The organism is Mycoplana sp. BE70 (genome assembly GCF_031455855.1).
Lineage (GTDB): Bacteria > Pseudomonadota > Alphaproteobacteria > Rhizobiales > Rhizobiaceae > Mycoplana.
On record NZ_JAVDTM010000019.1, the window covers coordinates 1 to 55,215 of the forward strand.

Here is a 55,215-nt window from a genome sequence, read left to right on the forward strand (position 1 = left end):
CTGATCGGCGGCGGCTACACCGTCTATCTCGACGGCCGCAAGGGTGGCGGCACCGTCGACGACGGCTCGATCAAGATCGTCAACAACCAGATCGGCACCGGCCAATGGGGCGAGTTCGCCTTCTATGCCGACAACCCCGTCATTTCCGGCAACGCACAAATGGACGTTGGGCAGCGAAAGCAACGCGACGCTTCGAAGTGAGGCACCTGCGCGGCAGTGCTGCCGCTCCGGACGGCCTTGCCGCCGCCGGCGTTGCGACGAGAGGTGGTTGGGGCGCTGTTATCCCCTGCCGCTCGCTTTGCGGACCATCTTTCTGGTTCGCCGCAACAACGATCCCGCGAGGCTCATCGCATGCGGCGGGTAATCCGCCAAGCCGGCAAACAGAAACCGCAGACCGCGCCTTGTTTTGCCGTCGTTCAACAGCACGATCGCCAGGTCGATGAGCATCCTCGATCTCTGCCGCTTGTACTTGCGAAGAACCGCCCTGTTCTTCCGCAGGATCCTCATCATCCCGATCGTCTGCTTGCGGCTGTTGGACGAGATGCTGTCACCGGAGATGAAACCCAGGACGACGGGTTCGATATCTTCGTAGATCGTCGTGTGCCGAGCAAGCCGGACTGCGAAGTCCCAGTCTTCGTTCGCTCGCGCACAGGTGTCGAACCAGACAGCTTCGGGGAAACAGTCCCGGCGAAACAGGGTGTTTTGCACGCTGATCCGGTTCTCCGACAGCAGATGCGCCACCTGATCCTCTTCCAGCGTCAGTCGCCCTTGCGGCGGTGGTGCATAGGCAATCCTTGCAGGTCCATAGTTGAAGGAAGGATCGCGACCGTAGACGATCTTGGCCCCCGTCACCACGCGCACGTGATCAGGAAGTTGAGAAAACAGGGCAACCTGCCTCTTCAACTTATCCGGCAACCAGATGTCGTCGCTGTCCTGAAAAGCGATGAAATGACCCTTTGCCGCAGCAAGGCCTGTATTGCGTGCTGCGGCTGCCCCCCCGTTTTGCGGGCGGCGGATATACTTCAGCCGTTCATCCTCGATTTTTCGCAAGAGCCCTTCGACGTCTTCGGTCGAGCCGTCGTCGACCACGATGAGCTCAAGGCTCCGGTAGGATTGCGTGAGGACGCTCGTGACGGCGGCAGTCAGGCTGCGCGTTCGATTGAAGGTCGGCAAGATGACAGAGACATCGGCATCCATTGGCGCCTGCCAGTTCATATTACTGTCTCCCGCTTAAGCAGGCGGCCGCCCGGTTCGGTGGTTCATGGCCCATACGCTGCGAACACTATCCGCAAAACAGACGGTGTGGAAAGACAGGCCAAAGCAGGCGCCAGGACATCCATTCGGCGAGGGGCGCAGCACTTTAGAAAACAGCCGAAGCGGCATGCAAAAGCGTACGGCTGTTAATGGATCGCAGCCTCTTTTCACGCACGCCGGTAGTGCGGGAGGCGTCTTGCTTGTGGATAGGGTCAATTTTCAGTGCATAAGCATATCGGCTATGACTTTCCGGAGCGCGGATGAATTGACAGCGCCAAAGACTAACGCAAACATCACGCTGCGATATTCGATCAATATAGGTTAATTGATTTTATGCTTGGTGAATATCGAGGTGTCCTAAACGCATTCATCCTTTGGATGATGGCGGCATTGGCGGGTGCGACCAGTTTTGCTGGTTTGGCTCTGCGTGATTAACGCAACCACCTGAAAGTCAAGGATATTGACGGCCCGTTCCTCTTCCCTAATGGCGTAGGCCCTCCTCCTTTTGACGGTATTTCCCTACCTCGATGGGTCTATATCGGCGACGGCGCGCTTGCTGCTCGTCGGCCTCGCCGTCAGTTGTCACGGCGCTAGGCAAGATCGTTATTATCGGGTAAATAAGCTATATCTCATACACAATACTATATCCTAATGACCGTGAATGACCGCCAAGTTTGAAGCTTTAAAAGCACAGTTGGGGCTAGCACGCGTTCTTTATTGTGTCCCTGTGAAATGGGGGAGGCTGCGCGTGCCGTTGTAGGGAGTAAAGCAGCTATGAACTCAGCAATGATGTCGAACGGTAAGGAAATAACGGGCAATTTCATCCCTTCCATTGCAATCGATTCTTCCAGCAAGGCACAGAAAAACACGCTCGAAGAAACTCTTGCCCCGAGAGAAAGATCACTACTGATCATTGACAGCCGTGCGCTTGATCGCCAATGCCTCGCGCAGTGCATCTCGGCCCACAAGATCGATATGGACGTCGTCGCTTTCGGTTCCATGGAAGAGTGGAAACGCAAACGCCACGACTATCCCCCCCTCGCGGCCATCCTGCTGAATGTGGGAGGCAGGAAGATCGTCGAGCCGGCGGTGTCGGATGAGATCAAGAAGCTGGCAGCGGAGTTCGACGCGCCGATCATCGTCCTTGCGGATACAGACGACCTGGCGCAGATCATGAAGGCGCTGGAATGTGGGGCGAAAGGTTACATCCCCTCTTCCGTCAGCATCGACGTGTGTATCGAAGCCATCGCACTGTCGCTGGCGGGTGGAATCTTCGTACCCGCCAGCAGCGTCTTCGCCATGCGTCAGGTCCTGGAGACCGGCAGCCCTGTCGTGCGGCCGCTGGCCGGCATGTTCACTGCCCGCCAGGCGGAAGTTGTCGAGGCGTTGCGGCGCGGCAAAGCCAACAAGATTATCGCATACGAACTCAATCTGCGGGAAAGCACCGTCAAGGTGCATATCCGCAACATCATGAAGAAGGTGAAGGCCACCAACAGGACCGAGGTCGCCTACAAAATCAACGACCTGTTCCCGACGGACTTTTCCTCCTCCGACACGTCAAGCCGTCTCGAACATTGACGACCACCGATTCTGGACGGCGTAATCAAAAAAGGGCTCCTCAGCGGAGCCCTTTTTTTTGCGGCCGCACCGGCGCGGTCCACTTCCAAGAAGAGCCTCAGAGCCCGGTGCCTCGAAACACGACGAGCGGCGTTCGCGACAGGATCCAAAGATCCGTGCCAAAAGACATCATTCCGAAATAGCGGGTATCGTGCACGGCGCGCTCGGCAAAACTGCAGCCGTTTCTGACGCTGATTTGCCATAGACCGGTCAGACCCGGACGCATTTGGAAGTAAGCCGTTCCAGGATACTGTGCGCGTTGCTCGGGGAGCATCGGCCGAGGGCCAACAAGGCTCATGTCGCCGCGCAGCACGTTCCACAGCTGCGGAAGTTCGTCGAGCGAGTACTTGCGGAGATATTTTCCGATCCGAGTAATGCGGGGATCATCCTTCAACTTCTGGCTATGCTCCCACTCGAGCCGCGCGGCCGGATCCTGGGCAAGATACTCGCGCAGCTTGGCGTCCGCCTGGGGCACCATGGTTCGCAGTTTCCACAATTGGAACACCCTGCCATCCCTGCCGAGACGCGGTTGGTAGAAGAAAGCCTTCTCACCGTCCAGGCGGATCAACAGCGCCACGATACCGACGACGGTCAGCGCGAGCGGCGCAACGGCAAGCGTGACGAAGATGTCGAACAGGCGCTTGACGGCGAGGTAGACAAAGCGCGAGCCAACTGCAGGCTGCTGCGGCAGGGTTTGTGCCGTGAACCGCAACGCATATGGCAGATGGTCTTTCCGCATTGCGGCCTCCGCGTGATGATGGGACATCGCTGCAAGCGCGCAAAGAAAGTCCTCGCCGGGAATCGAACCAGCGGGATACACAGTCAGTTGTTCATCGAGAGCACTTGCGTAAGGTTATATTAACCATAGGAAATGCCGCCTCAATAAATCGCCGTTAGACAATTCGATCTAGTCTCCGCGCGGCGTTCTGATTTCAGGTTGCTCTTTCGGCGGGGCGAACCCCGTAGGCGCCAATGGCGTCTTGCCGGCAAGCGCGGCGCCGGGCCCAGCCCGACAATGGACGCCGCAATCCGCCCCGGCGAGCGATAAGGCATAGGTCGAACGGTCCTACCCAAAGGGATTACCGAGGGCGACAGGCGCAACCGGCGCACCCACCATTGACGATCTACCGTGCGATGCGCAGGCGCCCGAGAATGACGGCGACAGTTTCGGAGATCTGAGTGGTTTTGCAATGAACAGCATGGACTTGCGGTTCTATATTTCGCTCGTGCTTCGCCGGTTGCCGCTGGTCCTGGCGGTTGCCGTGACGGCGTTCCTTGCAGCGGTGGTCGTGGGATCCATGATGCCGAAGCTCTATCGCGCGAGCGCGAAGGTCCTGGTCGAGGCTCCGCAAATCCCGTCGGAACTCGCCCGCTCGTCGGTCGCCATCGGCGCGATCGAGCAACTCCAGGTTCTCCAGCAGCAAATCATCACGCGCAAGAACCTGATCGAGCTGGCCGACAGGCTTGGCATTTACGCCGATACCGAGGAGAGGCCGGCCGACGACGACATCGTCGCGGACCTGAGATCGCGCATCTCGTTTGAACAACTGGCCCTGGCCACGTCATCGCGAGACCAGGACACGACGATCTTCGAGATATCCTTTACCGGGCGCGACCCCGTTCTGGCAGCCATGATCGCCAATGAGATCACGTCGATGCTCGTCGACAGAAACCAGCAGCAGCGCACGGCCCGGGCCGGTAACACGCTCCAGTTCTTCAATCAGGAGGTTGCCAGACTGGGAACCGAACTGAACAAGCTCGAGGCGGATATCCTGAAGTTCAAGACGGAGAACAAGGATACGCTGCCGGACAGCGTGGAGTTTCGCCGCAGCCAGCAGAACAGTCTTCAGGAGCGGGTGTCCTCGCTCGAGCGTGAGGAATCGGAGTTGCGCTCCAGGCGAAGCGCGCTGATCGCCACCTACACCAACACCGGGCGCCTATCGGACGCCATTCCGCTGACGCCGGAGCAACAGATGCTGGCGGACTTGAACCGGGCGTTGGCGGAGCAATTGGCGCTGTTTTCCGAAACCAGCCCGAATGTGGCCGCCCTGCGCAAGCGCATCGCGACGCTGCAGAGCAGGCTTCCCGCCGTGCCGGTGAGGGATGCCGCCCGTGAAGACAAGAAACAGTCCGACGCCGAGACAGCTTCGTTCGGGCTCGATCTGCAACTGTCGGACATCGACGAGCGGCTCCAGGCGATCGGACGCGAAAGAGCCGAAGCAAGCCGCCGCATCGAAGACCTGAGCCGGTCGATCACCGCCACGCCGGCAAGCGAAACGGTGCTGAACGCTTTGGAGCGCAATCGCGAGAACATCCAGACGCAATATAATGCCGCCATTGCCAGGCGTGCCGAAGCCTCGACCGGCAAGCAGATCGAGATGCGATCCGACGGCGGGCGTCTGACGTTGATCGAGGCTGCAACGCCGCCGCTCGATCCGACCAATCCGCGCCGTGGCCGCATCATCCTTCTCGGGGCCCCGCTCGGAATAGCGCTCGGCATCGGTCTCGTCCTGTTGCTGGAACTTATGAACCGAACCGTTCGTCGCCCGGCCGACATTGCAAAGCTTTTGCAGACGCAACCCCTTGCCACCATACCTGACATTCGCAGTGTCGGTGAAATTCGTTCTGTCGGCCGAAAACACCGGATCGCCGCACTCCTGTCCGCCGGAGCTGTGCCGGCCGCCCTGCTGTTGATCCACCACTTCGTCATGCCGCTTCATCTGGTGGTCCAGAAAATCATCTCAGGCCAGTCAGGATCCATATGAAGAGCGGCAAGCCCCCTGAGTTTCACCGGCAGGATTGGGATTTTGATCCATGGAGCAGATACCGGCACCATTGCATGAGGCGATGCGACTACGCAGCATCGATCGGCTCGCAGAGCAGACCGTGCAATCCGCTGCACGGTTCGAGCGGGAGATGACTTGGGACAGCCTTCCCACACTGACGGTCAATTCCGATTTGGCCGAACACAATCGCATCGTCACCGTCAATCGCTCGAATCAGGCCTACAGCGCGTTCGACATGCTGCGCACCAGGCTGCTTCAATGTCTTCGGCAAAACGGCTGGACGTCCGTGGCCATCACCTCGCCGAGGGCTTCCTGCGGAAAGTCGGTCGTCGCGCTCAACCTTGCCTTCAGTCTGGCTAATCAGGCGGATTGTCGGACCGTCCTGATGGATCTTGACCTGAAGCAGCCCGACATCGGCCGCCTGCTCGGCATGAAGAAACCCTCTTCGATGGAGGAATTTCTCAATGGGAACTGCGAACTGCACGAGGTGCTGCACCGCTATGGGGACAATCTGGCAATCGGCATCAACAGCCGGCCGGTAAAGTTCTCCGCCGAACTGCTGCAGAGCCTGAATGCGGCCAAGGCTTTGCGGGACATGCGCAAGCGCATGACACCGGACGTGATCCTGTTCGACCTGCCGCCGATGTTGCCGAACGATGATGTGACGGCGTTCCTGCCGAACGTGGATTGCGCGATCCTCGTTGTCGCCGCCGACCAAAGCACGATGGACGAAGTGGATGTCTGCGAGCGCGAGTTGGCGGAGCGGTCCAACGTGGCTGGCGTTGTCCTGAACAGATGCCGATACGGGCTCTTCTAGAGGGCTTGCCTGGGGACACGTGCCTTCCCCTGAACCGATCCGTTGTTGAAAAAGGGAGCCGGCATGCGCAAGATTATGGTTGTCTATGGGACACGCCCCGAGGCGGTCAAAATGGCCCCATTGATCGCTGAGCTCGGCCGCTCGCGCCATTGTACGCCGATCGTGACCGTTACCGGCCAGCATCGGGAGATGCTGGACCAGGTCAACCGCTTGTTCGGCATTCAACCCCATCACGACCTGGATATCCTCACCCAGTCGCAAACGCTCGAATCCATCACCGCTCGCGTGCTCCAGGGCGTCTCAAAGGTTATCGAGGCCGAGGCGCCCGATGCGCTCGCCGTTCAGGGCGATACCACGACCTGCTTTGCCGCCGCACTTGCATCCTTCTACCGCAAGGTGCCGCTGATCCATCTCGAGGCTGGCCTTCGGACCGGCGACCGCCACAATCCGTTTCCGGAAGAAATCAATCGCCGCCTGACCACGCAGCTCGCGGTCCTGCATCTGGCGCCGACGCGAACGTCGAAAGCCAACCTGTTGAAGGACGGAATCGCAGCAGACAACGTGGTCGTCACCGGCAACACCGTCATTGATGCACTGCTCCACGTATCCGCCGGCAACGCGAAGATCGCCAATCCGGACGTCGAGCGGGTTGCCGGAAGGCGGTGCGTCCTGATCACCGCCCATAGGCGCGAGTCCTGGGGCGAGCCGATGGCCCAGACGGCGCGCGCGATCGCCCGTCTGGCGCGCGCCTTTCCTGACGTCGCCTTTCTGCTTCCGGCCCATCTCAATCCCGCCGTGCGCGCGGTTTTGTTGCCGCCTCTGGAGGGGGTAGAGAATGTCGTGGTGACCGGACCGCTCGACTATGGCGACTTCGTCAAGGCGATGGCGGACTGTTCGATCGTGCTCACCGATAGCGGCGGCGTGCAGGAAGAGGCGCCCACCTTCGGTAAGCCGGTCCTGGTGATGCGCGATACGACCGAGCGTCCGGAAGCGGTCGCCGCTGGCACCGTGCAACTCGTCGGTACGGCCGAAGATCGCATTTTTGATGCGGCCAGTCGGCTCCTTTCGGACCGGAACGCCTACCAGGCGATGGCGCGTGCCGTGAACCCCTATGGTGATGGCCGGGCAGCGATACGGTCGGTCCAAGCGATCGAACACTTCTTTTCGCTCGCGGACCGGCCTGCCGAATTCGATCCCGGCATTGGGGTTGGAGAGGAACGGTCAGCGCCAAGCGCCGCGCGTGTCGTAGATGACTTTGCCGCCTAACCGGGTGTGCCGCAGTGCCCTGAAGGGTTCGTGCTCGACGAGGAGCACGACGATGTCGGCGCGTTCCACGGCCTCGTGCGCGTTCTCGAGGCGGAGGTTTCCGTAGCCTTTCAGCAGTTCGGGCATGGTCGAGACATAGGGATCCGCGACGAGGATCTCGACCTCCGGCAATGCCTTTGCAATCAGGGAGACCACTTCGATCGCCGGACTCTCGCGCGCGTCGTCGACATTTGCCTTGAAGGTCAGCCCCAGGCAGGCAATCGTCGGCGAACGGAATCGTTCGGCCTTGGCCACCACCTGTGCGGCGACGTCGTGCGGCCGCCGGTCGTTGACGTCCCGTGCGGTGCGGATGAGCCGCGCCAGTTCCGGTGCCGCCGAGACGATGAACCAGGGATCCACCGGGATGCAATGTCCGCCGACTCCCGGGCCAGGGCTGAGGATGCCGACGCGCGGATGGCGGTTGGCGAGGCGGATCACCTCCCAGATGTCGATGTGGAGCGATTCGCAGATCGCCGACAGCTCGTTGGCGAAGGCGATGTTGACGTCACGATAGGCGTTTTCGGAAAGCTTCGCCATTTCGGCGCTCGCAGCGTCGGTGAGCAGGATCTCTCCCTGTGCGAACAGCCGATAGATGGATGCCGCCTTCTCGGCACATCGTGGCGTCAGCCCACCCACGACGCGATCGTTTGTCACGATCTCGATCATGATTCGACCGGGAAGCACCCTTTCCGGACAGTGGGCGACGAACACGTCGGCGATGGCATCGCCGTTGCGAGGCATCCGGAGGTCCGGCCGCAGGGCGCCGATCCACCTGCCGACCTTCTCCGTCGTGCCCGGCGGAGACGTGGACTCCAACACCACGATGTTGCCGGGCTTGAGCCTTGGAGCGATCTGTTCCGCTGCCGCCTTCACATAGGACAGGTTTGCAGTCCGGTCCTCGTTGAAGGGGGTCGGGACGGCGATAATGAAGGCATCTGCCTCGGGCGTTTCGGTCGTCGCGGTGAGCCGGCCCATCGCCACGGCGCCACTGACGGCCACCGCGAGATCCGGCTCGACAAAGGGCACCTCGCCGCGCGCGATCGCTGCGACGGTCGAAGGGTTGATGTCGACCCCGATGACGTCGATGCCGCGCGTTGCGATGGCGACGGCGGTCGGCAGGCCGATGTATCCCATCCCGATTATGGCCAGTCGGCCCTTGAATACTTCGCTCATCAACGATGCTCCACTACCTTACTCGGCGGCTGTTGGTTTGGCAGGCGAATCGGGCTCGAAGGCACGGGAGGGACGGATCATTTCCCGCGCCGTCAGCCGGATGAAACTCGTGTTTGTCGCCAGGTAGCGCCACCAAAGCCGCCGCGGCTCCTGCAGCAGGCGGTAGGCCCACTCCATTCCGGCGCGTTGCCAGGCAAGGGGTGCGCGCTTGGTCAAGCCCGCCATGATGTCAAACGATCCTCCGACGCCGTGCAGCACCGGCACATTCAGCGTCGGGCCGTAGGTCGCAAGGAAGATCTCCTTCTTCGGCGATGTCATGCCGATAAAAAGCATGTCGGCCCCGGAGGCGCGAATGGCGCCGGCAACCTGATCGGCCTCGTCCGGCGTGAAATAGCCGTGATGGCTGCAAGCGATCTTCAAGCCAGGGAAACGGGTACGGATCACCTCCTCCAGCCTGCACAGGACGTCCGGCTGGGCGCCGAGGAGTGCAACGGTCCGCCCTTCCTGATGCGCGAGACCCAGCAGGCGGTCGAATACGTCAATCCCGGCAATCCGCTCCGGCAGCGGACGGCGCAGGAGCTTGCTCGCCCAAACGATCGACTGGCCATCGGCGAGAAGCAGATCGCATTCGAGTAGTGAGTTTCGCAGCAGCGTGTCGTTGCGCAGCTTGACGATCTTGGCTGCGTTCAGCACGCCCAGCAACATCCGGCTGCGGGTGGCAAGCGCCGCATGGCAGCGATCGATGACGTCCTCCATGCGCACGGCATCCATATACATCCCATACAGAAGTTGTCGGTGATGCGGCATGTCAGATCTCCCCTGACTGGCTGCCATTGCCATGATTGCCGACCGGGCCCGAGCGCCATGCGTAGATGAGCCAACCGAGCTCATAGGGACGGCACTCGTGATCCACCGGTCCAGGCGGGAACAGCGTGTCGATCATCGGCAGATGCAATCCCGGCGCCATTGCGGTGGTAACCGCGGCGACCGCCCGTGCTGCCTTGGCCGGCTCGCGGCGGGCCACCTTGCGCCAGATGACGCCCTTCTGCGGACAAACGAGTGTTTCCACGGTTTCAGGATGCTCGTCGAGCCACTGCAGACCCATGATGATCGGCCGCCAGTGGTCGCGCCCGCCTGCCTCTCGTAGGTCGAGCAAGGCCATGGGCGCCATCGCGTGCTGATGGACGCTGTAAACGGGATAGCGTTCGACCACGCTTCCATCGCGGGTATCGTAGTGCCACCACCACTGCCCGGCCGGCCCCTGCAGGGCGCAGGTGCGGGCAGCGCACGATTCTGCCGCAGCCAGCGCCGATGCATCGTTCCGGGCGACCGACAGGCGCGCCAGTGCCTGAATCGGATAGACCTGGTCGGCGAAGCAGCCGATATGGGCACGCAGGCGACCGCTTGCGGTTGCCGGCAGCAGGTGCGGGAAAACTCCAGCACGCGATTGCGCCGCCCTCAGTCTCGTGCCGGCAAGGTCCACGACCCGCTCGGTGCTTCCGAGGTGGCGTGCAGCGAGCGCAGCGATGAGGGCCCAGGCGCAGTCGACGGTGTCAATGGGCGCCTGCGATTCGAGCCGCGCTGCAAGCGCGGCGAAAAGGGCGTCCGCGCACATGCCGCCGGCTTCAGCCGCCCCCCATGCCGCCAGCGCGGCAGCACCGGCGTCGGGCGAGGCCTCGGCGCGCAGGGCGCAGGTGCGCGCCAGTTCGGCAGCGGTGCGTCCACCGAGGACCATCCGCTGCACCTCATGGTCGACATGGGACAGCCCCAGGGCCGCCATTGCCGCGTATCGCAGGCTGTCGCCTTCCAGTCGCTCGATCCAACCGGTGCCGGTTCGGACCGCGCGCAGCGTGTGCCCGAAAACGCCGCCGTCGTGCATCCGGCGCAGACCGTCCTCCGCCAGCGTCAACAACTGATCGACCCTTGCGCGGGCGGTTGCCGAAACGTCGGCAAGTGCTTGCAGCCGGCTGGATGGACTCGATTTTGAGTGATCGACTGAGATTCGGGCCGCTGGGCGGCGGTCCGAACTCGGCTCTTGTTCAATCGGATCCGATGAACGCTTTGCTTCGAATGACATAAAACCTTCCAATGCCTCGCCGTGTTCAGAAGCGGCGGCTGATCAAAGGTTGCAGAATGAACTGCGTGAAGAGCGGAGAATTCCTGTGTCTTCCGGAAGCATGCTAGGAAATTCTCGACGATAATCCACCGCGCTCATAGACTTAACGACACCGCCAGACCTTGCCGCCGGGGGTGGGGACATGCGCCGATAGGATAGGGGCATGCGTGCGTTTCTTGCCTTTCCGTATAAGGGAAAGGTTCGATTCGGCGGGCGTCTACCTCTCTCGGCAGTCTTTCGGCATCGGCCCGTTCCTGCAATCTTTCCGCGGGGCTCGCCGTCGCGGGCCGCCTCCACACGAGAGCGCGGATATGGACGCATTGCGCACGCCTTCAGACGACCCGCGAGCAAGTCAGACCCCCTCGCCTGTCAAAGGGACCGCCGGGATTGCGGTTGTCATCGTCACCTACAACAGCGAAGAGGTTTTGCCCGGACTTCTGGATTCCCTGGCGGAGGGATTGGAAGGCCTCACGCGTCGGGACGTGATCGTCGTCGACAACGATTCACGTGACGCTTCCGTCGAACTGGCGCGCGCGCATCCATTCGGCGTCAGGGTCATCGAGACTGGCCGAAACGCTGGCTTTGCGGCTGGCATCAATGCAGCGGCGGCAACCACCGACAAAGACATGCACCTTCTCGTCCTCAACCCGGACATTCGGCTTCATCGCGGCGCGGCAGCGCGTCTTGTGGCGCGCCTGGACGATCCATCGATCGGCGTCGTCGCGCCGCAGATGCTCAACGAGGACGGGATGGTGGCCCAGTCACTTCGCCGCGAACCGTCGCTGATGACCGCATGGTCCGATGCGTTGGCCGGAACCCGACTTGCCGCTCGCCTCGGCCTCGGCGAGATCGTCGCCGATCCCCTGCTCTATCGCACCGGCGGAAAGGTCGACTGGGCAACCGGTGCCGCGCTTGCGGTCTCGGCGCGGTCCCGATCGGTCGTCGGAGACTGGGATGATTCCTTTTTCCTCTATAGCGAGGAAGTCGACTACATGCAGCGGGTCAGGCGGGCGGGCCTCGCCGTCGTCTATGATACGCAGGCGCGCACCACGCACATCGGCGGCGCCTATCATAACGACTATTTTCTCTCCACGCTCATGACGAAGAACCGCATCCGGTACTTTCGTCGCCATCACGGCGCCCTTGCCACGGCGCTGTTTCGCCTGAGCATCGTTGTCGGCGAAACCATGCGCATGGGTCTGGGTGCCGGGCACCGCGCGGCGCTGCGGGCCGCACTGGGCGGATCGCTCAGGCAGCCCGGTTACGGCGCGCCAAACCGATAAGTTCAGCATAAATCTCGTCCATCCGGTCGAGCTTCGCCGACCACAGCCCGGTCTTGGTGACGTGGGCATGGGCCGCAGCGCCCATGCGCCGGCGCAGGGCAGGATCGTCGACGAGCCTGCGGATGGCCGAGGACAGGTCGCGCGCCAACGCTTCCGGCGTGGTCGCGGCAAGCTTGATGGCGCATTGATCGATCGTAGCGGTGCCGGGGCCGCCACGGTCGACGACGATCAGCGGCAGCGAGTGGCCCATGGCTTCCAGCGCGACGTTTCCGCCCGGCTCCCGATAGCTCGGAAACACGAAGATGTCCGCCTGACGATAGAATTCTGCGACTTCGTCCTTGGATCGCCAGCCCTGCAGGCGCACCCGGTCGCCGAGGCCAGACGAGTCGACCAGGGCTTGGCACGCCTCGCGTTCCGGACCGTCCCCGACGATGTCGAGCTCTATCGGAAGCTCCCGCACGAGCGCCATGGCCCGCACTATGTCGCGTGCGCCTTTGGTGCGGACGAGCCGGCCGACGAAAAGCAGCTTCACGGGCCCGGATCTGCCGAACCGGTCGACAGGCGGTGGGACCTGGTCCAGCGCCGTTTCACTCATAAGCTCGAAACGTTGCAGCGGAACCCCGGCAAGATGTTCCCGCACGTAGTCGGCGATGCCAAGGACACAGTCCGCACGCTGATAGGTCGCGCGCAGCAGCGGGTCCCAGCGCAGCCGGTAGCGGTCCAGTTTGCGCAGCTTCATGAACCAGGGACTCGTGCCCTCGTCTCCGGCGAAGCCCTCAGGAGACGAAAGCCCCCCACCCACTGGTCCGATGACCAACGGAATGCCGAGATTTGCCGCCGGCGACGGATAGCGCATGGCAACCGGCACAGGTTGATGGACGAGATCGAACTGGTGGCCGGCGGCGAGCGCGGAGCGTATCCAGTGCCGGGCTCGGAAATAGAACGGGATGTATCCCGGCTTCATCAGGCTGTTCAATCGCTCCGCCCGTCCCAGCAGCGCCGGTTCCGTCCATTCCACGATCTCCATACCGGAAAGTTGCCGCCGGGCAGGCACCGCGTTGCGCTTGTGATAGGTCAGCAAGGTGACGTCATGGCGTTCACCGAGGTGCTGCGCCCAGCGGGATGCGACCCAGGCTTCACCGACGTCTTCGCCGTTGCAGGTCGGAGCAACAAGCAGGATCTTTGCCACTTCCACCACCCTTCAGCGTCCAATGGCGCCTGCCCACATTGCCCGCGCTCTGGAATCTATGATCCCCCGATCGGAACGATCAACACGGCACAAGGTAGATCCAGGCTCTGCCGGTTGCAGGGCGAGCCACCTCGAAGGGACGAGAACGGCCGCCCCACCTGTCCGTTTGGCGGGTGGCTGCAGGCGAGGATTAGAGGCCAGTCTGACTGCAGGCTTGTGGAGTCCACGACATTCCGGGCCGCCTATTGTCCGGGTCCCATGGCGGTTGTGCACCACTCCATTTTCCAGTTCTTGGGGAGTCTTCTAGTGATCGGCGCCGTCCGCAATGGTTGCCGTTGCTCGCAATACGCCTCCATGGTTGCAAAATTGCGATATTCATAAAAAACGTCAAATTCATCGTAAGCGCGAGAGGTCGAAATTCACTCGCTTTGCGGAGTTTGAGATTTCCCTAATGGTTTCAATGCGCGGCGCTCGAATTCAGCTTTCGTAATGCTTTTCCGCAGGAGACTCGCTCCAGGATTCTGCCGCAATTCCGGCAGCACGGATTTCTACCAATATTTCAAGAAACAAAACCCCGCAGCGGCGAATAATATGGCAGCAATCGGGCGATATTGTTGTGTTTTCTTACTTCTCCAGTGCTGTTGCCCTCTCAAATGACCTGACCTATTAGTCCCCGCCGTAACGCCGGACCTACAAAAATATTAACCGGTATAGCCCAGAATAGTACCACCGTCTCCAAAGGGTTCAGGGTGGGGAGAAAGGCAAAAGAAGCAGTGACAAGCAAAATTCGCGATGTAACCGAAGCCGGAGTTCAGGCTGAAACGACGCTCGTCGACCTTATCGGCAATGCCATCAACGAAAACAGCCAGACTGCGGCTCCAATGCTAGACAAGATCTTCGATCGTCTGTCGAAGGTCACCGACCACAACAACGACGCCGGCAATAGCTTTGCCGACCGTCTCAAGCTGCGGTCCGCCCATGACAGCGACAAGGGCTGGAACGGCTCGTCGTCGTCTGACAAGTCGGAAACCACGTCCACGAAGGGCGATCTGGATTCGGCAATCGAACTGGCTGCGATGAAGCCCGGTGCCGTCGCCGACGAAGTCACGACCACCGCTGCGGCGCCGGCCAAGAGTGCAACCATTGCGCCTGCCGCAGCCGCTCCTGCCGCCGCTGCCGCCTCGACGGTCACCGGCTTCCCGGATGCGTCGAACACCGGCATTGCCGCCGGCTCGAACATGACCAAGTACACCGGCACCTACCGGGTCACCCAGGACAACGCGGTGATCAGCAACCTGGAAGTCTACGGCGCCATCATCATCGACGCCAAGAACGTGACGCTGAAGAACGTCAAGCTGACCTCCGACACGCCGTGGCACGCGCTGCGCGTCATGGACGGCGCCACCGGCTTCACCCTGCAGGACAGCGAGGTCGACGGCCAGGGCCGGACCGTCAACGCCATCTACGGCAACGGCACGTTCCTGCGCAACAACCTGCATGACGTCGACAACGGCATCAACGTCGTCGGCCCGTCGGTGATCCGCGACAACTTCATCCACAGCCTGCGCGGCGGCAGCGACGCCCACTACGACGGCATCGAGATCAACGGCGGCGGCACCGACGCCCGCGGTGCCCATGACATCCAGATCATCCACAACACCGTCATCAACGACCACGAGCAGACCTCGGCGGTGATGATGAACAACGAGTTCGGCGGCCTGTCGAACATCACCATCGAGGGCAACCGCCTGATCGGCGGCGGCTACACCGTCTATCTCGACGGCCGCAAGGGTGGCGGCACCGTCGACGACGGCTCGATCAAGATCGTCAACAACCAGATCGGCACCGGCCAGTGGGGCAAGTTCGCCTTCTATGACGACAACCCCGTCGTTTCCGGCAACACCGATCCGGGCACGATGCCGGATATGGGTGGCGTGAATCCGGGCACCGATGCCCCGGCCGCCACGGTCTACACCGGCACCGCAGGCGACGACAACATGCCGCTCTCCGGTCAGTCCAATGGTGGCAACGAGACCTTCAAGGGCCTCGGCGGCAATGACGTGCTGAAGGGTGGCGCCGGTGCCGACGTTCTAGACGGTGGCGCCGGGACCGACACGGCGACCTATGCCGGTTCGTCCGCGGTCAACGTCAACCTGAAGACCGGCAAGGCGAGTGGCGGCCATGCCACCGGAGACAAGCTCATCGGTATCGAGAACCTGACGGGTTCGAGCTACAACGATACGCTTGCCGGCAATGATGCGCGCAATGTTCTGGTTGGCGGCAAGGGCAGTGACAAGCTCGTCGGTTTGGGCGGAAACGACGTCTACAGTGTCGACAACGCGGGTGACGTGGTGACCGAACAGGTCAATGGCGGGTACGATCACGTCAAAGCCTCGGTCGATTTCAAGCTCGGTGCATATGTGGAGAAGCTGGAACTGACAGGCACATCCAACCTGTCCGGCACCGGAAACGGGCAGGCAAACTCCCTCATTGGCAATGCCGGCAACAACAAGCTCACCGGCGGCGCTGGCAATGACACGATCAGCGGTGGCATCGGCAATGACACGCTGAGCGGTGGCGCCGGAAACGACACGCTGACCGGTGATGCCGGAAGCGACACGGTCACCGGTGGTGCCGGAAACGACACGCTGACCGGAGGCGCCGGCTTCGACAAGCTGACCGGTGGCAGTGGTGCGGACAAGTTTGTGTTCCAGCAGGCCAGCCTCACGGCGGACCATATCACCGACTTCGGCTCGAACGATCTGATCTACTTCGACGTGACATCCGGTGCGACGGGCGCGCTGAACGCCAGCGCGTTCCGGCTCGGCACGAAGGCGCTCGACAGCAACGACCGGTTCATCTTCGACAAGGCGAGCCATACGCTCTACTTCGACAAGGATGGCAACGGTTCCGCCGGCCAGGTCAAGGTTGCCGAGCTCGATAACGGCTACACGCTGTCGGCCAACGATATCTGGCTGTTTTAAGATTGATGCCTTGGGCGGCAGCCGCCGCCCATGGCATGCTTCGCTGACAAGCCCGCCGATCGCTCGGCGGGCTTGTTGTGTCCTCGGCAGGTATGTTCGGCCTTCTTTGCATTGGGCGTGTTGACGACCGTTTCCGGGACCTGGCGGACCCGAAAGGCTGGCTCACCGCGGCCTTGCGTTTAGGCCCTGCCGGCTTCCCAGCCGAGCATCGCCCGCTTGCGGGTAAGCCCCCAGTGATAGCCGGTGAGCGCACCGCTCTTGCCAAGCGCGCGATGACAGGGCACCACGAAGGAAATCGGGTTGCGGCCGACGGCTGCGCCGACCGCCCTCGAGGCCTTCGGCTGGCCGAGCTGTCCGGCGATATCGGAATAGGTCACCGCCTTGCCCATCGGGATGCGCAGAAGCGCCTGCCACACGCGGACCTGGAAATCCGACCCGATCAGGACGATGCGAAGCGGCTCTTCCGCGTTCCAACGGGCCGGATCGAAGACCCGCGCGGCATAGGGGGCGGTCGCCTGGCGATCCTCCACATATTTTGCGTTCGGCCAGCGGCAGGCCATGTCCTCGAAGCAGGCGCTGCCGTCCTCATCGTCACTGAAGGCAAGGCCTGCGAGGCCGCGCTCGGTGATCATGACCAGCGCCCGCCCGAACGGCGAGGGATGGAAGCCCCAGCGGAGCGTCAGTCCTTCGCCGCGCGCCTTCCACTCTCCCGGTGACATTGCCTCGTGGGTCACGAACAGGTCATGCAGACGGCTTGGCCCGGACAGGCCGACCTCGATGCTCGTCTCGAGCAGGGGCAGCGATTCCTGGCGCAGCAGGCGCTTGGCGTGATCCAGCGTCACGGCCTGCAGGAAGGCCTTGGGCGAAAGACCGGCCCAATGGGTGAAGGTTTTCTGCAATTGCGTCGGCGACTGCTTCAGGCGGGCGGCGATTTCGTCCAGCGAGGGCTGGTCGCGGTAGTCGTCGGTGATCATCTCGATGACGCGTCGGACGGTTTCATAGTCGGCGCCATCAGGGGTGATGTCGGATTTCAGCGTGGCGGCAATGGTCATCGTTTTTCTCCTGTGGCTACAGGAAAACACGCCATGCGCGGTCCCGCCACCCGAAACTTGCTCCAGGCTCAGTATCCGCGCTTGACCTGGGCAAGGGCGCCAGCGAACGCCGTCGCAAAGCGCTCGCGGTCATCGAGGTGCAGGAAGCTGCCGACGTCGGTCCGGCGTCCCTGGCCGCTGACCGCCATGTCCGTGATGCCGATCTCATCGCGCCGCGACACATGGAAACGCGCCCAGAACGGGTTGAAGTCGTGCTTGGCCTCGCGGCCCGAAGGTGCAAGCTTGCGGATCGAGATGTTGGTGCGTGACAGGGCGACCAATTCTCGGGCGCGGGCGGCACGGTTGTTCAACCAGAAGGCCGCGAGCAGGATGAGGAAGTCGACACCGAAGAACATCACGATCGGCCAGGCCCCGGAAAGGAGGAAAACCGCCATATGGGCGAAGGTCAATGCGCCGGCGATGAGGAAGAAGATCAGGTGCCCTTTTCGGCCCAGCGACCGGTGCGGCCTGAGCTCGGCGACGAACACAGGCCGGTCGTTCAGGCTGATCTCGTCATTGCCATCGTTCATGACCGACGACTATAGAGGGAACATGAAGAACGCGAAACCGAAATCAGGCGTTGCCGTCGGCTCCCGGGCGGCACCGAAGCGCCGCGCCACCAAGCAGAAGACCGCGTATTCGCCGGACGAGATCCACGAGATCTTCCGCCGCTTCTCGATCCAGCGCCCGGAGCCGAAGGGCGAGCTGGAACACGTCAATCCGTTCACCCTCGTCGTCGCGGTTGCACTCTCCGCGCAGGCGACCGATGCCGGCGTCAACAAGGCGACGCGCGCGCTCTTTGCCGCAGCTGACACGCCGGAAAAGATGCTGGCGCTCGGCGAAGACAGTGTGCGCGACCACATCAAGACGATCGGGCTTTACCGCAACAAGGCGAAGAACGTGATCGCGCTGAGCCGGAAGCTCGTCGACGAATTCGGCGGCGAGGTGCCGCGGACCCGCGAGGAACTGGTGACTCTTCCGGGTGTCGGCCGGAAGACCGCGAACGTGGTGCTGTCGATGGCATTCGGCCAGGCGACGATCGCCGTGGACACCCACATCTTGCGCATTGCCAACCGCATCCTGCTCGCCCCCGGCAAGACGCCGGACGAGGTTGAGGACCGGTTGATGCGGATCATCCCGGACGAGTATCTCTACCGTGCCCATCACTGGCTGATCCTGCACGGGCGCTACGTCTGCAAGGCGCGGAAGCCAGAATGCGAACGCTGCGTGATCGCCGACATTTGTCGATCGCCCGAGAAGACCTGCGACATCCCGGCTCCGCTGGTGGAGTTGCCGCCGCAGGCTATCGCGGCGGCGGGCTAGCTCGCGAGCCTTTCGCGCGACCCGTCCGCAAGAACTCAGCCACGAAAGGCCGGATCGGAACGCGAGAGCAGCTTGTGCAGATGTACCATCAGGCCGGCGGCGAAGAGCGGGGTCAGCAGGTTGACGACCGGTATCGCGAGAAAGGCGGCAATGGCGAGACCGCCCAGCAAGACGGTTGTGGCGTGCTTGGAGCGAAAAAGCCGCGCCTCCTCGGGCGGACGGAAGCGCATCGCCGCGAACTCGAAGAACTCGCGCCCGAGCAGATAGCCGTTGACGAGGAAGAAGGCGATCAGATTGACGCCCGGGATGATCAGCAGCAGCAGCGCCGCCAGGTTACCGAGCAGCACCACGCCTAGGAACTTGATGGAACTGGCGATTGCCGTGCCGAGCGGCAACGGTTTGCCGGGCGGATCGCCAGGATAGTGGCGCTGTTCAACGACCTCGGCCACGTCATCGAGGAAGAAGCCGGCGACAACCGCCGTGACCGGCGCGAGCAGAAGCGCCAGCGATAGCGCCAGGCCAGCACTCGCGAAGATGCCGGCAAAGACGGCCAGCCAGCCCGCCCAGTCCGGAACGCCGGTCAGGTAGCCGTCGAAATAGGGAAGCGCGTAGGCGATGAAGCTCTCCCGAAGGGCGAACCACAGCGCGATCAGAAAGAAGATCGTTAGCCCAAGCACCTTCCAGAACACGCGGCGTGTTTCCGGCGCGAAAAGATTGGCGAGGGCCAGGCGTACCGCGTCGAGGATCATCCGCTTTCTCCCTGTTGCGCCGGCGGATGTAGGGTGTGGGCAACCGCGGCGCAAGCCAGCATCGCGCGGTTGCGGATTAAGTCCGCGTTAAGTCGCCGAAACTAGACTCTCCGCCAAAAGGCTCGCCAACGGCGACAACAGAATCTGGGACTCTCAATGCGCACGATCAGGATTAGTCGACTCCTTCCCGCTCTTTTCATCTTGATGGTGGCGCTCGGCGCTTTGCAGGGCGCTGTCGCGTTCCGGTCCCTGTCGACGATTACCGGCCAGTTCGAGCGTATCGGCCGCGAGCGCATGCCGCAGATGAGCGCGATCCTGCAGATCAGCCACGACTTCGCGAAGCTGCAAGGCGCCTACGCCGAGCACATGCTGACGAGGGATCCGGACGCAATACCGGTGATCGAGACCAACATCGCCGAACACGCCGAAGCACTGACCAAGCAGATCGACACCTACGCGGCCGCGATCTCTGGCGATCCGGACGCGGCAAATGTGGTCGACAGCGTCAAAAGCAGCCTCGCCACCTATCTCGCGGAATCGGAAAAGCTGAAGCAGGCTTCCGCCATGGCCGCCAAGGGCGTTGCCGCGGAAATCTTTCAAGGCCCCATGAAGCAGGACGCCGACAGGATCGAGGCGGCACTCGCCAGCCTGATCGCCAGCACTGAGAGCACGACCGGGAACGGCATCGAGGCCGCCTTGGCTGAACAGAAGCTCGCCTACCGGCTGACGATCGCCGCACTGATGCTGTCCGTCGGACTCGCCATTGCGGCAATCTTCATCGTCAACCGCCGCGTGGTCCGGCCGCTGAACGGCATTTCTGGCGCAATGAAGCAGGTTGCGCAGGGCAACATCGGCCAGGAAATTCCCTACTCCGAACGTCTCGACGAGATCGGAGAAATGGCGGGTGCGGTTGCCGTGTTCCGGGACAATGCCGGCGAACGCATGCGGCTCGAGCGCCAGGCAACGTCCGACCGGGCTATTGCCGAGGGCGAGCGCATGGCGCGCGAAGCGGAGCGCAATCGCGAGAGCGGCAAGGTGCAGGCCGCCGTCGCCTCGCTTGCCGACGCGTTGGGCCGGCTGGCCTCCGGCGACATGACCTGCGATATCCATACGCCCTTCGAGGGGGAACTCGACCGCCTGCGGCAGGATTTCAACACATCCGTTGCACGGCTGAAGGAGGCGCTCTGCGAAGTTGGCGACAATGCGCGGGCGATCGATGCCGGCGCGCGCCAGATCCGCTCTGCCGCCGACGCCCTCGCCCGCCGCACCGAGCATCAGGCGGCTTCCGTCGAGGAGACGGCTGCAGCGCTGGAGCAGATCACGACGACGGTGAAGGATTCGACACGCCGCGCCGAGGAAGCCGGCACCTTGGTGGCCCGCACGCGTGGCGGTGCGGAAAAGTCGGGCGAAATTGTCCGCCGCGCGATTTCGGCCATGCAGCAGATCGAGCAGTCGTCCGGAGAAATCGGCAACATCATCGGTGTCATCGACGATATTGCCTTCCAGACGAACCTTCTCGCCCTGAACGCCGGCGTAGAAGCCGCGCGCGCCGGTGAAGCGGGCAAGGGCTTCGCAGTCGTTGCCCAGGAAGTGCGCGAGCTGGCACAACGCTCGGCCAAGGCTGCGCGAGAAATCAAGGCGCTGATCACGGCCTCGGGTGCCCAGGTCCAGGACGGCGTCGCACTTGTCGACGAAACCGGCAAGGCACTCGAAACGATCGTTGCCGAGGTCCAGGAGATCAACGGCCACGTCCAGGCGATCGTCGTGGCGGCGCGTGAACAGGCAAGCGGGCTTTCGGAGATCAACACGGCGGTCGGCACCATGGACCAGGGAACGCAGCAGAACGCGGCGATGGTCGAGGAGACGACGGCTGCAAGCCACGGCCTCGCCGACGACGTACAGGCGCTGAACACGCTGATCGGCCGATTCAATGTCGGTGCCGCCCAGAGCCAGTCCGCGCGCGCACCGCACCTTCAGGTGATGCAGGCATCCGAGGCTGCGCCGGCCTCCCCGGCTTCGTCGCCGCGGACGATGTCGGTGACGAAACCGGCAGCGCCATCACAGGGCACGGTGACCCAACTGCCGCGCAAGTCGTCTGGCCAATGGAACGTAAAGGCGGCCAGCGAGAAATCGCGGGCGGTTGCCTCTCCGGCGAACCTGTTGAAGCAAAAGCTGCTCGGCGCCCTTGGCGCAGGCAAGAAGGACGGCGACTGGGAGGAATTCTGACCCTCCCGACGCAGGGTCAGGGCTCGACTGGGTAGCGGCGGTCAGTCTTCCGGCTGTGGTGGGTAGAGGTGCTCCACGCCGCGGAAGTCCCTGATCCGAAATCGACCATCGCCCTCCTCCCGCACCGCCGCCGAAAGTACGGGCACCTTTCCGTAGCCGCCGGGAAGGTCGAGGATGTAGGTCGGCTGGCACAAGCCGGAAATGTGGCCGCGCAACCTTTCCACGATCGCCCGCCCCTCACTGAGGCTCAGCCGGAAATGGCTTGTTCCCGGTGCAAGGTCGGGATGGTGCAGATAGTAGGGCTGGATGCGGTTCTCCACGAAGGCGCGCATAAGTGTGGCCAGTATCTCCGCGTCGTCGTTGACGCCCTTGAGAAGCACCGTCTGGCTGATCATCGCAACGCCCGCATCGATCAACCGCGCGCAGGCCGCGCGCGCCTGCGCGGTCAGTTCACGGGGATGATTGGCATGGAGGGCGACGTAGGTCGTCTTCCCCGACGCCTTCAGCGCCGCGACGAGGTCGGCATCGATCCGTTCAGGCTCGACCACCGGCACGCGGGTGTGGATCCGGGCAACCTTCACATGCTCGATCGCGGCCAGCCGCTGCATGATCTCCCTCAGCCGCCGTGGCGAAAGCACGAGCGGATCGCCGCCGGTCAGGATCACCTCCCAGATTTCCGGATGGGTTGCGATATAGTCGATCGCCGCATCCAGCTGCTCCGGTGTCAGCGTCCCTAGTCCGGTCGGGCCGACCATCTCTCGTCGGAAGCAGAAGCGGCAGTAGACCGGGCAGACGTGCACGGCCTTCAACAGGACCCGGTCGGGATAACGATGGATGATCCCCTCGACCGGGCTGTGCGCCAAATCGCCGATCGGATCGGCGCGTTCCTCCGCCAGCGCCGTCAGTTCGGCCGCATCGGGGAGGAATTGCCGGGCGATGGGATCGCTCGGATCGCTGTTGTCGATCAGAGCCGCGACGGCGGGCGTCACGGCAACGGCGTATCGCTCGCCCACGCGCGCGACCTCGGCCTGCGAGGAGCCCTCCGGCACCAGTCCGGCCTCCTCGAGTTCGGAAACCGAACGCAGCGTGCGCGCGGCACTCATGGCGCTGTCTCCGCCACCGGCGCCCAGATGACCTGGTCGATGCGGGTCGCCCCGGTCGCCAGCATCACCAACCGATCGAAGCCCAGCGCGATACCGCTCGCCTCCGGCATGATCTTAAGCGCTGCAAGAAAATCTTCGTCGAGCGGATAGGTCTCACCGTAGACACGCTGCTTCTCGGCCATCTCCAGGCCGAAGCGGCGCCGCTGTTCGGCCGCGTCGGTCAGTTCGCCAAAGGCGTTGGCAAGTTCGACACCACAGGCATAGAGCTCGAAGCGTTCGGCGACCCGGCGGTCGCGCGGCGAGGGACGCGCGAGTGCCGCCTCGGCCACCGGATACTCGCAAAGGATCGTCGCGCGGCCGAAGCCGAGATGGGGCTCGACGCGCTCCACCAGCACGCGGCTGAACAGGTCGGCCCAGGCGTCGTCGGGCGCGACGCGCAAGCCGCTCGCCGCCATGGCCTTCGCCAACCCGTCGCGATCGGTCGAGCCATCGGGGTGGATCGTCGCGAGCAGGTCGATGCCGGCGTGCCGGATGAAGGCGTCGGCGACCGTAAGGCGTTCCGGGTCGGCAAACGGATCGCAGTCACGTCCCCGGTAGACGAGGTGTTCGGTGCCGGCCGTTCGCGCAGCAAGGGCAAGAAGCGCGGCGCAATCCTCCATCAGCGTTTCGTAGCCTTGCCCGGCCCTGTACCACTCGAGCATGGTGAACTCGGGATGATGCAGCGGCCCGCGCTCGCGGTTGCGGTAGACATGGGCGAAGCAGGAGATGCGCCTCTCGCCGGCCGACAACAGCTTCTTGCAGGCAAACTCGGGCGAGGTGTGGAGATAGAGCGGCGATATTGCGCCCGAGTGGCCGATCGCCTCGGTGCGGAAGGCGTGGAGGTGGGCCTCGTTGCCGGGCGAGACCTGCAAGGTCGCGGTGTCGACCTCGATGAAATCGCGCTCGGCGAAGTAGGCGCGCAGCGCCGTCTGGATGCGGTTTCGCGCAATCAGGAACGGACGGCGGTCGGCGTGGACGTCTGGCGTCCACCAGGGGGATGGGGCGGGACTGCTTGGCTTCATGTCAAGGTTTCTATCAGATTCCGGCGTAAACACTGGCGTTTCGCCGGAATTTAGGATAGTTGCGGCCCGATCCCGCTTTCCGCGGTCCGGGGATGAAACTTCAATCGTCCTCTACGACGGGGCCGCACCAGATACAAGGAAGACTTATGGCAAAGATCATCGCTTCTTCCGTCCGCAAGGGCAACGTGCTCGATGTCGACGGCAAGCTCTACGTGGTTCTGACGGCACAGAACTTTCACCCGGGCAAGGGCACGCCGGTCACGCAGGTCGACATGCGCCGCATCTCCGACGGGGTGAAGGTGTCCGAGCGCTACCGCACCACCGAGCAGGTCGAGCGCGCCCACGTGGAAGACCGCGAGCATACCTTTCTCTACGAAGACGGCGATGGCTTCCACTTCATGAACCCGGAAAGCTACGACCAGCTGACCATGTCGGCCGAGGACGTCGGCGATGACAAGGCCTATCTGCAGGAAGGCATGGTGGTCATCCTGAAGACGCACGAGGGCGTCGCGATCTCGCTCGAACTGCCCCGCAACGTGATCCTCGAAATCACCGAGACCGAGCCGGTCGTCAAGGGTCAGACCGCGTCGTCCTCCTACAAGCCGGCGATGCTGTCCAACGGCCTTCGCACGCTCGTACCGCCGCACATCCAGGCCGGCACCCGAGTCGTGATTGCGACCGAAGACGGCTCCTACGTCGAGCGCGCCAAGGATTGACGGCATTTCGCCGCCCGACCGGCACCGGCTCGGGCGGCCCCCTTACATTCCCTCCAAATTCCGCTATGACCGATAGCCGGCTCTTACCCTTCGAGACGGAAATTCCGCATGACCCAATTCGACGTGCTGACGGTCGGCAATGCCATCGTCGACATCATCGCCCGCTGCGATGACAAGTTCCTCACCGACAATGGCATCATCAAGGGCGCGATGAACCTCATCGACGCGGAGCGGGCCGAATTGCTGTACTCGCGCATGGGGCCGGCGGTCGAAGCTTCCGGCGGCAGCGCCGGCAACACTGCGGCAGGAATTGCGAGCTTTGGCGGGAGAGCGGCCTATTTCGGAAAGGTCGCCAAGGACCAGCTCGGTGAGATCTTCACCCACGACATCCACGCCCAGGGCGTCCACTTCGCGACCAAGCCGCTCGATCGCATTCCGCCCACGGCGCGGTCAATGATCTTCGTCACCGCGGACGGCGAGCGCTCGATGAACACCTATCTCGGCGCATGCGTCGAACTCGGCCCCGAGGACGTGGAAGAAGCGGTCGTGGCGGCGTCCAAGGTTACTTACTTCGAGGGTTATCTGTGGGACCCGCCGCGCGCCAAGGATGCGATCCGTAAGTGTGCGCGCATCGCCCATGCCAACGGCCGCGAAATGTCGATGACCCTCTCCGACAGCTTCTGTGTCCATCGCTACCGCGACGAGTTTCTCGAGTTGATGCGTTCGGGAACCGTCGACATCGTTTTCGCCAACCGCGCCGAGGTGCTGGCCCTCTATGAGACCGAGGATTTCGAGCACGCACTGGCGACGATCGCCAAGGATTGCCGCCTGGCGGTCGTTACCATGAGCGAGCATGGATCTATCATCCAGACGGGCGGCGAACGCATCCGCGTCCACGCCTCGTCGATCGAGCAGGTGGTGGACACGACGGGCGCCGGCGATCTGTACGCGGCCGGATTCCTGCATGGCTACACCCAGGGGCGCACACTGGAGGACTGTGGCAAGCTCGGCAGCCTGGCGGCGGGAATTGTGATCGAGCAGATCGGCCCGCGGCCAATGACTTCGCTGGCCGAGGCCGCCGTCAAGGCAGGACTCGCCTGAAGGCTCTAGCTATTTGAAGGCCTCGCCGGGGTAGGCACCCCAGATTTCGCCCTGCGCCACCCAGCCTTCCGTGCGGTCCACCTCGGCATGGCACCAATCGCCGTTGCATTCGCCCACCTTGATTACGACGCCGGGCTCCAGCTTGGCGACGACCGTGCTGGCGGATTGCGGATCGCGGCGCATGTTGACGTAGACGTCGGCTCCCTTGCCCCGCATCCACGGCGCGGTGATCGCCGTGCGCTCGCCGGAAAGCAGCGCCTGGTTGACCCAGCCTTCGGTGCCGTCGGCGTCACGGATGCGGCGCCAATTGTCGTACTCCTGGATGATCTCCACCGGCACGCCGGACTTCATGTACCGCCAGGAGACGGCGTAGTCGACGCTCGGGCCGACGCGCAGGTTGACACTCTTGGCCTTCAGGCTGACAAATCGCGGCAGAGGCAGGCCGCTCGGCCCCTTGGAGGCCTGTGCGAAAGCGCCCGGAACGGAATGGGAAGCCAAAGCAATCAGGGCGGCAAGCGCGACGGTGCAAGTGCGGATATATGAGCGACGCATGACGGGATCCACTTCAACCACTGGGCACCTGCCAGCCGGACCCTGCCGGCGCGCAAATCACTGGACTAGCCTTCGGAGCGGATTGTCTTCGCGACGGGGTCTGGTAGAAAATGCCCTTGATGAACCAAGTCTTACCGATCTTGGTTAAGGACCCGTCAACAGGACGCTCGGACAGGCCATGACGAACAAGAAAAAGCCGAAGGTCTACATTACCCGTCGCCTGCCTGATGTAGTCGAAACGCGCATGCGCGAACTGTTCGACGCCGAACTCAACATCGAGGATGCGCCGCGGACGCAACCGGAGCTTGTTGCCGCCGTAAAGACCTACGATGTCCTGGTTCCCACGGTGACGGACCGAATCGACACCGCCCTGATCGAGCAGGCCGGACCGCAACTCAAGCTGATCGCCAGCTTCTCCAACGGGGTCGATCATATCGACGTGGATGCCGCCGCCCGGCGCGGCATCACTGTGACGAACACGCCGAACGTCCTGACCGAGGACACGGCCGACATGACGATGGCGCTGATCCTGTCTGTGCCGCGCCGTCTCGCGGAAGGGGCCCAGCTCCTGACGGACCGCAAGGGCGAATGGGCCGGCTGGTCACCGACCTGGATGCTCGGGCACCGCATCTGGGGAAAACGGCTCGGCATCGTCGGCATGGGCCGGATCGGAACGGCCGTGGCGCGTCGCGCGAAAGCCTTCGGTCTGTCGATCCACTACCACAACCGTCACCGTGTTCACCCGGCGACTGAGGAAGCACTCGAGGCGACCTACTGGGACAGCCTGGACCAGATGCTGGCGCGTGTGGATATCGTATCGGTCAATTGCCCCTCGACGCCGGCGACCTACCATCTCCTGTCGGCGCGGCGGCTGGCGCTGATGCAGCCGTCGAGCTACATCGTCAACACGGCGCGCGGTGGCATCATCGATGAGGCCGCACTGATCAAATCCTTGCGTGAAGGCAAGATCGCCGGCGCCGGCCTCGACGTGTTCGAGCACGAGCCCGCCGTCAATCCGAAGCTGGTAAAGCTCGCAACCGAGGGCAAGGTCGTGCTCCTGCCGCACATGGGCTCGGCGACGCTCGAAGGCCGGATCGACATGGGCGAGAAGGTGGTGATCAACATCCGAACCTTCTTCGACGGTCACCGTCCCCCCGACCGCGTCCTGCCGGGGCGGACCTAGACAGACAGCCCGCTGCGGAATCACACCGCGATTTGCTCTGATCAGAGGCGCTTCGTCATCTCGATCGAGGTGGTCCGGTCATAGCCCGCATGGCGTTTCTCGGCTGACTTCTCAAAACCCCAGGCGCGAAAGCGGGTGTGATTGTCGACGAGTTCGATCCGGGTTTCGAGGCGCAGGGCGGCAAGGCCGAGCGTCCGTGCTTCCCGCTCCGCCGCCGCAAGAAGCGCGCCGCCGACGCCAGTTCCCTGACGCTTGGGCAGCACCGCGAGCTTGCCGACGTATAAGCAGTCAGGCTCCGGTCGGCAGAAGATGCAGCCGGCAATGTCAGCGCGGTCGACAGCCAGGAACACAATCTCTGTTAGGGCCTTTTGCTCGAGGCTGGCTGCAGTCAACTGCAGTGCGGAGGATGGCGGGTCGATGCGGCCATCCATATAGGCAAAGGCGGATCGAATGACCGCAAGCAACTCGTCATACCGACGGAAGGACGCGCCCAGCCGCTGAACGTCCATCTAGGGACCCTCGCGCCGGCGATAGCGCATGACGTCGAAGCGGGCGGCGAGCCCGTCATAGAGCATCAGCCGCCCGACCAGCGGCTCGCCGGCCCCGGTGATCACCTTGATCGCCTCCATGGCCATCAGGGTGCCGATGACGCCGGTCAGCGCGCCGACGATGCCAGCCTCGGCACAGGACGGCACGACACCCGGCGGCGGCCGCTCCGGGAAGAGGTCGCGGTAGCCCGGATTCTGCTGGCCGTCCGCGGCCCTTTCCCAAGGCTTCAACACCGTCAGCGAACCATCGAAGCGACCGACGGCGCCGGTGACAAGCGGTATCCGCGCCGTCTCCGCAGCATCGGCGGCCGCATAGCGGGTATCGAAATTGTCCGAACCGTCCAGCAGGAGATCGAAGCCCTGCAGGAGCTGTGGCGCGGCGTCCGGCGTCAGCCGGGCGCCGAACAGTGTCACGCGCACATGCGGATTGAGCGCTTCGATCGCGGCCCTGGCGCTTTCGAGCTTGCTATGGCCGATCGTTGCGGTGCCGTGGATCACCTGCCGCTGCAGGTTGGAGAGCGACACCGTGTCGTCATCGATGATGCCGATATGGCCGACACCGGCGGCGGCAAGATATTGAAGAACGGGCGCGCCGAGGCCGCCCGCGCCGATGACGAGCACGGACGCGTTCTTGAGCTTCTGCTGGCCGGCGCCACCGATTTCGGCCAGCACGATATGGCGGCGATAGCGCTCGATCTCCTCGGGGCCTAGCGGTTCTGCGGTTGCCACGGTCTCCTCCGTCAATCCTCGGCAATCGTTCCGTTCGCCACGGTCAAAAACCGTGCCCGATCGCCGAACGCCTCGAACATGGCACGATCCGTGCCGGTCATGAAGGTCTGGCCGCCGAGTGCATCGACACGATCGAAAAGTGCGGCCCGGCGTTTCTCGTCGAGATGGGCGGAGATCTCGTCCAGAAGCAGGATCGGGGCGTGATCCGTCATGCCGGCGACGAGGCCGGCATGCGCCAGCACGAGGCCAACCAGCAGCGCCTTCTGCTCGCCAGTGGAACAACGGGCCGCATCCATGTCCTTCTCGCGGTGGCGGATCAGGAGGTCGACGCGGTGCGGGCCGTCGAGCGTCCGGCCGGCGGCGGCATCGCGGTAGCGCCCATCGGCAAGCAGGGCGGCGTATGTCTCCTCGATCTCGTAGGCCGGTCGGTCGAGATCCTGGTCGAGAAAGCCGGTCAGTGACATCACGGCCGAAGGGAACGGCCCCTCGTCGCGGGCCGCCTCGACAATCCCGGCGAGAAGTCCGACCAGCTCGCGGCGTGCCAGCGCCATCGCCACGCCAAGCTCCGCCATCTGCCGCTCGAGCGCGCTCAGCCATTGCGGATCCGGGCGCGGCTCGCCAAGAAGCCGGTTGCGACCACGCATGGCCTTCTCGAAATCCGCTGCCCGTCGGCCGTGTTCCGGATCGAGCGAAAGGACAAGGCGGTCGAGGAAGCGGCGCCGGTCTGCGGACGGTCCGGTGAACAGCCCATCCATCGAGGGGGTCAGCCAAATGACGCGCAGGTGATCCAGCAACTCGTCGACCGAGCGGGCGGGCGTGCCGTTCAGGCGAAGGCGGCGCGACTGCCCCTCGTCGCCTCTCTCCGTGCCCGTCCCGATCTCGATCTCGCCCTGCATGCCGTCGACGACGGCGAAGACGCTGAAACCGCCTTGGGCGCCTTCACGCGCAACATCCGCATAAGCCGCTCGCCGCAATCCGCGGCCGGGCGACAGAAAGGAGATGGCCTCCATCAGGTTCGTCTTGCCGGCGCCGTTCGCCCCGGTCAAAACGACATGGCGGCCGTCAAGACCCAACGCGATCGACGCATAATTGCGAAAATCGTGGAGCTTCAGGCGGGATATGGTGACCTTGTGGGGCATCAGGCATCCGGATCGTTCCGCCAGAGAGCTATGCCGAAGCGGCTGCAATAGCAAGGCCGCCGCACGGACACCGTTGGTGGTCCACGCACGGCCGGGCTCAGAACGAAACCGGCGAGGCGAGGTTCAGCGCATTGACCTCTCCGGACGGCCACTCCCCGCCATCGGTTCGCGTCAGGCGGATGTCTCTCGTCTCGCCGGGCGCGAGATGGAACCAGTTGTCCGACGGCAGGAAGCCCGGGCAATCGATGTGCACCGATTGCAACAGCCGGTCGGCCTCGATCCGAAGCACCCAATCCTCATCCGCCTGCACGAGACCGGCCGTGGCGTTGCCCGCCAGCAGCGCCTTGGCCCGGCCGCTGGGGAAATGAAAGGCCTGTGCGACGGGCGCGGCGATTTCTCCTTCGCGCAACGTCGCGACCGTCACGTCGTGCGACGGAGGTCCGAAGCGGAAGGCATAGGTCGTATCGAAGAAGGCGCCAAAGAGGTCGGTCGCCGCAATCGTGATGGCCTCGCGTGCCTCCAGAACAAGGTCACGCCGACCGGAGACGACGGGCTGGCGGCCGTCGCGCAGGCAGACGATTTCGACGGTCATGGCCCGCTGCCGATCGCTCTCGTTGAGCACATGGACATCGAGACCGTTGGTACCCTCGTCGGACAGGAGAACCTGCACCGGCCGGAAGGCGCGCCGCAGTGCGTGCCAGGCGGGCTTGGGCAGCCCCGTGGAATCGACGACCCCCCAGCCGGCACCCGGCAGAAGATCCTGGAAGGTCCAGACAAGCGCGCCGTTGCAGCTCGACTGCGGTCGGCGCCATTCGGAAAAGGTTGCCTCCATCACCTCGCCGCTGACGGCGCGGGAGAGGTCGAGATAGCCGGGCGGGTCCTCGCGGCGCAGCCGTACCGGGTCGCAGTCGTAGAGCAGGCCCAGATAGTGGTCGCGGATGTCCTCGAAGTCCCACGAGGCGCCGCGGTCGCGTGGCACGCGCGCCTTCCAGCGCGGATCGTGCACGGCAGGAACCGGCAGATGCGCGTCGAGCGTCGACTGTACGGGCACGTTGGCGAAGGCAAGCGATTCGGCTGCAAAGCGCACATGGGCGCGGCGGGCGTCCTCCAGCGGGCGGCAATAGGCGCCGACGCCGTAATAGTGCGTCACCCCGACATTCGGCGAGAACGGCATGGCGCCGCCGGAAGGCGAGTTCGCCACGAAAGGCACATCCGGACGCAACGCTTCGACCGCTTGCGGCAGGATGCTGTCGGTCAGCGCACCGCTCCAGGCCGGCCGCGGCAGACCGAGCATTGCCGCCTGCTGGAACATTTCACTGCCGCCGCAAAGAACAGCGAGCGACGGCGAGGCGGCGGTGCGCCGGAGAAATTGCTCGGCTTCGGTGTGGACTAGGGTAGCGAAATCCGGGTCGGACGCCGGGTAATCGAAATTCGCCAGCATGAAATCCTGCCAGACGAGAATGCCGAGCTCGTCGCACAGATCGAAGAAGGCTTGCGTCTCGTAGGTCATCGTGCCGCCGATACGCAGCATGTTCATCCCGGCTTCGGCCCCGGTCCGCAGCAGCGGTTCGTACCGCTCCCGTTCGCCCGGCAGATCGACGATGTCCGCAGTCGTCCAGACCGCGCCGCGACAGAACACCGGCACGCCGTTCACGCGGAGAGAGAAGTCGCTGCCGTCCGGGCCGCGATCGATATCCAAGCGCCTGAAGCCGGTGCGGCCGATCGCATGGCTCTGTCCACCGACGTGGATTTCCACCGCGTGCAAGTCCGGTCGCCCGTGGGTGTGTGGCCACCAGGCTTCGACATTGGCGACGGAAAGCTCCGCGCTCCACCGGCCGTCCTCCGCCAGCGCCATTTCAACACCGAAACCGGCGCACCGAAGTTCGGGCGTGCCGTCAAAGCCATCGCCCAGGAACGAGACGGTGAGGTGCCCGACGCCATCGGAATCGAGCGTCGCTCGCAGCCGCACATCCTGCGGCGTGACGGATCGCGCTCGAACCAGACGGACGGGGCGATAGGGGCCAACGGCCTGCACCGGCGGACACCAGCCCGGCATGTGACCAAGAAGCGTCGTGCGCACGAGCCGCAAGCCTTGCGGAACGATCATCTGCGGCCGCCAGCGGGCGCGGGGCCCGCGCTTGTCCAGGTGCGGCGCAAGCGCCCGGAAGCAGATGGCGAGCCGATCGTCACCCGTCAGCGTTACGGCAAGTTCGTGGGCGACGAACATCGACGTGACGTCTGCCCGCTTCTCTCCGTTCCAATAGACTTCCGCAATTGTCGCCAGCCCTTCGAAAACAAGCGTGGCCGGCCCAGGCTTCTCGCCTGCGAAGTCAAGGAAGTACCAGGCATCGAGGTCATTCAAAGGGCGGGGATCAGTGCGGTCGAAGCGATCGGCGCGTTCCAGGGCGCCCGCGACAGTCCCGGGCACCGTTGCTTCCACCGCCTCGACGTCGTCGGAACACATCGAAGGATCGGACCAGGCTCCGGCCTCCGTCAGGAACAGGTGCCATCCTTCGCGGAGGTCCACTTGCTGCGGCAGCGTGTCTGTTTCGCAATGACCCATGGGCTCAGCCCCCTTCAATCGACACGATCCGCGAGCACCCGCATCAAATCCTCCCAGGATTCGACGGCGGGAGCGAGCACGGTCGCAAGCGCATCGAAACGCTTGCGGGTCACCGCGCGGGCGAGCTGGAACTGGACCGATTTGGCGACTTCCGAAATCCGGCGGGCAGCCATGGCTGCGTCAGCCAGCGTGCCGTCCGGCGCAATCCAGTCGAGATGACTGGCGGCGAGCTCGAAATTGGCCCCGAGTTGCCGCAAGGTGTTGAACGCGTATTTGTGGAAGAAGCCGAAGGGACGCTCCGCCACCGCCTCGACCTGCTGGGGGAAGACGCTGGCGAAGGCCGCGACGGGATTGTCCTGCGGCCGGCGCTCCAGATGGTAGCGCAACAGGCGCCTGGCTTCCCGACGCCTATGCGGCTCCGACGGATCGGACTTCGGAAACTTGGCGAATTCCGTGTAGGGCAGAAACGGCAGCGCGCCGCCTGCCTCGCCCAGCTGGAAGAGCCCGTTGAAGTCTTCGCCTTCCAGGTGGAAGAACCCAGCATTGTGGAAATAATCCAGCGTGCGGTTCTCAAGGTCGATCCGGTTGATCGCCACCGTCGTCTTGCCGTGTTCCAGGCGGTAGGCCACACCGTGGGTGTCCGGCATGTAATAGCTGTCCATCTCGACGAGGCACAGCCGCCCTCGGCTAATCTGCTCGGCGACATGGCGCTCGATGCGGTCGTAGATAGCAAGCTCGGTGCAGCGGATCCCATACAGGGCTTCGAGGTCTTCGAGTGGGACCTTGAAGAAGGTGAACTGGTCGCCTTCGAAGTCCTGCGTCAGCGTAAAGCCGAGCATGGCCTCCGGTGCAAGGGCCAGCGCGTTCAGTACCTCGATCCACAGATCGACGTAGCAGTTGGTTTCCGGCCACATGCGCTCCTGGTCGTGGAGCGCATGGGAGCGGTAGGTGGCGGGATCAAGCCCGGGAAAGACCGACTGTGTCACGTCTCAACCCCAAAGGGCCTTGCGAACGCTCGCCGGCCACTCGGCGACATCGAGCCCGTGGGTGTGGAACAGGGCAAGCGCGATGCGCTCCAAGCCGAAGCCGACGCACGCCGTATGGGCAACGCTGCCGTCTTCCAGATAGAGCTCCCATTTCGCGCCGAACGCGTCCTGGTGATAGTTGAAGCTCATGCAGGCCGTCGGCTTGGAGACCGAGGTGATCGGTATCAGCAGCTCGAACTTCAGGTTCTGATCGCGCTGGTTGTTGGCGAGCATCTTGCCGGCGCGGCCGAAGAAGGGGTCGTTGGCAACATCGATTGTCACGTCGAGGCCGACTTCCTTCATCATCTGCACGCCGCGATCCATCCAGGACTGGCGGAAGTCGGTGACGTGCTGTTCCGTGCCCATGCAGACATATTCGCGCATGCGGAAAAGCTGCTGGCGCGCGGGGTCCTGCGAGGGTTCGTGGCGGAAGCAGTAGGACTGCAGGTCGAACAATGCTCCCCGCATCGAAATGCGGCCGCGCCTGGCGACGGTCGGATAGAGCGGATAGCACGCCGCCGGCGTCAGCACGATGTCGGTCGCCTTCTGGTCCTTCGTCCAGTCCTCTTCGCCAACCTCCATGCACTTCAACAGGCTCATGTGATCGAGCTCATTGCCGCAGAAGGAATGCACGGTGCCGGCAAGCTGCGGGAAGCTTTTCATGTAACCGCTTTGTTCGAAGAAGGCGCGGTTCATGCCGGGCGGAAAGCGCATGGCCTCCGCGCCGTCGGCGCCGCCGAAGCGATCGATCATGCGCTCGAAGGCGATGATCACGTCCTCGAACTGGCCGCTGCGGCCGTAGAGGCCATCAACGCCAGTGTCGATGAGCAGGCCGGCGTCAAACAGCCGGTCGAGAAACGAGGTCTGCATATCCATGGTTCTTCACCCCAGGAGACTGGTGTCCTGCTTGTGAACGAGCAGGAGATTGGACGTATTGCCGAGGATGCGGTCGTTGGAGATCATCAGCTGTGCCGAATGCGCATCGCGCAGATGCCGGCCGAGGCTGTAGGGCGTACCGTTCTTGTAGCCCAGGATGCCGCAGATCAGCATGGCATGGTTGATGATTGTCAGGATCGTCTCGGACGAGCCGATCTTCAGGTTGTTCATCGATACCGCAAAGCCCATCGACGACAGCCGGTCAGGATCGGCCTTCGCCGTCTCGAATTCCTTCAGGCCGGCGACCACATTCGATTTCAAGAGCTGCAGGAGGTTCGATGCCTCCGCCAGACGTAGCGCGCCCGGCGGTGTCTGGCCGGGCGACTTGCGGGCAGCAGCCCGGACGAACGCCTGCGCGCGCGCCATCGCGTCGACGGCAATGCCGTACCAGACCGCACTCCACAGCAGATGCGACGTCGCCAGCATCGACTGCGCGGCGATCTCGGCAAACGGTTTCGGCAGCATCTGCTCCGCGGGCGCCTCGCCCTTGAACAGATAGCCGTCCGAGCAGGTGCCGCGCATGCCGAGCGTATCCCAGACCTGGGTGCGCTCCAGCGTGTACTGGTCCTTGGTGAAGACCGTCATCACCTGGTCGGTCGACGCGGCATTCGCATGGCTGCGCGAGGTGATCAGGATCGCATCGGAATCCGCGCCATAGGAGATGACGGTGGCGTCCTTCTCCAGCCGGCAGCGATCGCCCTCGACCTCGATGGCGCAGATGCTGTTGCGCAGATTGCCGCCGATGCCGCCCTCGGTGGTCGCCGAACCGAGCAGCAGTTGCTCTGCCGCTATCCGGCCCATGAAAGCCCGGTGCCAGGGGCTGTCTTCTCCATGCGACACAAGGCTGGACACCTTGATCTGGTGCATGGCGAAGACCATCGCAGCCGACGCACAGGACTGCCCGAGCACCGAGCAGACCTCGGCGATCTCGGCAAGGCTGGTACCTTCGCCGCCGAACTCGGGTGAGATCTGGATCGACAGAAGGCGCTCGGCCGCCATGGCCGTGACCGCCTCCCGCGGAAAGCGGCCCTTCACGTCGACATCGTCAGCGTGGCCGCTGGCCACGGCGGCGACACGGGCGGCACGCTCGGTCAGAGTTGCCCCGGTGGATACGTTCATTCGGCGGCCTCCGCGCTACGGACAAGCCCCTCGACGGCGCGCGTGATCGCGGCAATGCTCTGGAACGACTTGCGGTTGAGCAACGTATCGGGGAATTCGAGGTCGAAGGCTTCCTCGATCGCCAGCATGATCTGGACGGATGCAAAGGAGGACATGCCGGCCGCATAGAGATCGGCATCGTCGGCAATCTGGTCCACGGCGACCGGAAGACCACCATGCTTAGCGAGCAGCTCACGAATTTTCTCTGTCATGGCAATCTTCTCCTATGTTCTTCGTGGCGCGGTGCATTGAGTTCGCTCGCCACGGCTAAGTTCAACCAGAGGCATACAGGGGTGGATGTAACAACGGTTGAAAAGACATGGATAAGATTTCGTGAAATGCACGTGCGCGCACGTCTGTCAGTCCGTAGCCACCGACCCACAGGAGCACAGGCGCTCAAAAATTCGCCGTTTTTTCAGAGCGCTTTTAGATACTGCACGCGTTTTCGCGGGCGCTTGCCCGCCCGATTTAACGATTGCTAACCATGACTCGAATCGAAGCTTCGCCGACCTATTCGCAAGGCGTCCTGATGTGCCGCGAGGAGATCCGGCACGCAGGAACAACGGGCCGATCGGCTTCGTAGCCCGTGCGTCTGCCGCCGGCTGCTATGGGGCAAGCCGCATCCAACCGGGCGCGCGGAAACGCAGAAGCCGGACGCCCCCTCGGGCCGGGCTTAGTGCGCCTCATCCCAATTGTGCGCCGCCCTGGCCTCGACCTTCAGCGGCACCTTCATCGCGACCGCCGGCATGGCGGCGTTTTCCATCACGTCGACGATGATCGGCATCGTGCGTTCGACCTCCGCATCCTCGACCTCGAAGATCAGTTCGTCGTGCACCTGCAGCAGCATGCGGGCGGAGAGCCCGCCCGCGGCAAGCGCCGGCTCCATCTTGACCATGGCGCGGCGGATGATGTCGGCCGCCGACCCCTGGATCGGCGCGTTGATGGCTGCCCGCTCGTTGAAGGCACGGATGGAAGGATTGGACGACTTGATCTCGGGATAGTGCGCGCGGCGCCCGAAGATGGTTTCCACGTAGCCGTGCTCGCGCGCGAAGGCCTTGGTGTTGTCCATATAGTCCTTGATGCCGGGGAAACGCTCGAAGTAGCGCTTGATGTAGTCCCCGGCTTCGGAGCGTTCGATGGAGAGCTGATTGGCGAGGCCAAAGGCGGAGATGCCGTAGATGATCCCGAAGTTGATCGCCTTGGCGCGGCGGCGCACCTCCGCGGGCATGCCCTCGACCGGCACGCCGAACATCTCCGACGCCGTCATCGCGTGGATGTCGATCCCGTCGGCGAAGGCCTGCTTCAACTGCGGGATGTCGGCGACATGGGCAAGCACGCGCAGCTCGATCTGGCTGTAGTCGGCCGAGACGAGCTTGTGTCCGGGCGAAGCGATGAAGGCGGCGCGAATCTTGCGCCCTTCACTCGTACGGATCGGAATATTCTGAAGGTTCGGATCGACCGAAGACAGCCGGCCGGTCGTCGTCGAGGCGAGCGAGTAGGAGGTGTGCACGCGCCGGGTTTGCGGATGGACGTAGCCGGGCAGCGCGTCCGTATAGGTGGACTTCAGCTTCGTCAGCTGCCGCCAGTCGACGATCTTGCGAGGCAGCGGCACGCCTTCAGCCGCGAGGTCTTCCAGCACCTGCGCCGACGTCGACCACTGGCCGGTCTTCGTCTTCGCGCCGCCGGGCAAACCCATCTTGCCGAACAGGATGTCGCCGAGCTGCTTGGGCGAACCGATGGTGAAGCGCTCGCCGGCAAGCTGGTAGATCTCGTCCTCGAGCGCGGCCGCACCCTGGCCGAGGTCGCCCGAAAGGCGAGAAAGCACCTGCCGGTCGATGGTGATGCCGCGTTCCTCCATGCGGGCGAGCACAGGCACAAGCGGCCGCTCCAGCCGCTCGTAGACGGTCGTCAGCCCTTCTGCTGCAAGCCGTGGCTTGAGCACATGCCACAGGCGCAGCGACACGTCGGCATTTTCGGCCACGTAGGCGCTCGCCCGGTCGATGTCGACGAGGTCGAAGCTTTGCGCGCCCTTGCCGCTGCCCGCCACGTCCTTCAGCGCGGTCGGCTTGTGGCCGAGCCAGCGCTCCGACAGCGAATCCCTGCCGTGCGCACCCGCGCCGGCGTCCAGCGCATAGGACATCAGCATGGTGTCGTCGAAGCTCTGCATGGTGATGCCGTGCCGCTTCAGGACCAGGTAGTCGAACTTGAGGTTCTGCGCCACCTTCAGGATCGAGGGATCTTCGACCAGCGCCCGTAGCCGCCCGAGTGCCTCGCCGACCGGCACCTGGCCGTCCGCAAGGCCGGCGCCGAGCAGGTCGCCGGCGCCGGTCCTGTGCTGCAGCGGAACGTAGGCGGCGCGGATGGAAGCGCCGGCCGGGCCCTTGGCGTTGTCGGCGATCGCCAGCGAAAAGCCGCAAAGCTCCGCCTGCATCGCATCCTGCATCGTCGTCGCCGTGGTGAAGCCGACGAGGCCCGTCTCGCGCGCATCGGCGATCCAACTGTCGAGGGCTGCAAGGTCGCGGATCGCCACATAGGCGGAGCGATCGAACGACCGGTCGGCGAACAGCGCGGCGCGCGCCTTTGCCAGTGCCGCCGGCGTCGGTGCGTCCGGAGAGGCGTCCGGCAGCAACGTGCTGGCCGCCTGCGCCGCGCTCGTCGCGTCGTCGGTCACCGGTCGCCCGGCGACGATGTCGAGGTCCGGGCCATGGGCGTTCGTACCCCATTCGACCGGAACGAAAGCCGCCTCGATCGCGGATGCATCGCAGCCGCAGACTTCGGCGACACGCCGGGTGAGGGAGTTGAACTCCATCGCCTTGAGGAAGGCGATCAGCCTCGGGCCGTCCTGCGGCTCAAGCACGAGATCGTCGAGCGGCACGTCGAGCGGCGTGTCCGTCTTCAGAGTCACCAGTTCGCGCGACAGCAGCGCCTGGGCGCGGTTGGCGATGATGTTCTCGCGCCGCTTTTGCTGCTTGATCTCCTCGGCACGGGCCAAGAGCGTGTCCAGATCCCCGTATTCCTCCAGGAGTTGGGCCGCCGTCTTCGGCCCGATTCCGGGAATGCCGGGAATGTTGTCGGTCGAATCGCCCGTCATCGCCTGCAGATCGATCATCTTGTCCGGGGTGACGCCCCACTTCTCGACGACTTCCGGAACGGAGATCTGCTTGTCCTTCATGCCGTCATACATCGACACCTTCGGTGTCACGAGTTGCATGAGGTCCTTGTCGGAGGAGACGATGGTGACGTCGGCACCGACCGCCTCGGCCAGGCGCGCATAGGTGGCGATCAGGTCGTCGGCCTCGTAACCTTCCTTTTCGATGCAGGGGAGATTGAAGGCCCTCGTCGCATGGCGGATCAGCCCGAACTGCGGGATCAGGTCTTCCGGCGGCGCGCTGCGGTTCGCCTTGTACTGGTCATAGAGTTCGTTGCGAAAGGTCTTCGAGGAGTAGTCGAAGATGACGGCAAAATGGGTGGGCGCCACGCCAACATCGGTGTTGCGCGCGTCCTTGAGCAGCTTCCACAGCATGTTGCAGAAACCGGAGACTGCGTTGACCGGCAGGCCGTCCGACTTGCGGCTCAGCGGCGGGATCGCATGGAAGGCGCGAAAGATGAAGCCCGAGCCGTCGACGAGGAAGAGATGATCACCATTTTTCATGGCTCATGGATAGCGTGCGACGCTGCGCACGTCCATCGTCGTTTGCCTCCGAGAACTTCCCCAAAACCACTTTGAAAGCCTCACACAAACGTTACCAATTTGTAATTTTCCTGACGGCGCAAGTCCCTTGAAAAGCCATATTCCGGGACCCAAATGATGGTCATCGGCACCTGATCAAGCCGTGGTCTGGCATCCCGGCCTGTCCCCCGCCGCGCCAGACTATAGGACAAAGGCCTTATCCCCCTCTCCGGGCCTTTGTCCACAATTCGCAAGAGCCGCTGCGGACGCGCCTCCCGTCCGCAGCGGCTTTTTCTTTGCCGTCCAACTGCTTCTCGCCTGCGGTGCAAGTTTCCGAGCCGCTGATCGTCCCTGATTGCGCCACAATTGCTTTTCGAATTCTGCGCTTCGGCCGGGCAAAGTCGCTCGGAAATCGATTCCGATCCGCATCTGCATGCGCTAAGGTCCGGCCGAAAAGAAGGATTCGACCATGACCAATCTGCTACCCGTACTCGACCACGCCGCCGCAAACGTTCCTGCCAGCCTCGAGCGTCTGTTCGAGCTCGTGCGCATCAAATCGATATCGACCGATCCGGCCTACTCGGCCGAGGTCCTGCGCGGCGCAGAGTGGCTGGTGGCAGAGCTTCGCTCCCTCGGTTTCGACGCGACCGTGCGCGAGACGTCCGGTCATCCGATGGTCGTCGCCCACCATGACGGGACAACGCCCGACGCGCCGCACGTGCTGTTCTACGGTCACTACGACGTCCAGCCGGTCGATCCGCTCAACCTTTGGGAAAACGACCCGTTCGAACCGGCGGTGCGCGACATCGGCGGCGGGCGGCGGATCATCACCGGCCGCGGTACCTCCGACGACAAGGGCCAGTTGATGACCTTTGTCGAGGCCTGCCGCGCCTACAAGGAGACGGCCGGGTCGCTGCCCTGCAAGGTGACGATCCTTTTCGAGGGCGAGGAGGAGTCCGGCTCGCCTTCGCTGAAGCCGTTCCTTGAGGCCAATGCCGCCGAACTCAAGGCCGATTACGCGCTGGTCTGCGACACCAACATGTGGGATGCGGATACGCCGGCGATCTCGGCCGGGCTTCGCGGCCTCGTCGGCGAGGAAATCGTCGTCAAGGCGGCCGACCGCGACCTGCACTCCGGTTATTTCGGCGGTGCTGCCGCAAATCCGATCCATATCCTGAGCGATGTTCTTGCAGGTCTGCACGACGCATCCGGCCGCGTGACGCTCGAGGGCTTCTACGAAGGCGTCGAGGAAACGCCTGCGGACATCAAGGCGACCTGGGAAAAGCTCGGCCAGACGGCTGACAAATTCCTCGGCGAGATCGGTCTCTCCATCCCGTCAGGAGAAAAGGACCGCTCGGTTCTCGAACTGACCTGGGCGCGACCGACCGCCGAAGTGAACGGCATCGTCGGGGGCTACACCGGTGAGGGGTTCAAGACGGTGATCGCAGCGGAAGCCACCGCGAAGGTCTCCTTCCGTCTGGTCGGCAACCAGGATCCGGCCAAGATTCGCGACACCTTTCGTGCCTACGTCCGCTCCAAGATCCCGGCCGACTGCTCGGTGACCTTCCACGCGCATGGCGGCTCGCCCGCGATCCACCTCCCCTACGATTCGCCGCTACTCAACAAGGCCAAGGACGCGTTGTCGGAGGAATGGCCGAAGCCCGCCGTCATGATCGGCATGGGCGGATCCATCCCGATCGTCGGCGATTTCCAGCGGATGCTGGGCATGGAGTCGCTTCTCGTCGGCTTTGGACTGTCCGACGACCGCATCCACTCGCCGAACGAAAAATACGAACTGCGCTCGTTTGAAAAGGGCATCCGCTCCTGGATCCGGATCCTGGCGGCTCTCGGCGCCCGTTAACGCCGTCCCCTTCGCCTGACGTCACGCAAGGCTTTCCGGGCAACGACTGCCCGGAAAGCGCGTTGCGCCATCCCTTCCGTGCGATGCGCCTCCGGAAATCGCCGTCTTGCACCCAAGGGTGGGCGTAAGACGTTCCCACAAAGAAAATAGCCGAAGCTCGCCTCGGGCCGATCACGATCGATCAAACCTGCGCGGGTTTTCAATCGCGTCATTGTCGTGCTTGCCGACAATGGTTTAATTTCGCTGCCGACAAATCAGCGTGAGGGACGGCTCCGCGGGGGCGGAGAAGCGAGGGAGGAAACATACCGCATGAGCAATAGCAGTACGGACAAGCGGCGGCAGACATCGCTCATTTTGGCAAGCCACAGCACGTACACGCGGTCTTCAGTCACATGAAACTCGGCAAGCTCTTTTGGCCCGCCGTGGGAGCGGTGGCCATCGTCTTCTCCGTCTGGATCCTCTACCACGACCTCAAGGGGCTTTCGTACCACGATTTCCGGGACAGCCTTCTGGCGATCCCGCTCTCTGGCTGGCTGCTCGCCGCCGCGGCAACCATCGCGGCCTATGCCGCACTGGCCGCCTACGACCATTTGGCGCTGGAACATCTGGGCCACCGCATCTCGCTGTGGTTCATCACCGTTGCGTCGTTCACGGCCTATGCCCTGGCGCACAACATCGGCGCGTCCGTGCTTTCCGGTGCCGTCGTGCGTTACCGCGCCTACTCGTCGAAGGGCCTGACGGCCAGCGAGGTCGGCGTGCTCGTCGCCTTCTGCTCGTTCACCTTCGCGCTTGGAACCGCGGTGCTGTTCGGACTTGTCCTGATCATCGAGCCGGAAATCATCGAACGCTTCGCAACCTTCCTGCCGATCGAAGCGGCGTTCTCGACCGGCGTGCTGATCCTCTTCCTGGTTGCCCTCTACATCATCGGCAGCCTCGTCGGGTTTCGGCCGATCCGTACGCGCTGGCTGCACCTGGAGTATCCCCGCCCCTCCGTCGCCCTTCGGCAATTGCTGATTGCTCCGGTCGAGCTATTGGCTGCTGCGGCGATCATCTATTTCGTGCTGCCAACGGCCGGCAACCCCGGCTATCTGGTCGTGCTCGGCGTCTTCCTCGCGTCCTTCTCCGCCGCGCTGCTGTCGCACGCGCCGGGCGGCATCGGCGTTCTGGAGCTTATCTTCATCGCGGCGCTCCCCGAGTTGGAGGCCGTAGATGTTCTAGCAGCGCTCGCAGTCTTCCGCGTGTTCTACCTTATCATCCCCTTCGTCTTGGGGCTGGGTGCCGTGTTCGTCTTCGAGCACGCACGCTATAGCCAGATTAGAGCCGACGAGGAGGATCAGGTGTGAGCAGAGCCGGTTCATCCCCCGTTCAGCCGAATTAATCCATAAGTTGTTTCATCGCTGTTCTGAGAAGTCAGTCTTTTTGGAGTTGAAGATATGGGAAAGATCGTCACAGGCCTCATGGCGGCTGTCTTGTCCGCGGCCACGCTTGCAACCGCTTTCGTTCCGGTTCAGGCAAGTGCCATGCCCCGCGCCGGCGCGACCGTTCCGACCGACGTAGAGAACGTTGACTACTATGTCCGGCGCGGTTATCGCGATGGCCCGCGCTACAGCGGCGGCGGTCGCTACTATCGCGGCGGCGGCGACCGCTACTATCGCGGCGGTGGCGGATATTATCGCGGCTATCGCGGCTATCCCTACTATCGCGAGGGCTATCGCCGCTACGACGACGGCTACTGGTATCCGCTCGCCGCCTTTACGGCCGGCGCCCTGATCGGGGGCGCGATCGCCAGCCAGCCCCGCTACTACGACGGTGGCGTCAATCCGAGGCATTTCGATTGGTGCGCTGGACGCTATCGCTCCTACCGGGCCTACGACAATACGTTCCAGCCCTATTACGGCCCGCGTCAGCAGTGCCAGTCGCCGTACTATTGACCCAACGAAAGAGCGGCCGCGAGCCGCTCTTTCCGCGACTGCGCGAAAGCACGGAGATCGTCACAGCCCGCTTGGACGGGCGCCGGGGCGGTCGGCGTGGACCTGGCGGACCATCTACCTTCCCAATGCCATAGACATGCCTGAACCGACCAAAGCATGAGAGAAAGTCATCATGCTTTGGTCGCCTTGATCACCCATGCAAGTGTTCAGCCGACAGCCGGTGCTGTGTGTGCGTCGAAGTCGCCGCGCCATGTAACCCGACGTGATCGCATCGATGACCATTGCCGCCGCCGACCAAGTGAGCGAGGGTACGGTAATGCTGAACCTTGCGAAGAGGAAGGCTGATGGGCGATTTCGTCGAGATCGTTGAAATGGCCGCGCGCGATGGCCTGCAGAACGAAAAACGGATCATTCCGGCGGCCGGGAAAATCGCGCTGATCGACCGACTGTCGGCTTGCGGTTTTCGCCGGGTTGAGGCGACCAGCTTCGTCAGCCCGAAATGGGTGCCGCAACTCGCCGACGGCGCCGACGTGATGGCCGGGATCATTCGCCGCCCGGGCGTACGCTTTTCGGTTCTGGTGCCGAACATGAAGGGCTATGAAGCGGCGCGAGCCGCACGCGCCGACGAGGTGGCAGTCTTCGTTTCCGCCTCCGAGGGCTTTTCCCGCGCGAACATCAACTGCTCGGTTGCGGAAAGCCTGCATCGCCTGCAGCCCGTCGCGGACGCGGCGCGGGCCGACGGCATTCCGTTGCGGGGCTATGTCAGCTGTGTCGTCGCCTGCCCCTATGATGGGCCGACCCCGCCTGCGGCCGTCGCAGATGTCGCCGACAAGCTATTCGCTCTCGGCTGTCATGAGGTGAGCCTCGGCGACACGATCGGGCGCGGAACACCCGAAGAGATCGCCGCCATGCTGCACGCCGTTCTAGCGCGAGCCCCTGCAGAGAAACTGGCCGGACATTTTCACGACACGGGCGGGCGCGCGCTCGACAACATCCGCATCAGTCTCGACATGGGGCTGCGGGTCTTCGATGCCTCGGTTGGCGGTCTTGGCGGATGCCCCTACGCCCCGGGGGCGCGGGGCAATGTCGATACGCTGGCCGTCGCACGGATGCTGGAGGCGATGGAGCATCCTACCGGGCTGGACCTGAACATGCTGGCAGACGCCGCGGCCTATGCACGCGATCTGGTGAGAGTGCCGGAAGGGGACCTTCGACCATGAATTTCGAGACGATTTCGATTGCTGTCGATCAACGGGGCGTGGCGGTGCTGACGCTTGCCCGGCCGGATCAGCACAATGCCCTGTCCGGCCAGATGATTGCCGATCTGACGCGAGCTGCCGCGCTGCTCGGGGCCGATCGGCAGGTGCGGGTGGTCGTCGTCACCGGCGCGGGCGCGAGTTTCTGCGCGGGCGGCGATCTCAAATGGATGAAGGACCAGGTTGACGCCACCAGGGAACAGCGGACCGCCGAGGCGCGCAAGCTGGCGCTGATGCTGAAGGCGCTGCGCGAGCTGCCGAAGCCCCTGATCGCCCGCGTGAACGGCCAGGCCTATGGCGGAGGCGTCGGCCTGATCAGCGTCTGCGATGCCGCGATTGCCGCAGCCGGGGCACGCTTCGGCCTTACGGAGACCCGCCTCGGCCTCATCCCGGCGACGATCAGCCCCTACGTGATTGACCGGATCGGCTCCGCTGCTGCGCTTCGCTACTTCACCTCCGCACGGATCTTCGCCGCGGATGAAGCGCGGTCGGTGGGTCTTGTGAGCGCCGTCGTCGAACCGGATGGGCTGGATGCAGCCATCGAGGCCGAGATCGAACCCTATTTCGCCACGGCACCGGATGCCGTCGCCGCCGCGAAGGCACTGGTCCAGGCTGTCGGCCGGCCGATTGATGAGCAGGTGATCGAAATGACCCTGATGCGGCTTGCCGATACCTGGGAAACGGTCGAGGCCCGCGAGGGTCTGGTGTCCTTCATCGAAAAGCGGCCGCCGTCCTGGAAGGCGCGGTCAAGCTAGGTCCTGTGGCTCTTGGTTCCACAAGGCTGAAGGGTTCCCATCGTGCGGACCGACTCACCTTGACGCGTCGCGGGAGCGCCTTCCGCCGTTTGTCGAAAATGTCCTTCGCCAAGTTGACCTGACACCCCTGAGCATAGACTGCCATCACAAACCCGCATGACTTTATCAGATCGTTTCATGGGGGAAGGGCTGCTTCCTGCGCTTGACACCCGATCGCCAGCCTTCTCTAAATCATGTTGTCAGACATCTTACATAATTGGGAACTTGCTGACGGTCTAACCAGGAGGATCTCGTGAGGAAATTGCTCGCACAGCTTGCCATCGGCGTTGCCGCCCTGGCATTCGTGACCGCCGCCCAGGCTGGGGAAACGCTCGACCGGGTCATGGAGAAGAAGGCGCTTGTCGTCGCCACCAACAGCGGCTGGCCGCCGCAGAGCTATCTCGACGACAGCAACCAGCTGGTCGGCTTCGACATCGACGTCTCCAGGGAAATCGCCAAGCGCCTCGGCGTCGAGGTCAGCTTCGAGACCCCGGACTGGGCGACGCTGACCGGCGGCCGCTGGCAGGGCCGCTACGACCTCGGCGTCGGCTCGGTGACGCCCACCAAGGCACGCGCCCAGGTGATCGACTTCGCCGGCATCTATTACTACAGCCCCTATGTCTACGTCGTGCACAAGGACAGTGAGGCCAAGTCCGTCACCGACCTGAACGGCAAGGTGATCGGCGTCGAGACCGCCACCACCTCGGAAGACTTCATCAACCGCCGGCTCGAAATCGACGCGCCCGGCCTGCCGCCGATCGAATACAAGCTCGAGCCCGGCGAGGTGCGCACCTTCGCCGATTCGATGCTGCCGTTCGACGACCTGCGACTCGGCAACGGCGTCCGCCTCGATGCGGTCATCGCACCGGAGCAAACGGCGCTGAACGCCATCAAGAACGGCTATCCGCTGCGCACGCTCGAGGGCGAGTACGCCTTCCGCGAGCCACTGGTGGTGATCGCCGAGAAGGTCGATCCGGACTGGACGAAGAAGGTCGGCGAGATCATCACCGAGATGAAGACGGACGGCACGCTGGCAGCCCTTACCACCAAGTGGTACGGCAAGGACTACGCCGCCGACTGACGCGCCAAGGCAGGTTGCGTGACACCAGGCTTCACCCGACCTGCTTTTTGTTCCTATGCCAGTCTCCCCAAGCTACTGCGCGGCTGCCGGGGGACTGGCATCAGACCTGACGATCGGCGGCGCCGACCGCCCCCTTCCACCCGTCAACCAGTGATGCGGACCCCATGGCCTATCCCGACACCTACTACAAGCGAACCATGAGCGACGCCCGGATGCGGCCCGCGCTCACAGGCACGATCGAATGCGACACCGTCATCGTCGGCGGCGGACTTGCGGGCCTGACGACGGCGCTGCAGCTTTGCCGCGCCGGCCGGTCCGTCGTGCTGCTGGAGGCCGAAAGCGTCGGCTTCGGCGCCTCGGGGCGCAACGGCGGCTTCGTCAGCCCCGGCTTTGCCACCGGCGGCGACGACATCGCCCGCATGGCCGGCGTCGAGGCGGCGCGCAGCATCCACCGGCTGTCGATCGAGGGCGTCGACTTCGTCCGCGACACGATCCAACAACTTGCCATCGAGGATGCGCGTCCGCAGCCGGGCATTTCCAGCATGCTGCGCTATGACGGCGGCGACACGCTGAAGAAGCACGCCGACGCGATGGCGAAGACCTACGGCTACGAACTCGAATATCTCGACACCGCGCGCGCCCGATCGGTGCTGAAATCGAAGCGCTATTTCCAGGGCCTGCGCGACGGCCGCGCCTTCCACATGCACCCGCTCAACTATCTGCGCGGCGTCGCAGCCGAAATCGAGCGGCTCGGCGGGCGCATCTACGAACAGACGGCGGCGGAACGCTGCGAACTCGACGGCGCGGAAAAGATCGTCGCCACGGCCGGCGGGCGGGTCAAGGCACGGCAGGTTGTGTTCACCACCGGCGGCTATACCGGCGGGCTGAACGGGCGGCTGAAGCGCGCCTTCCTGCCGATCGCAACCTACGTGATGGTCAGCGAGGAGGCGCCGGACCTGATCCGCTCGGCAATCGACACCACGGATGCTATTGGCGACAACCGCCGCGCCGGCGACTACTACCGCGTCGTCGACGGCGGCAAGCGGCTGCTGTGGGGCGGACGCATCACCACGCGCGCCGCCTCGACGGCCGCGCTGGTCGCTGAACTCCGCAGCGAGATGACCGGCACCTACCCGCAGCTTGCCGGCCTGAAGACGGAGCTCGCCTGGTCGGGCCTGATGTCCTACGCCCGCCACCTGATGCCCCAGATCGGCCAGATGCAGCCCGGCGTCTGGCACTGCACCGCCTTCGGCGGGCACGGCCTCAACACGACGGCGATGGGCGGCAAGCTGATTGCCGAGGCCATTCTCGGCGAAAGCGACCGCTACAAGCTGTTCAAGCCGTTCGGGCTCGTCTGGGCCGGGGGTGTGGCGGGGCTGGCGGTTGCCCAGCTCACCTATTGGAAACTGCAGGCACAGGACTGGTGGCGCGAGCGCGCTGCCTAAACGGGCGGGGGGACACCGAATGATCGGCCGACTGATACTCTCCTATCCGGACGCTGCGCAGCGCGCCGGAATCTTCCTCGTGCTCGCGCTCATAACGCTTGTGGTCTACCAGCTCGGCGTCAGCCCCGCCTGGATCGGCCATCTCCTGCCGGCGACGGAGGCCTGGCTGACCGAGAACCCGGCGCTTGGCCGGCTGGCGGGCGCCGTGATGATCGCGCTGATCGCCGCGGCGAACTGGAAGGCGCTGCGTCAGCTGTCGCGTCGGCAGCAGATCATCAGCGTCTGGCTGGAGCTTTTCGCGCTCCTGATGCTGTTCTTCTACTCCTTCGACCTGTCCTTCGCGTTCATCGCCAAGAAGGTCGGCTTCCTGGTCTCGCAAGGCGTGGTGACGACCCTCTATATCTCGGCGATCTCGATCATCATCGCCACCGTGATCGCGCTGGCGGGTGCGATCGCAAAGCTGTCGAAGAACGGCGTCATCTACGGGCTCGCCACCTTCTACACCTCGCTGTTCCGCGGCCTGCCGCTCTTGATGCAGATCTACATCATTTATCTTGGCCTGCCGCAGGTCGGTTACGTCATCGGTGCGGTGCCGGCCGGCATCCTGGCGCTGTCGCTCTGCTACGGCGCCTACATGACGGAGATTTTTCGCGCCGGCATCGAGAGCATCAACCGCGGCCAGACCGAGGGGGCGACGGCGCTCGGCCTCAGCCCGAGCCAGACGATGGCGCTCGTCATCCTGCCGCAGGCGATGCGGGTCATCATCCCACCGACGGGCAACCAGTTCATCGCCATGCTCAAGGATTCCTCGCTCGTCTCCGTCGTCGGCGTCTGGGAACTGATGTACCTGGCGCGCACCATGGGGCAGACCGAGTTCCGCCACATCGAGATGCTGATCACCGCCTCGATGATCTACTGGATGTTGTCGATAGTGCTCGAATATGCGCAGTCGCTGATCGAGGCCCGGTTCGGGCGTTTCAATGTCCGTTGATGCCGAGGCTGCTCCGAAGCCGGCGGCGCGCCCGAACCTGCACGCCGCGGTTTTCTGCCTGCTCGCCTTCGCTGTGTTTTCCGGAACAGACGTGCTGGTGAAGCTGCTGGCCGAACGTATGGCCGTGCCACAGGTGACGTTCATGGTGACGACCGCGGCACTGGTGCTGCTTCTGATCCAGGCCGGGGCCACCGGCACATTTGCTTCGCTCCTGCCACGCTATCCGGGTGTTGCCCTGATGCGTGCATTCCTGCTCGCCATCGACACCATCCTGATCCACTACGCATTTTCGATGTTGCCGCTGTCCGAAGCGTATCTGCTCGCATTCCTCACGCCGGTCCTGGTCGCCGTGCTGGCTTTCCTGCTGCTGGGAGAACGGCTGTCGCCGCTTGCCTGGCTCGGGGTGATCGTCGGCTTTGTCGGCATCACCATCGCGCTGCAACCGACCATGGTGTCCCTCAATCTCGGCCATGCGGCGGCGGCAGGCTCAGCCCTGGTGTTCGCGCTGTCGCTCCTCCTCCTCCGGCGCACCAAACAACTGGAAACAGATATGGCGCTCGTTTCGACGCTGCTGGTGGTCCTTGCTGCGGTTGCCCTGGGAGCCTTGCTGTCGACCGGCGGCTTTCGGCCGGTCGGCGGGTCCGATCTCGTGTCCGCCGCCGCTGCCGGCCTTTTTCTTCTTGGCGGACACCTGCTGCTCGTGCGCGCCTTCCGCACCGGTGACGCCTCTGTGGTCGCACCCTTCCAGTACACCCAGATCATCTGGGGCTGCCTGTACGGTGCGTTGTTCTTTGCGGCCCCCGTCGAGCTTCACATGGTTGCGGGCGCACTCGTCGTCATTCTCTCCGGTTGGTTGGTCCTGAAATAATCCCAGGGGGAGAGAGCGGAATGTCGTGGGACAACTGACAACTATATAGGTTCGATTAGGTGAGATCTTTTGCGCGATCGGGGTAAGGTGCTAAAATCATCCATAATTTCCTTGCAGCCGATGGATTGCCCCCGTCCCTGGCAAACTTGCCAGGCAAGAGCATCGCATCTTTTGGCAAGCGGGGGTTAGAGTAATTGGACGCGCCTCTTCGCGATACACGCACCCTGGTCATCCAGGTTCGCGACTGCATCACGGACCTGATTCGCGAGGACAAACTCCAACCGGGCGACAAGCTGCCAAGCGAGCCACAACTTACCCAGCGGTTCAAGATTTCCCGTCCGGCATTGCGCGAGGCGCTCAAGCTTCTGGAGCAGGATGGCGTCATTTATGTTGAACATGGGCGCGGTCGCTTCGTCTCCGCCATGTCAGCCATCCAGGTGGACAGGCCGATCACGGTGTTCGAGAGCGTCACCGACATGGCCCGGCATTACGGTTATGCCACGGTCAATAGGATGCTATCAGTTGCCGAGGAAATACCCGACCCGACCACGGCCGAACAATTGCGGCTTCAGCACGGTGAACGGGTCATCCGGCTGGAACGGTTGCGGCTGCACGAGGATCAGCCCATACTCTACTGCATCAACTACATTCCCCGCAGTATCATCCCCGCGCGCCTCCATGACATCGACTGGAGCGGATCTCTCCTCGACCTGCTCGACGACTGCAAAAACAGGCCGCGCATGTCGGCTGCAACCGTTTCCGCGGTCCTGCTCCCGGAGGACGTGGTGCAGCGCAATGATCTGCGCGACTTCGGACCGGCGCTGCTGATCCGTGAGACGTGCTTCAATGCCGCAGGAATACCCGTGGTGCACGCCCTCGACTATCACCGCGGCAGCCACTTCGCATTCAGCCTGGCACGCAAGTGACCGAAAGAGAAAACCACCGGAGAAACGATATGTTGCAAAAGGGCGCTGTGGCGCGCGCAGAGCTGCCGAGGCCGAATGTGTCCGCCGGGGACGCGCAAGTGATCTTTCGCGAGCACTATGGTCTTGCCGGCGATATCGTCGAACTCGGCAGCCAGCAGGACCGGAATTTCCGCATTGATGCCGGCGGCAAGCGCTATGTCCTGAAGATCTGTCATGCCGAGTATCGGCGCGTCGAACTCGAGGCGCAAAATGCGGCGATGCAGCACCTTGCCGCCTATGCCTCCATGCCCCGCGTGCCGCGCGCGATCGTCGCCCGCTCCGGTGAAAGCATCCTGTCGATCGATATCAGCGGCCAACCCTGCCAGGTGCGCCTGCTCGACTACCTGGATGGCGAACCGCTGACCCGGCGCAAATTCCTGCCGGCGGCGACCGTCGCAGCACTCGGCCAGGTCTGCGGCCGGGTGGCAAAAGGACTTGAAAGTTTCAATCATCAGGGCCTCGACCGGCAGATCCAGTGGGACCTTCAGCAGGCAGGACCTGTCGCCGCCGCGCTTCTGGCCGCCGTGCCCGACAAACGGGCGGTTACGCGCATTGCCGCCGCGCTGGAAGAAGCCGAACGCCATATCGCTCCGCTCCGTTCCGGGCTGCGCATCCAGGCGATCCATCACGACATCACCGATGACAACGTCGTTGCCACGCCTGATGCCGACGGCAATCCGATTCCGCGCGGGGTGATCGATTTCGGCGACCTGACGCGCGGCTGGCTGGTGGCAGACCTGGCCGTCTGCTGTTCGGCGTTGCTGCACCACGCCACAGATGATCCGTTCGTTATCCTGCCCGCCGTTCGGGCCTTCCATGCCGAGCATCCGCTCAACGAGGCGGAACTGAAGGCGCTCTGGCCGCTCGTCGTGCAGCGGGCTTGTGTGTTGGTGGCGAGCGGCGAAAACCAGCTGGCGCTGGAGCCGGACAACGCCTACGCCGCCGGTAATATCGAGCATGAACGGACGATCTTCGAGGTCGCCACCAGCCTGCCGATCGCGGTCATGCAAGCGGCGGTGCTGGAAGCGGTCGGCATGGCAGAAGCTGCCCGGCCATTGCCTACGATGCAGCGTCTCCTGCCGGATATCGCGCCCGCTTCTTTCCGGACGGTGCGCCTGGATCCGCTGAGCCCGCTGTTCGAAGGCGGCAACTGGACCGACGAGGGTATCGAGCAGAAATTGTTGCGCCAGGCAGCGGCGGAAACCGGCGCTGCCATCACCCGCTATAGCGAATTCCGCCTGTCGCGCACCCGCCACCACTCTGCTGTCGCACCCGAGACCTTTGCGCTGTGCGTCGAGGCGCAGGTTCCGGCTGGTTCTAGGCTGGTCGCGCCGTTCGCGGGCGTCGCCTCGAGTGATGAGAACCGGCTGCGCATCGACGGCGACCACTTCTCGCTTTCGATCGACGGCGTCGAGAGGGCAGGCGTCGATGGCCAGCTGGTCGGCGCCGGCGACGCAATCGGCAAGGTTGCCGCTTCCGGGCAACTGCGGGTGCAGCTCTGCCGCGAAAAGGAACTGACCCCGCCGGCATTCGTCATGCCGCATCAGGCAAGTGCCTGGTCCCTTCTTTGCCCGTCCCCATCGGTGCTCTTTGGCGGCGATTTTGACGCTGCTGAATTGGAAAGCGAAGCGTTGCTCGAAATCCGGCAGGCGCATTTCGCCAGGCCGCAGAAGAACTATTACCAGCGGCCGCCGCAAATCGAGCGCGGCTATCGCGAGCAGATGTATGCGATGGATGGGCGCAGCTATCTCGACATGGTCAACAATGTCGCGATCCTCGGGCACGGCCACGAGAAGCTCGCAGCCGCCGTCGGCCGGCAGTGGTCGCTTCTGAACACCAATTCGCGCTTCCATTACGCCGGGGTCGCGGAATTCTCAAAACGCCTTGCCGATCTCGCCCCCGAAGGGCTGGACACGGTGTTTCTGGTCAATTCCGGCTCCGAGGCCAACGATTTGGCGCTGCGGCTCGCCTGGGCGCATTCGGGTGTCCGCAACATCATCAGCCTGCTCGAGGCCTATCATGGCTGGACGGTGGCGAGCGACGCCGTCTCAACCTCGATCGCCGACAATCCGCAGGCGCTGACGACGCGGCCGGACTGGGTGCATGCCGTCACCTCGCCCAATACCTATCGCGGGGCGCATCGCGGCCCGGATTCGGCGGTCGGCTATATCGCCGATGTCGAAGCGGCGCTGGCAAAGATCGAGGCCCGGGGCGAAAGGCTCGGCGGCTTCATCGCCGAGAGCGTCTACGGCAATGCCGGCGGCATCCCGCTGCCAAAGGGCTATCTCAAGGAGGTGTACCGGTTGGTGCGGGAACGAGGCGGAGTGACGATCGCCGACGAGGTTCAGGTCGGCTATGGCCGGCTCGGCCACTTTTTCTGGGGTTTCGAAGAGCAGGGCGTGGTGCCCGACATCATCACCATCGCCAAGGGCATGGGCAGCGGCCATCCGCTCGGCGCCGTCATCACCTCGCGCGCGATCGCGGAGTCGCTGGAGAAGGAAGGTTATTTCTTCTCTTCCGCCGGCGGCAGCCCAGTGTCCTGCACAGTCGGAATGATTGTGCTCGACGCGATGCGTGACGAGAAGCTGCAGGAGAACGCCTGCGCCGTCGGCGACCACCTCAGGAGCCGGCTGGAGGCGCTTGGCCAGCGCTTCCCGATCGTCGGCGCGGTGCACGGGATGGGCCTTTATCTCGGCCTTGAGTTCGTTCGCGACCGCGAAACGCTGGAGCCGGCCACGCCGGAAACGGCGGCCATCTGCAACCGGCTTCTCGACCTCGGCGTCATCATGCAGCCGACCGGCGATCATCTGAATGTGCTGAAGATCAAGCCACCACTCTGCCTGTCGCGGCAAAGCGCCGATTTCTTTGCGGACATGCTGGCAAGGGTGCTGGCGGAGGGCTGGTAGACGCGCAAACCTCCTTCCTGACAGCCATCCGTCCGTCCCAAAGTCTGCCGAAAGTGGGACTCGGATTCGGACAATGACATACTGAACTGCCCCCCATTTCGACCGGACAGTCGGCATAAGCAGAAAGGCTCAAGCACAGGCTTGAGGACAGGCTTATGTCCAACGACTATCGACGCATCGAGGTGATCACGGGTGATGTCCGCCGCAGGCGGTGGACAACCGAGCAAAAGCTGCAGATCATCGAGCGGAGTTTCGAACCTGGCGAGACGGTTTCGTCGACCGCTCGCCGTCACGGCGTTGCGCCCAATCTTCTCTATCGGTGGCGCAGGCTCTTGAGGGAGGGAGGGGCTGCAGCCGTGGATTCTGACGAACCGGTTGTCGGCAATTCGGAAGTGAAGAAGCTGGAAGACCGCATCCGCGAACTGGAGCGCATGCTCGGCCGCAAGACGATGGAGGTCGAAATCCTCCGCGAGGCCCTGTCCAAAGCAAGCTCAAAAAAACAGATATCGCGGCCGATCTTGTTGCCGAAGGACGGTTCCCGATGAAGACCGTATCCGACACGCTGGGCGTTTCCCGCTCCAATCTCGCAGACAGGCTCAAGGGCAGATCGAAGCCGCGCGGGCCTTACCGAAAGGCAGAGGATGCCGAGCTTCTGCCCGCCATTCGCAGGCTGGTGGATCAAAGGCCAACCTATGGCTATCGGCGGATCGCCGCGCTCCTCAATCGCGAACGGCGAGCCGCCGATCAGCCTGTCGTCAACGCCAAGCGGGTTCACCGCATCATGGGCAACAACGCGATGCTGCTGGAAAAGCATACGGCCAATCGCAAGGGCCGCATCCACGACGGCAAGGTCATGGTCATGCGCTCGAACCTGCTGCTCCGACGGCCTGGAGTTTGCCTGCTGGAATGGCGAGGTCATCCGTCTCGCCTTCATCATCGACGCCTTCGACCGCGAGATCATCGCCTGACGGCCGTCGCCAATGCCGGAATATCCGGTTCCGACGTGCGCGACATGATGCTGGAGGCCGTCGAAAAGCGCTTCGGCGCAACCAAAGCCCCGCATGCCATCGAGCACCTCTCGGACAATGGCTCGGCCTATACCGCGCGGGACACGAGGCTGTTTGCTCAGGCGCTAAACCTGACGCCCTGCTTCACGCCGGACGCGAGCCCCCAGTCGAACGGCATGTCGGAAGCCTTCGTCAAAACCCTGAAGCGGGACTATATCCGCATATCCCAGGTGCCGGACGCCGAAACCGCGCTCCGGCTCATCGAAGGATGGATCGAAGACTACAACGAAATCCATCCCCATTCCGCGCTCAAGATGGCTTCCCCACGGCAGTTCATCAAAGCTAAATCAAACTAGCCGACCTGTCCGGTGAAACGGGGTGCACTCCAGATACAAAGAACCGGGCCTAAAGCTTGGCAACCAATTCTGAAGGATCACAATGCGCGATCCCGCGCGCTTCAACCTTGTCCGCATGAGAGCGGTGCGGGGCAGCGTGACGTAAAGGAGAAGCTGGCCTCGAGAAAAGTGGAAACGGTCTTTAAAACGCAAAAAGCGCCTCGCCGCTGGTGCGGAGGCGCTTTTGCTCGAATGTCCCGAGTGGGCGGTTTGCCGATGTGGTTGGTTGCGGGGGCAGGATTTGAACCTGCGGCCTTCAGGTTATGAGCCTGACGAGCTACCGGGCTGCTCCACCCCGCGTTATCCGTTTGCGTCTTA

At 63.6% G+C, this 55,215-nt stretch carries 43 protein-coding genes, 1 tRNA gene and 2 pseudogenes; 24 read left to right on the forward strand and 22 right to left on the reverse strand.

The genetic code is table 11. The features are described 5' to 3' along the window. A pseudogene (locus J2Y48_RS24210) lies at nt 1–201 on the forward strand (hypothetical protein); the annotation flags it as partial. Between the two features lie 78 nt (nt 202–279). Here the strand turns inward: J2Y48_RS24210 and J2Y48_RS24215 are convergent. After that, the gene (locus J2Y48_RS24215; RefSeq protein WP_310423833.1) at nt 280–1,215 is read right to left on the reverse strand and encodes a glycosyltransferase family 2 protein; all 936 of its coding nucleotides are present in this window, start codon (nt 1,213–1,215) and stop codon (nt 280–282) included. A gap of 813 nt (nt 1,216–2,028) precedes the next feature. On the opposite strand from J2Y48_RS24215, the gene J2Y48_RS24220 reads away from it, so the two are divergent. Further along, the gene (locus tag J2Y48_RS24220) at nt 2,029–2,832 is read left to right on the forward strand and encodes a response regulator transcription factor (protein ID WP_310423836.1); all 804 of its coding nucleotides are present in this window, start codon (nt 2,029–2,031) and stop codon (nt 2,830–2,832) included. A 97-nt stretch (nt 2,833–2,929) separates the two neighbouring features. On the opposite strand, the gene J2Y48_RS24225 is transcribed toward J2Y48_RS24220, so the two are convergent. Continuing rightward, a complete protein-coding gene (locus J2Y48_RS24225; RefSeq protein WP_310423839.1) occupies nt 2,930–3,610 on the reverse strand; it encodes a sugar transferase in 681 nt (226 codons plus the stop codon). A 451-nt stretch (nt 3,611–4,061) separates the two neighbouring features. Between J2Y48_RS24225 and J2Y48_RS24230 the strand changes: the two genes are divergently transcribed. The 3 genes from J2Y48_RS24230 (at nt 4,062) to wecB (ending at nt 7,740) form a co-directional block, all read left to right on the forward strand. Further along, complete coding sequence (locus J2Y48_RS24230) at nt 4,062–5,636, forward strand: lipopolysaccharide biosynthesis protein (protein WP_310423842.1); 1,575 nt, start codon at nt 4,062–4,064, stop codon at nt 5,634–5,636. Between the two features lie 49 nt (nt 5,637–5,685). Further along, on the forward strand, nt 5,686–6,474 hold the full coding sequence (locus J2Y48_RS24235) for a CpsD/CapB family tyrosine-protein kinase (RefSeq protein ID WP_405030312.1): 789 nt from the start codon (nt 5,686–5,688) through the stop codon (nt 6,472–6,474). Nucleotides 6,475–6,537: 63 nt separating this feature from the next. Further along, complete coding sequence (gene wecB, locus J2Y48_RS24240; RefSeq protein WP_310423846.1) at nt 6,538–7,740, forward strand: non-hydrolyzing UDP-N-acetylglucosamine 2-epimerase; 1,203 nt, start codon at nt 6,538–6,540, stop codon at nt 7,738–7,740. Here the strand turns inward: wecB and wecC are convergent. From wecC to J2Y48_RS24255, 3 genes are read right to left on the reverse strand one after another with little or no spacing between them, the layout of a single operon-like run. Then, nucleotides 7,696–8,952: a UDP-N-acetyl-D-mannosamine dehydrogenase gene (gene wecC / locus J2Y48_RS24245; protein ID WP_310423849.1), complete on the reverse strand. Its 1,257-nt coding sequence runs from the start codon at nt 8,950–8,952 to the stop codon at nt 7,696–7,698. The two genes, wecB and wecC, sit on opposite strands and share 45 nt — an antisense overlap. A gap of 18 nt (nt 8,953–8,970) precedes the next feature. Beyond that, nucleotides 8,971–9,759, reverse strand: coding sequence for a WecB/TagA/CpsF family glycosyltransferase (locus J2Y48_RS24250; protein WP_310423852.1), 789 nt, complete (start codon nt 9,757–9,759; stop codon nt 8,971–8,973). A gap of 1 nt (nt 9,760) precedes the next feature. Further along, the gene (locus J2Y48_RS24255; protein WP_310423856.1) at nt 9,761–10,864 is read right to left on the reverse strand and encodes a hypothetical protein; all 1,104 of its coding nucleotides are present in this window, start codon (nt 10,862–10,864) and stop codon (nt 9,761–9,763) included. A gap of 515 nt (nt 10,865–11,379) precedes the next feature. On the opposite strand from J2Y48_RS24255, the gene J2Y48_RS24260 reads away from it, so the two are divergent. After that, entirely contained in the window at nt 11,380–12,351 is a 972-nt protein-coding gene (locus J2Y48_RS24260; protein ID WP_310423858.1) for a glycosyltransferase family 2 protein, read from the forward strand. Here J2Y48_RS24260 and J2Y48_RS24265 read toward each other — a convergent pair. Next, nucleotides 12,317–13,540: a glycosyltransferase family 4 protein gene (locus J2Y48_RS24265; RefSeq protein ID WP_310423862.1), complete on the reverse strand. Its 1,224-nt coding sequence runs from the start codon at nt 13,538–13,540 to the stop codon at nt 12,317–12,319. The two genes, J2Y48_RS24260 and J2Y48_RS24265, sit on opposite strands and share 35 nt — an antisense overlap. A 773-nt stretch (nt 13,541–14,313) precedes the next feature. Between J2Y48_RS24265 and J2Y48_RS24270 the strand changes: the two genes are divergently transcribed. Continuing rightward, nucleotides 14,314–16,524 (forward strand): calcium-binding protein, encoded by a 2,211-nt coding sequence (locus tag J2Y48_RS24270; protein WP_310423865.1) that lies wholly within the window; start codon nt 14,314–14,316, stop codon nt 16,522–16,524. A gap of 179 nt (nt 16,525–16,703) precedes the next feature. On the opposite strand, the gene J2Y48_RS24275 is transcribed toward J2Y48_RS24270, so the two are convergent. Together J2Y48_RS24275 and J2Y48_RS24280 are read right to left on the reverse strand one after the other, a co-directional pair. Beyond that, nucleotides 16,704–17,576: a bifunctional helix-turn-helix domain-containing protein/methylated-DNA--[protein]-cysteine S-methyltransferase gene (locus J2Y48_RS24275; RefSeq protein WP_310423867.1), complete on the reverse strand. Its 873-nt coding sequence runs from the start codon at nt 17,574–17,576 to the stop codon at nt 16,704–16,706. A 68-nt stretch (nt 17,577–17,644) separates the two neighbouring features. Further along, nucleotides 17,645–18,145 carry a DUF2244 domain-containing protein gene (locus J2Y48_RS24280; protein WP_310423871.1) on the reverse strand — a complete coding sequence of 167 codons (501 nt, stop codon included), beginning with the start codon at nt 18,143–18,145 and terminating at the stop codon, nt 17,645–17,647. On the opposite strand from J2Y48_RS24280, the gene nth reads away from it, so the two are divergent. Further along, nucleotides 18,144–18,938 carry an endonuclease III gene (gene nth, locus J2Y48_RS24285; protein ID WP_310423874.1) on the forward strand — a complete coding sequence of 265 codons (795 nt, stop codon included), beginning with the start codon at nt 18,144–18,146 and terminating at the stop codon, nt 18,936–18,938. The two genes, J2Y48_RS24280 and nth, sit on opposite strands and share 2 nt — an antisense overlap. 35 nt (nt 18,939–18,973) lie before the next feature. Here nth and J2Y48_RS24290 read toward each other — a convergent pair whose 3' ends face one another. Then, entirely contained in the window at nt 18,974–19,687 is a 714-nt protein-coding gene (locus tag J2Y48_RS24290; protein WP_310423877.1) for a sulfate transporter family protein, read from the reverse strand. Nucleotides 19,688–19,843: 156 nt separating this feature from the next. On the opposite strand from J2Y48_RS24290, the gene J2Y48_RS24295 reads away from it, so the two are divergent. Continuing rightward, the gene (locus J2Y48_RS24295; RefSeq protein ID WP_310423880.1) at nt 19,844–21,913 is read left to right on the forward strand and encodes a HAMP domain-containing methyl-accepting chemotaxis protein; all 2,070 of its coding nucleotides are present in this window, start codon (nt 19,844–19,846) and stop codon (nt 21,911–21,913) included. A 41-nt stretch (nt 21,914–21,954) separates the two neighbouring features. Here J2Y48_RS24295 and J2Y48_RS24300 read toward each other — a convergent pair whose 3' ends face one another. Together J2Y48_RS24300 and epmA are read right to left on the reverse strand one after the other, a co-directional pair. Next, a complete protein-coding gene (locus J2Y48_RS24300; RefSeq protein ID WP_310423883.1) occupies nt 21,955–23,016 on the reverse strand; it encodes a lysine-2,3-aminomutase-like protein in 1,062 nt (353 codons plus the stop codon). Next, complete coding sequence (gene epmA / locus J2Y48_RS24305; protein WP_310423886.1) at nt 23,013–24,077, reverse strand: EF-P lysine aminoacylase EpmA; 1,065 nt, start codon at nt 24,075–24,077, stop codon at nt 23,013–23,015. Before epmA ends, J2Y48_RS24300 begins: the two co-directional genes overlap by 4 nt. Nucleotides 24,078–24,223: 146 nt before the next feature. Between epmA and efp the strand changes: the two genes are divergently transcribed. Both efp and J2Y48_RS24315 read left to right on the forward strand, forming a co-directional pair. Continuing rightward, nucleotides 24,224–24,793, forward strand: a complete 570-nt coding sequence (efp, locus tag J2Y48_RS24310) for an elongation factor P (RefSeq protein WP_310423890.1) — start codon at nt 24,224–24,226, stop codon at nt 24,791–24,793. A 108-nt stretch (nt 24,794–24,901) separates the two neighbouring features. After that, nucleotides 24,902–25,894, forward strand: a complete 993-nt coding sequence (locus tag J2Y48_RS24315; protein ID WP_310423893.1) for an adenosine kinase — start codon at nt 24,902–24,904, stop codon at nt 25,892–25,894. A 9-nt stretch (nt 25,895–25,903) separates the two neighbouring features. On the opposite strand, the gene J2Y48_RS24320 is transcribed toward J2Y48_RS24315, so the two are convergent. Beyond that, nucleotides 25,904–26,446, reverse strand: coding sequence for an SH3 domain-containing protein (locus J2Y48_RS24320; RefSeq protein WP_310423896.1), 543 nt, complete (start codon nt 26,444–26,446; stop codon nt 25,904–25,906). A 178-nt stretch (nt 26,447–26,624) separates the two neighbouring features. Between J2Y48_RS24320 and J2Y48_RS24325 the strand changes: the two genes are divergently transcribed. Then, a complete protein-coding gene (locus J2Y48_RS24325) occupies nt 26,625–27,629 on the forward strand; it encodes a D-glycerate dehydrogenase (protein WP_310423899.1) in 1,005 nt (334 codons plus the stop codon). A 41-nt stretch (nt 27,630–27,670) separates the two neighbouring features. On the opposite strand, the gene J2Y48_RS24330 is transcribed toward J2Y48_RS24325, so the two are convergent. The 9 genes from J2Y48_RS24330 to polA form a co-directional block, all read right to left on the reverse strand. Next, on the reverse strand, nt 27,671–28,138 hold the full coding sequence (locus J2Y48_RS24330) for a GNAT family N-acetyltransferase (RefSeq protein WP_310423903.1): 468 nt from the start codon (nt 28,136–28,138) through the stop codon (nt 27,671–27,673). Further along, on the reverse strand, nt 28,139–28,906 hold the full coding sequence (locus J2Y48_RS24335) for a molybdopterin-synthase adenylyltransferase MoeB (RefSeq protein WP_310423907.1): 768 nt from the start codon (nt 28,904–28,906) through the stop codon (nt 28,139–28,141). 11 nt (nt 28,907–28,917) lie between these two features. Next, entirely contained in the window at nt 28,918–30,045 is a 1,128-nt protein-coding gene (recF, locus tag J2Y48_RS24340; protein ID WP_310423910.1) for a DNA replication/repair protein RecF, read from the reverse strand. Nucleotides 30,046–30,142: 97 nt separating this feature from the next. Next, nucleotides 30,143–32,608, reverse strand: a complete 2,466-nt coding sequence (locus J2Y48_RS24345) for a glycosyl hydrolase 2 galactose-binding domain-containing protein (protein ID WP_310423913.1) — start codon at nt 32,606–32,608, stop codon at nt 30,143–30,145. 14 nt (nt 32,609–32,622) lie between these two features. Next, complete coding sequence (locus tag J2Y48_RS24350) at nt 32,623–33,594, reverse strand: DUF1839 family protein (RefSeq protein ID WP_310423916.1); 972 nt, start codon at nt 33,592–33,594, stop codon at nt 32,623–32,625. 3 nt (nt 33,595–33,597) lie between these two features. After that, on the reverse strand, nt 33,598–34,509 hold the full coding sequence (locus tag J2Y48_RS24355) for an amino acid--[acyl-carrier-protein] ligase (RefSeq protein WP_310423919.1): 912 nt from the start codon (nt 34,507–34,509) through the stop codon (nt 33,598–33,600). Nucleotides 34,510–34,515: 6 nt separating this feature from the next. Beyond that, complete coding sequence (locus J2Y48_RS24360) at nt 34,516–35,688, reverse strand: acyl-CoA dehydrogenase family protein (protein ID WP_310423922.1); 1,173 nt, start codon at nt 35,686–35,688, stop codon at nt 34,516–34,518. Then, nucleotides 35,685–35,939, reverse strand: a complete 255-nt coding sequence (locus tag J2Y48_RS24365; RefSeq protein WP_310423924.1) for an acyl carrier protein — start codon at nt 35,937–35,939, stop codon at nt 35,685–35,687. Before J2Y48_RS24365 ends, J2Y48_RS24360 begins: the two co-directional genes overlap by 4 nt. Nucleotides 35,940–36,400: 461 nt before the next feature. Then, a complete protein-coding gene (gene polA / locus J2Y48_RS24370) occupies nt 36,401–39,379 on the reverse strand; it encodes a DNA polymerase I (RefSeq protein ID WP_310423926.1) in 2,979 nt (992 codons plus the stop codon). A gap of 487 nt (nt 39,380–39,866) precedes the next feature. On the opposite strand from polA, the gene J2Y48_RS24375 reads away from it, so the two are divergent. The 12 genes and pseudogenes from J2Y48_RS24375 to J2Y48_RS24430 all read left to right on the forward strand — a co-directional run bounded on the left by J2Y48_RS24375 (nt 39,867) and on the right by J2Y48_RS24430 (nt 54,858). Next, entirely contained in the window at nt 39,867–41,258 is a 1,392-nt protein-coding gene (locus tag J2Y48_RS24375) for a dipeptidase (RefSeq protein WP_310423929.1), read from the forward strand. Between the two features lie 392 nt (nt 41,259–41,650). Further along, complete coding sequence (locus J2Y48_RS24380; RefSeq protein WP_310423932.1) at nt 41,651–42,601, forward strand: lysylphosphatidylglycerol synthase domain-containing protein; 951 nt, start codon at nt 41,651–41,653, stop codon at nt 42,599–42,601. A 90-nt stretch (nt 42,602–42,691) separates the two neighbouring features. Next, complete coding sequence (locus tag J2Y48_RS24385) at nt 42,692–43,189, forward strand: BA14K family protein (RefSeq protein WP_310423936.1); 498 nt, start codon at nt 42,692–42,694, stop codon at nt 43,187–43,189. Between the two features lie 344 nt (nt 43,190–43,533). Beyond that, complete coding sequence (locus J2Y48_RS24390; RefSeq protein ID WP_310423939.1) at nt 43,534–44,409, forward strand: hydroxymethylglutaryl-CoA lyase; 876 nt, start codon at nt 43,534–43,536, stop codon at nt 44,407–44,409. Next, nucleotides 44,406–45,200 carry a crotonase/enoyl-CoA hydratase family protein gene (locus J2Y48_RS24395; protein WP_310423942.1) on the forward strand — a complete coding sequence of 265 codons (795 nt, stop codon included), beginning with the start codon at nt 44,406–44,408 and terminating at the stop codon, nt 45,198–45,200. The genes J2Y48_RS24390 and J2Y48_RS24395 overlap by 4 nt, the downstream gene beginning before the upstream one ends. Before the next feature lie 292 nt (nt 45,201–45,492). Continuing rightward, the gene (locus tag J2Y48_RS24400; RefSeq protein ID WP_310423944.1) at nt 45,493–46,320 is read left to right on the forward strand and encodes a transporter substrate-binding domain-containing protein; all 828 of its coding nucleotides are present in this window, start codon (nt 45,493–45,495) and stop codon (nt 46,318–46,320) included. A 164-nt stretch (nt 46,321–46,484) separates the two neighbouring features. Beyond that, nucleotides 46,485–47,765, forward strand: a complete 1,281-nt coding sequence (locus J2Y48_RS24405) for an FAD-binding oxidoreductase (protein ID WP_310423947.1) — start codon at nt 46,485–46,487, stop codon at nt 47,763–47,765. 19 nt (nt 47,766–47,784) lie between these two features. Beyond that, the gene (locus J2Y48_RS24410; RefSeq protein WP_310423950.1) at nt 47,785–48,756 is read left to right on the forward strand and encodes an amino acid ABC transporter permease; all 972 of its coding nucleotides are present in this window, start codon (nt 47,785–47,787) and stop codon (nt 48,754–48,756) included. Continuing rightward, on the forward strand, nt 48,746–49,624 hold the full coding sequence (locus J2Y48_RS24415) for a DMT family transporter (RefSeq protein WP_310423953.1): 879 nt from the start codon (nt 48,746–48,748) through the stop codon (nt 49,622–49,624). The genes J2Y48_RS24410 and J2Y48_RS24415 overlap by 11 nt, the downstream gene beginning before the upstream one ends. Nucleotides 49,625–49,818: 194 nt before the next feature. Further along, nucleotides 49,819–50,550 carry a GntR family transcriptional regulator gene (locus tag J2Y48_RS24420; protein WP_310423956.1) on the forward strand — a complete coding sequence of 244 codons (732 nt, stop codon included), beginning with the start codon at nt 49,819–49,821 and terminating at the stop codon, nt 50,548–50,550. 29 nt (nt 50,551–50,579) lie between these two features. After that, nucleotides 50,580–53,495 carry an aminotransferase gene (locus J2Y48_RS24425; protein ID WP_310423959.1) on the forward strand — a complete coding sequence of 972 codons (2,916 nt, stop codon included), beginning with the start codon at nt 50,580–50,582 and terminating at the stop codon, nt 53,493–53,495. Between the two features lie 155 nt (nt 53,496–53,650). Continuing rightward, nucleotides 53,651–54,858 (forward strand): annotated as a pseudogene (locus tag J2Y48_RS24430) (IS3 family transposase). A gap of 262 nt (nt 54,859–55,120) precedes the next feature. On the opposite strand, the gene J2Y48_RS24435 reads toward J2Y48_RS24430, so the two are convergent. Next, nucleotides 55,121–55,197 (reverse strand) — tRNA-Met (locus J2Y48_RS24435). Between the last annotated feature and the right edge of the window lie 18 nt (nt 55,198–55,215).

What these genes read in the sequence shown, in the direction of transcription:
- J2Y48_RS24215 (WP_310423833.1), bottom strand. Translation starts at nt 1,215, where the DNA reads ATGAACTGGCAGGCGCCAATGGATGCCGATGTCTCTGTCATCTTGCCG.
- J2Y48_RS24220 (WP_310423836.1), top strand. Translation starts at nt 2,029, where the DNA reads ATGAACTCAGCAATGATGTCGAACGGTAAGGAAATAACGGGCAATTTC.
- J2Y48_RS24225 (WP_310423839.1), bottom strand. Translation starts at nt 3,610, where the DNA reads ATGCGGAAAGACCATCTGCCATATGCGTTGCGGTTCACGGCACAAACC.
- J2Y48_RS24230 (WP_310423842.1), top strand. Translation starts at nt 4,062, where the DNA reads ATGAACAGCATGGACTTGCGGTTCTATATTTCGCTCGTGCTTCGCCGG.
- J2Y48_RS24235 (WP_405030312.1), top strand. Translation starts at nt 5,686, where the DNA reads ATGGAGCAGATACCGGCACCATTGCATGAGGCGATGCGACTACGCAGC.
- wecB (WP_310423846.1), top strand. Translation starts at nt 6,538, where the DNA reads ATGCGCAAGATTATGGTTGTCTATGGGACACGCCCCGAGGCGGTCAAA.
- wecC (WP_310423849.1), bottom strand. Translation starts at nt 8,952, where the DNA reads ATGAGCGAAGTATTCAAGGGCCGACTGGCCATAATCGGGATGGGATAC.
- J2Y48_RS24250 (WP_310423852.1), bottom strand. Translation starts at nt 9,759, where the DNA reads ATGCCGCATCACCGACAACTTCTGTATGGGATGTATATGGATGCCGTG.
- J2Y48_RS24260 (WP_310423858.1), top strand. Translation starts at nt 11,380, where the DNA reads ATGGACGCATTGCGCACGCCTTCAGACGACCCGCGAGCAAGTCAGACC.
- J2Y48_RS24275 (WP_310423867.1), bottom strand. Translation starts at nt 17,576, where the DNA reads ATGACCATTGCCGCCACGCTGAAATCCGACATCACCCCTGATGGCGCC.
- nth (WP_310423874.1), top strand. Translation starts at nt 18,144, where the DNA reads ATGACCGACGACTATAGAGGGAACATGAAGAACGCGAAACCGAAATCA.
- J2Y48_RS24280 (WP_310423871.1), bottom strand. Translation starts at nt 18,145, where the DNA reads ATGAACGATGGCAATGACGAGATCAGCCTGAACGACCGGCCTGTGTTC.
- J2Y48_RS24290 (WP_310423877.1), bottom strand. Translation starts at nt 19,687, where the DNA reads ATGATCCTCGACGCGGTACGCCTGGCCCTCGCCAATCTTTTCGCGCCG.
- J2Y48_RS24295 (WP_310423880.1), top strand. Translation starts at nt 19,844, where the DNA reads ATGCGCACGATCAGGATTAGTCGACTCCTTCCCGCTCTTTTCATCTTG.
- J2Y48_RS24300 (WP_310423883.1), bottom strand. Translation starts at nt 23,016, where the DNA reads ATGAGTGCCGCGCGCACGCTGCGTTCGGTTTCCGAACTCGAGGAGGCC.
- epmA (WP_310423886.1), bottom strand. Translation starts at nt 24,077, where the DNA reads ATGAAGCCAAGCAGTCCCGCCCCATCCCCCTGGTGGACGCCAGACGTC.
- efp (WP_310423890.1), top strand. Translation starts at nt 24,224, where the DNA reads ATGGCAAAGATCATCGCTTCTTCCGTCCGCAAGGGCAACGTGCTCGAT.
- J2Y48_RS24315 (WP_310423893.1), top strand. Translation starts at nt 24,902, where the DNA reads ATGACCCAATTCGACGTGCTGACGGTCGGCAATGCCATCGTCGACATC.
- J2Y48_RS24320 (WP_310423896.1), bottom strand. Translation starts at nt 26,446, where the DNA reads ATGCGTCGCTCATATATCCGCACTTGCACCGTCGCGCTTGCCGCCCTG.
- J2Y48_RS24325 (WP_310423899.1), top strand. Translation starts at nt 26,625, where the DNA reads ATGACGAACAAGAAAAAGCCGAAGGTCTACATTACCCGTCGCCTGCCT.
- J2Y48_RS24330 (WP_310423903.1), bottom strand. Translation starts at nt 28,138, where the DNA reads ATGGACGTTCAGCGGCTGGGCGCGTCCTTCCGTCGGTATGACGAGTTG.
- recF (WP_310423910.1), bottom strand. Translation starts at nt 30,045, where the DNA reads ATGCCCCACAAGGTCACCATATCCCGCCTGAAGCTCCACGATTTTCGC.
- J2Y48_RS24345 (WP_310423913.1), bottom strand. Translation starts at nt 32,608, where the DNA reads ATGGGTCATTGCGAAACAGACACGCTGCCGCAGCAAGTGGACCTCCGC.
- J2Y48_RS24355 (WP_310423919.1), bottom strand. Translation starts at nt 34,509, where the DNA reads ATGGATATGCAGACCTCGTTTCTCGACCGGCTGTTTGACGCCGGCCTG.
- J2Y48_RS24360 (WP_310423922.1), bottom strand. Translation starts at nt 35,688, where the DNA reads ATGAACGTATCCACCGGGGCAACTCTGACCGAGCGTGCCGCCCGTGTC.
- J2Y48_RS24365 (WP_310423924.1), bottom strand. Translation starts at nt 35,939, where the DNA reads ATGACAGAGAAAATTCGTGAGCTGCTCGCTAAGCATGGTGGTCTTCCG.
- polA (WP_310423926.1), bottom strand. Translation starts at nt 39,379, where the DNA reads ATGAAAAATGGTGATCATCTCTTCCTCGTCGACGGCTCGGGCTTCATC.
- J2Y48_RS24375 (WP_310423929.1), top strand. Translation starts at nt 39,867, where the DNA reads ATGACCAATCTGCTACCCGTACTCGACCACGCCGCCGCAAACGTTCCT.
- J2Y48_RS24380 (WP_310423932.1), top strand. Translation starts at nt 41,651, where the DNA reads ATGAAACTCGGCAAGCTCTTTTGGCCCGCCGTGGGAGCGGTGGCCATC.
- J2Y48_RS24385 (WP_310423936.1), top strand. Translation starts at nt 42,692, where the DNA reads ATGGGAAAGATCGTCACAGGCCTCATGGCGGCTGTCTTGTCCGCGGCC.
- J2Y48_RS24390 (WP_310423939.1), top strand. Translation starts at nt 43,534, where the DNA reads ATGGGCGATTTCGTCGAGATCGTTGAAATGGCCGCGCGCGATGGCCTG.
- J2Y48_RS24395 (WP_310423942.1), top strand. Translation starts at nt 44,406, where the DNA reads ATGAATTTCGAGACGATTTCGATTGCTGTCGATCAACGGGGCGTGGCG.
- J2Y48_RS24405 (WP_310423947.1), top strand. Translation starts at nt 46,485, where the DNA reads ATGGCCTATCCCGACACCTACTACAAGCGAACCATGAGCGACGCCCGG.
- J2Y48_RS24410 (WP_310423950.1), top strand. Translation starts at nt 47,785, where the DNA reads ATGATCGGCCGACTGATACTCTCCTATCCGGACGCTGCGCAGCGCGCC.
- J2Y48_RS24415 (WP_310423953.1), top strand. Translation starts at nt 48,746, where the DNA reads ATGTCCGTTGATGCCGAGGCTGCTCCGAAGCCGGCGGCGCGCCCGAAC.
- J2Y48_RS24425 (WP_310423959.1), top strand. Translation starts at nt 50,580, where the DNA reads ATGTTGCAAAAGGGCGCTGTGGCGCGCGCAGAGCTGCCGAGGCCGAAT.